The 57,369-nt window shown below is 71.6% G+C and carries 49 protein-coding genes (2 of these 49 cut by a window edge); 29 read left to right on the top strand and 20 right to left on the bottom strand.

The features are described 5' to 3' along the window. Together ABZ862_RS09785 and ABZ862_RS09790 are read left to right on the top strand one after the other, a co-directional pair. Positions 1–835 carry the 3' portion of a helix-turn-helix transcriptional regulator gene (locus ABZ862_RS09785; RefSeq protein ID WP_360955114.1) on the top strand. The gene continues 26 nt to the left of window position 1, outside the view, so 835 of the gene's 861 nt are visible here — the last part of the coding sequence; its start codon lies beyond the left edge, outside the window; it ends in the stop codon at positions 833–835. Then, on the top strand, positions 836–1,090 hold the full coding sequence (locus ABZ862_RS09790; protein ID WP_360955117.1) for a DUF397 domain-containing protein: 255 nt from the start codon (positions 836–838) through the stop codon (positions 1,088–1,090). Between the two features lie 216 nt (positions 1,091–1,306). On the opposite strand, the gene ABZ862_RS09795 is transcribed toward ABZ862_RS09790, so the two are convergent. Together ABZ862_RS09795 and ABZ862_RS09800 are read right to left on the bottom strand one after the other, a co-directional pair. Continuing rightward, positions 1,307–2,794, bottom strand: coding sequence for a glutamate synthase subunit beta (locus tag ABZ862_RS09795; protein WP_360955120.1), 1,488 nt, complete (start codon positions 2,792–2,794; stop codon positions 1,307–1,309). A gap of 271 nt (positions 2,795–3,065) precedes the next feature. Continuing rightward, the gene (locus ABZ862_RS09800) at positions 3,066–3,545 is read right to left on the bottom strand and encodes an anthrone oxygenase family protein (protein ID WP_360955123.1); all 480 of its coding nucleotides are present in this window, start codon (positions 3,543–3,545) and stop codon (positions 3,066–3,068) included. A 131-nt stretch (positions 3,546–3,676) separates the two neighbouring features. Between ABZ862_RS09800 and ABZ862_RS09805 the strand changes: the two genes are divergently transcribed. Then, entirely contained in the window at positions 3,677–4,309 is a 633-nt protein-coding gene (locus ABZ862_RS09805; RefSeq protein ID WP_360955126.1) for a uridine kinase, read from the top strand. Positions 4,310–4,429: 120 nt separating this feature from the next. Further along, positions 4,430–4,855 (top strand): CBS domain-containing protein, encoded by a 426-nt coding sequence (locus ABZ862_RS09810; RefSeq protein WP_360955129.1) that lies wholly within the window; start codon positions 4,430–4,432, stop codon positions 4,853–4,855. Between the two features lie 98 nt (positions 4,856–4,953). On the opposite strand, the gene ABZ862_RS09815 is transcribed toward ABZ862_RS09810, so the two are convergent. From ABZ862_RS09815 to ABZ862_RS09825, 3 genes are all read right to left on the bottom strand, one after another. Beyond that, entirely contained in the window at positions 4,954–6,081 is a 1,128-nt protein-coding gene (locus ABZ862_RS09815) for a magnesium and cobalt transport protein CorA (protein WP_360955132.1), read from the bottom strand. A gap of 209 nt (positions 6,082–6,290) precedes the next feature. Further along, a complete protein-coding gene (locus ABZ862_RS09820) occupies positions 6,291–7,244 on the bottom strand; it encodes a sugar kinase (protein ID WP_360955135.1) in 954 nt (317 codons plus the stop codon). Beyond that, positions 7,229–8,137: a pseudouridine-5'-phosphate glycosidase gene (locus ABZ862_RS09825; protein ID WP_360955138.1), complete on the bottom strand. Its 909-nt coding sequence runs from the start codon at positions 8,135–8,137 to the stop codon at positions 7,229–7,231. The genes ABZ862_RS09820 and ABZ862_RS09825 overlap by 16 nt, the downstream gene beginning before the upstream one ends. Before the next feature lie 99 nt (positions 8,138–8,236). On the opposite strand from ABZ862_RS09825, the gene ABZ862_RS09830 reads away from it, so the two are divergent. After that, the gene (locus tag ABZ862_RS09830; RefSeq protein ID WP_360955141.1) at positions 8,237–8,665 is read left to right on the top strand and encodes a VOC family protein; all 429 of its coding nucleotides are present in this window, start codon (positions 8,237–8,239) and stop codon (positions 8,663–8,665) included. 83 nt (positions 8,666–8,748) lie between these two features. Here ABZ862_RS09830 and fdhA read toward each other — a convergent pair whose 3' ends face one another. The 3 genes from fdhA to ABZ862_RS09845 all read right to left on the bottom strand — a co-directional run bounded on the left by fdhA (position 8,749) and on the right by ABZ862_RS09845 (position 11,650). Further along, positions 8,749–9,975 carry a formaldehyde dehydrogenase, glutathione-independent gene (gene fdhA, locus ABZ862_RS09835; RefSeq protein ID WP_360955144.1) on the bottom strand — a complete coding sequence of 409 codons (1,227 nt, stop codon included), beginning with the start codon at positions 9,973–9,975 and terminating at the stop codon, positions 8,749–8,751. A 157-nt stretch (positions 9,976–10,132) separates the two neighbouring features. Next, positions 10,133–10,711 (bottom strand): methylated-DNA--[protein]-cysteine S-methyltransferase, encoded by a 579-nt coding sequence (locus ABZ862_RS09840; protein WP_360955147.1) that lies wholly within the window; start codon positions 10,709–10,711, stop codon positions 10,133–10,135. Positions 10,712–10,774: 63 nt separating this feature from the next. Continuing rightward, positions 10,775–11,650: a glycerophosphodiester phosphodiesterase family protein gene (locus tag ABZ862_RS09845; protein WP_360955150.1), complete on the bottom strand. Its 876-nt coding sequence runs from the start codon at positions 11,648–11,650 to the stop codon at positions 10,775–10,777. A gap of 308 nt (positions 11,651–11,958) precedes the next feature. Between ABZ862_RS09845 and ABZ862_RS09850 the strand changes: the two genes are divergently transcribed. From ABZ862_RS09850 to aroQ, 6 genes are all read left to right on the top strand, one after another. After that, on the top strand, positions 11,959–12,822 hold the full coding sequence (locus ABZ862_RS09850) for an MHYT domain-containing protein (protein ID WP_360955153.1): 864 nt from the start codon (positions 11,959–11,961) through the stop codon (positions 12,820–12,822). A 40-nt stretch (positions 12,823–12,862) separates the two neighbouring features. Continuing rightward, the gene (gene uvrB, locus ABZ862_RS09855; RefSeq protein WP_360955156.1) at positions 12,863–15,013 is read left to right on the top strand and encodes an excinuclease ABC subunit UvrB; all 2,151 of its coding nucleotides are present in this window, start codon (positions 12,863–12,865) and stop codon (positions 15,011–15,013) included. 160 nt (positions 15,014–15,173) lie between these two features. Beyond that, positions 15,174–15,752 carry a TerD family protein gene (locus tag ABZ862_RS09860; protein WP_360955159.1) on the top strand — a complete coding sequence of 193 codons (579 nt, stop codon included), beginning with the start codon at positions 15,174–15,176 and terminating at the stop codon, positions 15,750–15,752. Positions 15,753–15,810: 58 nt separating this feature from the next. Further along, complete coding sequence (locus tag ABZ862_RS09865) at positions 15,811–17,814, top strand: TerD family protein (RefSeq protein ID WP_360955162.1); 2,004 nt, start codon at positions 15,811–15,813, stop codon at positions 17,812–17,814. Positions 17,815–17,998: 184 nt separating this feature from the next. Next, positions 17,999–19,009, top strand: a complete 1,011-nt coding sequence (locus ABZ862_RS09870) for a TerC family protein (RefSeq protein WP_360955165.1) — start codon at positions 17,999–18,001, stop codon at positions 19,007–19,009. A 115-nt stretch (positions 19,010–19,124) separates the two neighbouring features. Next, the gene (gene aroQ / locus ABZ862_RS09875; RefSeq protein ID WP_360955168.1) at positions 19,125–19,598 is read left to right on the top strand and encodes a type II 3-dehydroquinate dehydratase; all 474 of its coding nucleotides are present in this window, start codon (positions 19,125–19,127) and stop codon (positions 19,596–19,598) included. 289 nt (positions 19,599–19,887) lie between these two features. Here aroQ and ABZ862_RS09880 read toward each other — a convergent pair whose 3' ends face one another. Continuing rightward, the gene (locus ABZ862_RS09880) at positions 19,888–20,544 is read right to left on the bottom strand and encodes an MBL fold metallo-hydrolase (protein WP_360955171.1); all 657 of its coding nucleotides are present in this window, start codon (positions 20,542–20,544) and stop codon (positions 19,888–19,890) included. Positions 20,545–20,554: 10 nt separating this feature from the next. After that, positions 20,555–21,241, bottom strand: coding sequence for a maleylpyruvate isomerase family mycothiol-dependent enzyme (locus tag ABZ862_RS09885; protein ID WP_360955174.1), 687 nt, complete (start codon positions 21,239–21,241; stop codon positions 20,555–20,557). A 236-nt stretch (positions 21,242–21,477) separates the two neighbouring features. On the opposite strand from ABZ862_RS09885, the gene uvrA reads away from it, so the two are divergent. Then, positions 21,478–24,414 (top strand): excinuclease ABC subunit UvrA, encoded by a 2,937-nt coding sequence (gene uvrA / locus ABZ862_RS09890; protein WP_360955177.1) that lies wholly within the window; start codon positions 21,478–21,480, stop codon positions 24,412–24,414. A gap of 115 nt (positions 24,415–24,529) precedes the next feature. Here uvrA and ABZ862_RS09895 read toward each other — a convergent pair whose 3' ends face one another. Continuing rightward, the gene (locus tag ABZ862_RS09895; protein WP_360955180.1) at positions 24,530–25,441 is read right to left on the bottom strand and encodes a carbohydrate kinase; all 912 of its coding nucleotides are present in this window, start codon (positions 25,439–25,441) and stop codon (positions 24,530–24,532) included. A gap of 374 nt (positions 25,442–25,815) precedes the next feature. Here ABZ862_RS09895 and ABZ862_RS09900 point away from each other — a divergent pair, with 374 nt between their 5' ends. Further along, on the top strand, positions 25,816–26,238 hold the full coding sequence (locus tag ABZ862_RS09900) for a Rieske 2Fe-2S domain-containing protein (RefSeq protein WP_360955183.1): 423 nt from the start codon (positions 25,816–25,818) through the stop codon (positions 26,236–26,238). Between the two features lie 92 nt (positions 26,239–26,330). On the opposite strand, the gene ABZ862_RS09905 is transcribed toward ABZ862_RS09900, so the two are convergent. Further along, positions 26,331–27,278 carry a hypothetical protein gene (locus ABZ862_RS09905; RefSeq protein WP_360955186.1) on the bottom strand — a complete coding sequence of 316 codons (948 nt, stop codon included), beginning with the start codon at positions 27,276–27,278 and terminating at the stop codon, positions 26,331–26,333. 282 nt (positions 27,279–27,560) lie between these two features. On the opposite strand from ABZ862_RS09905, the gene uvrC reads away from it, so the two are divergent. The 11 genes from uvrC (at position 27,561) to pgi (ending at position 42,771) form a co-directional block, all read left to right on the top strand. After that, complete coding sequence (gene uvrC / locus ABZ862_RS09910; RefSeq protein WP_360955189.1) at positions 27,561–29,759, top strand: excinuclease ABC subunit UvrC; 2,199 nt, start codon at positions 27,561–27,563, stop codon at positions 29,757–29,759. Next, positions 29,756–30,781 carry an RNase adapter RapZ gene (gene rapZ, locus ABZ862_RS09915; protein ID WP_360955191.1) on the top strand — a complete coding sequence of 342 codons (1,026 nt, stop codon included), beginning with the start codon at positions 29,756–29,758 and terminating at the stop codon, positions 30,779–30,781. The genes uvrC and rapZ overlap by 4 nt, the downstream gene beginning before the upstream one ends. Next, a complete protein-coding gene (gene yvcK / locus ABZ862_RS09920) occupies positions 30,778–31,872 on the top strand; it encodes a uridine diphosphate-N-acetylglucosamine-binding protein YvcK (protein ID WP_360955194.1) in 1,095 nt (364 codons plus the stop codon). The genes rapZ and yvcK overlap by 4 nt, the downstream gene beginning before the upstream one ends. After that, positions 31,863–32,852: a DNA-binding protein WhiA gene (gene whiA / locus ABZ862_RS09925; protein WP_360955197.1), complete on the top strand. Its 990-nt coding sequence runs from the start codon at positions 31,863–31,865 to the stop codon at positions 32,850–32,852. Before yvcK ends, whiA begins: the two co-directional genes overlap by 10 nt. 368 nt (positions 32,853–33,220) lie before the next feature. Continuing rightward, positions 33,221–36,187 carry a M14 family zinc carboxypeptidase gene (locus tag ABZ862_RS09930; protein WP_360955200.1) on the top strand — a complete coding sequence of 989 codons (2,967 nt, stop codon included), beginning with the start codon at positions 33,221–33,223 and terminating at the stop codon, positions 36,185–36,187. 230 nt (positions 36,188–36,417) lie between these two features. Then, complete coding sequence (gene gap, locus ABZ862_RS09935) at positions 36,418–37,425, top strand: type I glyceraldehyde-3-phosphate dehydrogenase (protein ID WP_360955203.1); 1,008 nt, start codon at positions 36,418–36,420, stop codon at positions 37,423–37,425. A 236-nt stretch (positions 37,426–37,661) separates the two neighbouring features. Beyond that, positions 37,662–38,873: a phosphoglycerate kinase gene (locus tag ABZ862_RS09940; RefSeq protein ID WP_360955206.1), complete on the top strand. Its 1,212-nt coding sequence runs from the start codon at positions 37,662–37,664 to the stop codon at positions 38,871–38,873. A 5-nt stretch (positions 38,874–38,878) separates the two neighbouring features. Next, the gene (gene tpiA, locus ABZ862_RS09945; protein ID WP_360955209.1) at positions 38,879–39,655 is read left to right on the top strand and encodes a triose-phosphate isomerase; all 777 of its coding nucleotides are present in this window, start codon (positions 38,879–38,881) and stop codon (positions 39,653–39,655) included. Positions 39,656–39,762: 107 nt separating this feature from the next. Continuing rightward, the gene (gene secG / locus ABZ862_RS09950; RefSeq protein ID WP_360955212.1) at positions 39,763–39,999 is read left to right on the top strand and encodes a preprotein translocase subunit SecG; all 237 of its coding nucleotides are present in this window, start codon (positions 39,763–39,765) and stop codon (positions 39,997–39,999) included. Between the two features lie 209 nt (positions 40,000–40,208). Further along, entirely contained in the window at positions 40,209–40,544 is a 336-nt protein-coding gene (locus ABZ862_RS09955; protein WP_079060169.1) for an RNA polymerase-binding protein RbpA, read from the top strand. 571 nt (positions 40,545–41,115) lie between these two features. Further along, positions 41,116–42,771 (top strand): glucose-6-phosphate isomerase, encoded by a 1,656-nt coding sequence (pgi, locus tag ABZ862_RS09960; protein ID WP_360955215.1) that lies wholly within the window; start codon positions 41,116–41,118, stop codon positions 42,769–42,771. Between the two features lie 134 nt (positions 42,772–42,905). On the opposite strand, the gene pgl is transcribed toward pgi, so the two are convergent. From pgl to tkt, 5 genes are read right to left on the bottom strand one after another with little or no spacing between them, the layout of a single operon-like run. Beyond that, positions 42,906–43,688: a 6-phosphogluconolactonase gene (gene pgl / locus ABZ862_RS09965; RefSeq protein WP_360955218.1), complete on the bottom strand. Its 783-nt coding sequence runs from the start codon at positions 43,686–43,688 to the stop codon at positions 42,906–42,908. Continuing rightward, positions 43,685–44,863 carry a glucose-6-phosphate dehydrogenase assembly protein OpcA gene (opcA, locus tag ABZ862_RS09970; protein ID WP_360955221.1) on the bottom strand — a complete coding sequence of 393 codons (1,179 nt, stop codon included), beginning with the start codon at positions 44,861–44,863 and terminating at the stop codon, positions 43,685–43,687. Before opcA ends, pgl begins: the two co-directional genes overlap by 4 nt. Then, on the bottom strand, positions 44,860–46,398 hold the full coding sequence (gene zwf / locus ABZ862_RS09975; protein WP_360955224.1) for a glucose-6-phosphate dehydrogenase: 1,539 nt from the start codon (positions 46,396–46,398) through the stop codon (positions 44,860–44,862). Before zwf ends, opcA begins: the two co-directional genes overlap by 4 nt. Positions 46,399–46,402: 4 nt before the next feature. Further along, entirely contained in the window at positions 46,403–47,521 is a 1,119-nt protein-coding gene (gene tal / locus ABZ862_RS09980) for a transaldolase (protein ID WP_360955227.1), read from the bottom strand. A gap of 33 nt (positions 47,522–47,554) precedes the next feature. Next, entirely contained in the window at positions 47,555–49,642 is a 2,088-nt protein-coding gene (gene tkt / locus ABZ862_RS09985) for a transketolase (protein ID WP_360955230.1), read from the bottom strand. 497 nt (positions 49,643–50,139) lie between these two features. Between tkt and ABZ862_RS09990 the strand changes: the two genes are divergently transcribed. After that, entirely contained in the window at positions 50,140–51,054 is a 915-nt protein-coding gene (locus tag ABZ862_RS09990) for a heme o synthase (RefSeq protein ID WP_360955511.1), read from the top strand. A gap of 118 nt (positions 51,055–51,172) precedes the next feature. After that, complete coding sequence (locus tag ABZ862_RS09995) at positions 51,173–51,553, top strand: hypothetical protein (protein WP_360955233.1); 381 nt, start codon at positions 51,173–51,175, stop codon at positions 51,551–51,553. Between the two features lie 154 nt (positions 51,554–51,707). On the opposite strand, the gene ABZ862_RS10000 is transcribed toward ABZ862_RS09995, so the two are convergent. From ABZ862_RS10000 to ABZ862_RS10010, 3 genes are read right to left on the bottom strand one after another with little or no spacing between them, the layout of a single operon-like run. After that, positions 51,708–52,721 carry a COX15/CtaA family protein gene (locus tag ABZ862_RS10000; RefSeq protein WP_360955236.1) on the bottom strand — a complete coding sequence of 338 codons (1,014 nt, stop codon included), beginning with the start codon at positions 52,719–52,721 and terminating at the stop codon, positions 51,708–51,710. 57 nt (positions 52,722–52,778) lie between these two features. Continuing rightward, positions 52,779–53,570 carry an ABC transporter permease gene (locus ABZ862_RS10005; RefSeq protein ID WP_360955239.1) on the bottom strand — a complete coding sequence of 264 codons (792 nt, stop codon included), beginning with the start codon at positions 53,568–53,570 and terminating at the stop codon, positions 52,779–52,781. Next, complete coding sequence (locus tag ABZ862_RS10010; RefSeq protein ID WP_360955242.1) at positions 53,567–54,490, bottom strand: ABC transporter ATP-binding protein; 924 nt, start codon at positions 54,488–54,490, stop codon at positions 53,567–53,569. Before ABZ862_RS10010 ends, ABZ862_RS10005 begins: the two co-directional genes overlap by 4 nt. 249 nt (positions 54,491–54,739) lie before the next feature. On the opposite strand from ABZ862_RS10010, the gene ABZ862_RS10015 reads away from it, so the two are divergent. The 3 genes in view from ABZ862_RS10015 to sufD are tightly spaced (at most 54 nt apart) and all read left to right on the top strand, a layout consistent with a single transcriptional unit that may run on beyond the window. Beyond that, positions 54,740–55,534, top strand: a complete 795-nt coding sequence (locus ABZ862_RS10015) for a metalloregulator ArsR/SmtB family transcription factor (protein WP_360955245.1) — start codon at positions 54,740–54,742, stop codon at positions 55,532–55,534. After that, positions 55,531–56,952 (top strand): Fe-S cluster assembly protein SufB, encoded by a 1,422-nt coding sequence (sufB, locus tag ABZ862_RS10020; protein ID WP_360955248.1) that lies wholly within the window; start codon positions 55,531–55,533, stop codon positions 56,950–56,952. The genes ABZ862_RS10015 and sufB overlap by 4 nt, the downstream gene beginning before the upstream one ends. Before the next feature lie 54 nt (positions 56,953–57,006). Continuing rightward, on the top strand, positions 57,007–57,369 hold the 5' portion of the coding sequence (gene sufD / locus ABZ862_RS10025) for a Fe-S cluster assembly protein SufD (RefSeq protein WP_360955251.1). Its footprint extends 825 nt past the window's final position; the window shows 363 of its 1,188 coding nt (coding positions 1–363); it begins with the start codon at positions 57,007–57,009; the stop codon falls past the right edge of the window.

Consider the following 57,369-nt stretch of genomic DNA (forward strand, 5'->3'; position numbering starts at 1 on the left):
GGTGGGACAGGTCGTCCTCGGCCGGCGCCTGCTGGACCTGCGGGAGGGCGCCGGTCTCAAACGTGAGGAGGCCGCGCGCATCCTGCGTGTCGCCCCGGCCACCGTCCGCCGTATGGAGATGGCCGAGGTCGCGCTGAAGATCCCGTACCTCCAGCTGCTGCTGAAGGCCTACGGGGTCCCGGACGACGAGGCCGAGGGCTTCGTCCAGCTGGCCGAGGAGGCCAACCAGCCCGGCTGGTGGCAGCGGTTCCACGACATCCTGCCCGGCTGGTTCTCCATGTACGTCAGCCTGGAGGGCGCGGCCAGCCTCATCCGGTCCTACGAGCCGCACTTCGTCCCCGGCCTCCTGCAGACCGAGGACTACGCCCGCGGGGTGCTGAAGTCCGGTGCCATCGGCCAGACCCGGCCCGAGGACATCGAACGTCACATCGCGCTGCGCACGCAGCGGCAGCAACTGCTCACCCGGCCCGACGCGCCGCGGTTCTGGGCCGTCATGGACGAGACGGCGCTGCGCCGCCCCGTCGGCGGCCCGGAGGTGATGCGCGCACAGGTCGACCGGCTGCTCGAGGCCATGACGCTGCCCCAGGTCACGCTTCAGGTCGCCCCGTTCGCGAGCGGCCCGCACCCGGGCACGTTCGGGCCCTTCGTGCTGTTCCGATTCGCCATGCCCGAACTGCCGGACATGGTCTACAGCGAGTACCTGACCGGCGCCGTCTATCTCGACGCGCGTCCTGAGGTGGCCACCCACCTCGAGGTCATGGACCGCATGGCGGCGCAGGCCGCCACTGCACAACGCACGAAGGAGATCCTCATGGATCTCCGCAAGGAGCTGTGAATGGACCTCACCAAGCCGCGCAAACGCGTCTACAACGGCATGCCGGCACGGGAGCTGGGCAGCGAGGGCTGGCACAAGCCGTGGAGCGGTGGCAACGGCGGCAACTGCCTGGAGGCGATGAAGCTCGCCGACGGCCGTATCGCCGTACGCCAGTCGACCGACCCGGACGGCCCCGCGCTGATCTACACGACCGACGAGATGACCGCCTTCATCGAGGGTGCCAAGGCGGGGGAGGCCGACTTCCTGGTGTCCTGACATCCGGTGACCCGCGCCCGACGCCACGAGGCGGGGCATCATCCACTTGTGTGCTGGCAATTCCCTAATGTTGGTACTGATTCGATCACTGTGAGCGGCAGGCCGCCGGGTACCCCGGGATGTTCCCGGGAGTACCCGGCGGCGGCCCGGAAGCCTTGACCGGGTACCGGGCCCGCCGTCCGGCCCCGCGCGGCCGTGCCGCCGCACGGCCCGCCGTCACACCGTCATCGGCCGGTCGTACGGCGATATCGGCGCCGGTAGCCGTGAACTCCCCGTCAGCCGGCGGTCGACCGCGGCGGCCACCGCCCGCCCCTCCGCGATCGCCCACACGATCAGCGACTGGCCGCGCGCGGCGTCCCCGGCGGCGAACACACCGGCGACGTTCGTCGCGAAACCGCCGTCCCGGCTGATCGTGCCACCGGGCTCCACGGCCAGCCCCAGCTGATCGGCGAGCCCGTCCGACCGGTCGGGTCCGGAGAAACCGAGCGCCAGCAGCACCAGATCGACGGGCAGCGTCCGCCCGGTGCCGGACAGCGGACGGCGCGCCGCGTCCACCCCGGTCAGGCGCAGCGACCGCACATGCCCGGCCGGGTCGCCCGTGAAGCGGAGCGTCGACGCGGCGAACAGCCGCGCGTCCGCGTCCGCGACGGGCGCGGTGCGCAGCTCGCGCGCCTCCTCGTGGGCCACGGACAGCCGGTAGACCTTCGGATACACCGGCCAGGGCTCCCGGTCCTCGTCGCGCTCGGCGCCGGGCAGGGCGTAGATGTCCAGCTGGGTGACGGACGCGGCGCCCTCCCGCACCGCCGTGCCCAGGCAGTCCGCCCCGGTGTCGCCGCCGCCCACGATGACGACGTGCTTGCCCGCGGCCGACAGGGGCGACCGGTCCAGATCGCCCTCACGTACCCGGTTGGCCAGCGGCAGATACTCCATCGCCTGATGAATTCCCGTCAACTCGCGTCCGGGCACCGGAAGTTCCCGCCATGCTCTGGCTCCCGTGGCGATCACCACCGCGTCATGACGCGCCCGCAGCTCCGCCGCGCCCACATCGTGGCCGACCGTCGTCGACGTACGGAACCTGGTCCCCTCGGCCCTCATCTGCTCCAGCCGCCGGTCGAGGTGGCGCTTCTCCATCTTGAACTCCGGTATGCCGTAGCGCATCAGCCCACCGAGCCGGTCGTCCTTCTCGTACACGGTGACCGTGTGCCCGGCGCGCGTCAGCTGCTGGGCCGCCGCGAGCCCGGCGGGCCCCGACCCGATCACCGCGACGCTCCGCCCGGACAGCCGCTCCGGCGGCCGGGGCGGGACCCGGCCGTCCCGCCAGGCACGGTCGGCGACGGCGCACTCGACGTTCCTGATGGTGACGGCCGGCTGGTTGATCGCCAGCACACAGCCCGCCTCGCACGGAGCCGGGCACAACCGGCCCGTGACCTCGGGGAAGTTGTCGGTCGCGTGCAGCCGCTCGCCCGCCGCCCGCCAGTCCTCGCGCGAGACCAGGTCGTTCCACTCCGGAATCAGGTTTCCCAGCGGGCACGCCTCGTGGCAGAACGGGATGCCGCAGTCCATGCACCGGCCGGCCTGGCCGCTGACGATCGGCAGCAGGCCGCCCCGGACATACACCTCGGCCCAGTCCCGGACGCGTTCCTCGACGGGCCTGCGCGGCCACTCCTGGCGGGATGTCGTCATGAAGCCCTGGGGATCGGCCATGACCGTGTTCCTTGCGGTGTCGCTGCCTGCGGGGGTGAACGGCCGCGCCGCGGTGGGCCGCGTCCGTGCCGGGCCGTGCGGGACGCGGCGGGACGACGGGGCGTGGCGGGCGTGCGGGGGCGCGCATGGGTCGCCGAGGGGCTCTCTTCCGGCCACCATACGTCCGGGGGACCGGCCGCGCAGAGAGGCCGCCGACGTCTCTCGCAGGCCGGGGCGGGTCCGTCCTCCGCTACCGGTCCTGCCGGTCCTGCCGGTGTGCCGGTCTCCGTCCTCAGACCAGGGCCGCCAGGTAGCAGGCCGTGGCGCCGCCCGAGGCGATCACCCGGGCGTGGTTCCACACCGTCCACTCACGGACGTACGACGGCCAGTACGCCACCGCCTCCGGGCTCCCCGGCTCCAGCCCCGCCAGCGCCTCGTTGCGCGGCACGTTCGCCACCACCGTCACCCCGAACGCCCCCGCCAGATACAGGACGCTGCCCAGCAGCAGCTCCGGTGCCGTGCCCCCCGGCCACAGCACGAACGTCACCACCGCGATCACCGCGGACAGGACCGCCGTCCCGAGGAACAGGGCCATGAACGCCACCGTCGTGGCGGACGAGTTGATCGCCTGCATCGCGGCCACCCCCTGTGCCGGGGGCAGCGCGGCCAGTCCCCGCATCACGAACGACGAGAAGGCGACGAACACCCCGGCCGTCAGCCCCGTCCCCAGCACACCCAGCACCACGAGCACCATGTACGGCCCACTGCTCATGTCCCCATCAACTCCCGTCCCTCGAACCGGGTTCCCGTCCTGCCCCGTTGCACCCCGCTGCATGCCCGCCGGCGAACGACCGGTCCCGGACGCGTCGCAGGGACGCCGCCGCCCTGACGCATCATGGAGCTGTGCGACTCGAAGCGATCACCTGGGACCGGATCGGTGACCTCCTGGCCGAGCGCGTGCTCGACCTGACGCCGGCCGACGGCGGTTCCTGGCCGCGCGTCGCCCTCGACGGCGCGCCCGCCGCCCGCCCGGGCGACCTCGCCGAGCGGGTCTCCGAGGCGCTGCGGGTGAGAGGCCGTCCCTCGCTGACCGTCGCCGCGGAGGGATTCCTGCGCCCCGCGTCGCTGCGGCTGGAGCACGGTCACCGCGACCCGGAGTCGTACTACGACGGCTGGCTCGACACCGGCGCCCTGTGGCGCGAGGTCTTCGGGCCGCTCGAGCCCGGTGGCGACGGCCGTGTCCTGCCCGACCTGCGGGATCCCGCCACCGACCGGGCCACCCGAAGCCCCTACAGCCGGCTCTCCCCCGGCGGGGTGCTGCTGCTGCACGGTCCGCTCCTCCTCAGACACTGGTTCCCGTTCGACCTGACCGTCCATCTCCTCCTCTCCCCGGGTGCCCTGCGCCGCCGGACCCCCGAGTCCGACCACTGGACGCTGCCCGCCTTCGAGCGCTACACGGACGAGACCGACCCCGCCGCCGCGGCCGATGTCCTGATACGTACCGACGACCCGCGCCACCCGGCCTGGAACGGCTGAACACCTCCGGCGGGCGGCGGGTGGACATGCGGCTCTCCGGCGGCACGGCGAGAATGAAGGGCGCCGGTACCAGTGGCGTGTCCGGCGCCGCGCCGGCCGCCCGGCACCGGGAGGTACACCATGACCACCGCCGGAGACATCATGCACCGGGGAGCCCAGTGGATCCCCGTCCACGAGACCCTGGACCGCGCCGCCCAGCTCATGCGCGATCTGAACGTCGGTGCCCTGCCCATCAGCGACGACGACGAACGGCTCTGCGGCATCCTGACCGACCGCGACATCGTCGTGGGCTGCGTCGCCATGGGACACGACCCGTCCAGGGTGACCGCGGGAGAGATGGCCCAGGGCACCCCACGCTGGATCGACGCGAGCGCCGACGTCAGCGAGGTGCTCCAGGAGATGCAGGGCCACCAGATCCGCCGGCTGCCGGTGATCGAGAACAAGCGTCTGGTCGGCATGATCAGCGAGGCCGACCTCGCCCAGCACCTCACCGAGGACCAGATCGCCTCCTGGGCCGAGAGCGTCTACGCCCGGTCCCACCGCTGACCTGGCGGCCCGTCACCGCGTCCCGTTCCGGCCCGTCCTCCCGCGCGGACGGGCGGGCCGGAGTCTTCGGATCCCGCGCGGACGGGCGGCCGGAGCCGTCAGAGCCAGCCGTTGCGCCGGAAGCCGCGGTACAGGGCCAGACAGGCGACGGATATCACCGCGAGGACCAGGGGATAGCCGAACGTCCAGTGCAGTTCCGGCATGTGGTCGAAGTTCATGCCGTACATCCCGCACACCATGGTCGGCACCGCGATCACCGCGGCCCATGAGGTGATCTTCCGCATGTCCTCGTTCTGGGCCACGGTGACCTGCGCGAGGTGGGCCTGGAGGATCGAGTTGAGCAGCTCGTCGAAGGAGGCGATCTGCTCCGTGGCCCGCAGCAGATGGTCCGAGACGTCCCGGAAGTAGGCCTGTATCTCCGGCGCGATCACCCGTATCGGCCGGGTGGCGAGCTCCTCGAGCGGGCGGCTCAGCGGCACGGCGGCCCGCTTCAGTTCCAGCAGTTCGCGTTTCAGCTGGTAGATGCGCCCCGGGTCCACGCGTGCGCCGTCCGTCGCGAACACGGCCGTCTCCACCTGGTCGATGTCGCCCTGCACCGACTCGGTGACGCTCAGGTAATCGTCGACCACATGGTCCGCGACCGCGTGCAGCACCGCGGCAGGGCCCTTGGCGAGCTGCGCCGGGTCCGCCTCCAGCTCCTCGCGCAGCGGGCCCAGCGAGCCGTGCCGGCCGTGCCGCACCGTGACCACGAAGTCCCGGCCGACGAAGGCCATGATCTCGCCGGTGTCCACCACCTCGCTCGTCGCGGTCAGCTCCTCGTGCTCGACGTAGCAGACCGTCTTGAACACCGCGAAGAGCGTGTCGCCGTACCGCTCCAGTTTCGGGCGCTGATGCGCCTCCACCGCGTCCTCCACGGCGAGCGGATGCAGATCGAAGAGCTCTGCCACGTCCGCGAACTCCGCGTCCGTGGGCTCGTGCAGCCCGAGCCAGACGAATCCGCCCCGGTTCCTGCGCACATGGTTCACGGCGTCGACGAGACCCCCGCCGACCGGCACGCGGACCCCGTCCTGGTACATCACGCAGTTCACGACGGAGGAGCCCAGCGGCGACCGGGCGGGATGGCTCAGGTCGACCCGGGGGCGCCGCCGCGTCAGCCGCGCCACTCTGCGCAGGCCACCGACCCTGCCGAGCCCTGTGACCTTCCGCAGGTTCCCTGCCATGGACATCTGCCAACCCCCGCCGGTCCTGGATCTCCGGGCCTGTCCCGGAGCTCCGCGCCTCGCACCGCGTCGTGCCTCGGCCGATCAGTCTGCCAGTTGCACACGGCAGACGGGAAAGCCTGTGGGAACAGCAGGTTCCGCTTGGTTCCCGCCTGTGGACGACCGGTCGAGGGACGAGTGGCGGAACGACCGCCCGGGGCCGCGACGAGCAGCGGTCACGCGCCGGGCGGAGGGCCCGTCCGGCCCCGCACCGGCGGCCTGCCTCCCACCAGTTCCACCGCCCGGGCCCCCGATCGGCAGCCCTGCTCCGCCGCCGTGCCGGGTTCCGCACCCGCGAGCAGCGCCGCCAGGAACCCCCCGGTGAAGGCGTCCCCGGCGCCCGTCGTGTCCCGGGGCACCACGGATGGCGCGGGGACCCGGGCGCGTACCTCACCGGACCGGGCCACCAGCGCCCCGTCGGCGCCCAGCTTGGTGACCACCAGCGGGACATGCCGGCTCAGCTCGGCCGCCGCGGCCGCCCCGTCAGGCAGCCCGGTGAGCAGACACGCCTCGTCCCGGCTCGGCAGCAGGACGTCGAGACCGGCCGCGAAGGCCAGGAAGCGGTCCGCTCCCAGCACGGCAAGGAAGCCCGTCGATGCCGGGTCCAGGCTGACCGGGACGCCCCGCGCGCGTGCCCCCGCGAGCGCCGTCTCCGCCAGGGCGCGGCTCGAGTCGGCGAACAGCAGATAACCCGACAGGTGCAGCCGTGCCACGCCGTCCAGCAGGCTGTCCGACCAGTCGGCCGGTCCGAGCCGCAGCGACGCCCCGCTGTCCGTGAGGAACGTCCGCTCGGCGTCCGCACCCGAGTCGACCAGGCAGATCACCGTCCCGGTCGCCGCGGACGGGTCGACGACCAGGTGGGGAAGCACTCCCGCGGCGGCCAGTTCATGTTCGTGCCACCCGGCCGCCTCCGCGCCGACCCGCCCCAGCAGCCGTACGTCGGGGCACCCGGCGTGCGCCGCCCAGCAGGCCACGTTGGCGCCCGCGCCGCCCGGCAGCGTCCGGATCACGGCGGCCGTGTCGGTGCCGCGGGCCAGCGGCCCCCGGTGCCGGGCGACGACGTCCGTGACGACATCCCCCACGACCAGCAGAGCCCCGGGCCGCCGCCCGGTGGTCACTCCCGGGTCCACGCCGCCGCGATCCGCCCCGCCAGCCGTACGTTGCCGCGCACCGCCGCCAGATTGGCGCTCAGGGAGGCGCCGTCCGTACGGCGCACGAGATGGTCCAGCAGGAACGGCGTGACCGCCTGGCCGGTGATCCCCTCCGTCGCGCACGCCTCCAGCGCGTCGGCCAGCACGCGCGCGTGCAGCGCGGGATCGAGCTGCTCGGCCTCCGGCACCGGACGGGCGACGATCAGCGCCGACTCCGGCCCGCCCAGCGCATCCTGCGCCCGCATGACCCGCGCGACCTGCTCGGGGCTCTCCAGCCGCCAGTCCACCGGATGTCCGGAGTCGGACAGGTAGAAGCCGGGGAAACGGTCCGTCCCGTACCCGGCCACCGCGACTCCCAGGGTCTCGAGACGCTGCAGTGTCGCCGGCACGTCCAGGATCGACTTCACCCCGGCGCACACCACCGTGATCCGGGTGCGTGCCAGCAGGCCCAGATCGGCCGACTCGTCCTGGGTCACCGTCCACTCCCGGTGCACACCGCCGAGGCCGCCCGTCGCGAACACCCGCACGCCCGCCAGGGCCGCCAGCATCGCGGTCGCCGACACCGTGGTCGCCCCGCTCGCCCCGCAGGCCGCGGCGAGCGGCAGGTCCCGGTGGCCCAGCTTGCGGATCCCGTCGTCGTTCGCGACCCGCTCCAGCTGCTTCTCGTCCAGGCCGATGTGCGGTCGCCCGTCGAGCACGGCGATCGTGGCCGGTACGGCGCCCTCCCGCCGTACGAGATCCTCGAGCTCCAGGGCCACCCGCAGGTTGCGCGGACGGGGCAGTCCGTGCGCGATGATCGTCGACTCCAGCGCCACCACGGGCCGGCGCGCCTGAAGCGCCCCCCGCACCTCTTCGGACACCACCAGGGTCACGAGTCCGCCTCCTGTCTTCCGGTCCACCCTCATCCCTGGCGGCCGACGCGCCCGGTCAAACCCTTGCGGTGTGTGGGGGAGGCCACCAGCCTGGAACGCATGACCGACAACACGATGCGTCTCGACCACGTCGTCCTCTGGGTGAGCGATCCGGTGTCCGCGGCCGGCTTCTACGAGAAGGCCGTGGGACTGGAACCGCTGCGGCTCGCCGAGTTCGCCGCGGGGCAGACGTCCTTCCCTTCGGTACGGGTCAGCGAGGAGACCATCCTCGACCTCATGCCGCGCTCCGGCGCGCCGGGCATGACCATGGTCCCCGGGGCGGCGGACAGCGCCGGCCATCCGGTCAACCACGTGTGCCTGGCCTTACCGCGGGACACGTTCGACGAGCTCCGGGCCCGCCTGGAGGAACAGGACGTCCCCGTGTCCGCCCTCTCCCACGACTCCTACGGTGCCCGCGGCGCCGCCCGGCGCAGTTTCTACTTCCGTGACCCGGACGGGAACGTCTTCGAGGCACGGCACTACGACTGACCGGCTGCTCCGCTCCGGCGCACCGGGGGTGCGCACGTACGAGGGGGTGCCCGCGCGTGCGGGCACCCCCTCGGCCGGGTCTCTCAGACCGGCTGCACGGTGTCCAGCGCGCCGTGCGGATTGAGGACGTACTTGCGGCTGGCGCCCCGGTCGAACTCGGTGTAACCGCGGGGCGCGTCGTCCAGGCCGATGACGGTCGCACCGACCGCCTTGGCGATGTGCACACGTCCGTGCAGGATCGCCTTCATCAGACCGCGGTGATATTTCATCACCGGGCACTGGCCCGTGGTGAAGCGGTGGCTCTTGGCCCAGCCGAGGCCGAGCCGCACCTTGAGGGTGCCGGTGCGCGCGTCCTCGTCGACACCGCCGGGGTCGTCGGTGACGTAGAGGCCGGGAATACCGAGGGCACCGCCCGCGTGCGTGATGCTCATCAGCGAGTTGAGGACCGTCGCGGGCGCCTCCCCGGCGTCCGGGCCGTGCGCCCGGGCCTCGAAGCCGACCGCGTCGACCGCGGCGTCCACCTCGGGCTCGCCGAGGATCTGCGCGATCTGCTCCTCGATGCTGCCCTGTGAGACGTCGACGGTCTCGCAGCCGAAGCTGCGCGCCTGGGCCAGCCGCTCGGTGTTGAGGTCGCCCACGATGACGACGGCGGCGCCCAGCAGCTGTGCCGCCGCGGCTGCCGCCAGTCCGACCGGGCCGGCTCCGGCGACATACACCGTCGAACCGACGGTCGTTCCCGCGGTGACCGCACCGTGGAAGCCCGTCGGGAAGATGTCGGACAGCATGGTCAGGTCGAGCAGCTTCTCGCGCGCCTCGTCCGGGTCCGGGAACTTCAGGAGGTTGAAGTCCGCGTACGGGACCATGACGTACTCGGCCTGGCCGCCGACCCAGCCGCCCATGTCGACGTAGCCGTACGCGGCACCCGGCCGGGCCGGATTGACGTTGAGACAGATGCCGGTCTTGCGTTCCTTGCAGTTGCGGCACCGCCCGCAGGCGATGTTGAACGGTACGGAGACGACGTCGCCGATGTCGATGAACTCGACGTCCGGTCCCCGTTCGACGACCTCTCCGGTGATCTCGTGGCCGAGGACGAGACCCGCGGGGGCGGTCGTCCGTCCGCGCACCATGTGCTGGTCGCTTCCGCAGATGTTGGTGGCGAGCACCTTGAGGATCACACCGTGCCGGCACCGGCGGCCGATGTTCTCCGATGCGACCCCCGGCCCGTCCTTGATCTCGAACGTCGGGTAGTCGGTGGTCCTGACCTCCACCGTCCCCGGCTCGAGGTACGCCACTCCCTTGTTTCCGCTCATGCCTTGATCGCCGTCCCTTCGGCTCCTCGCCCTCGGATGCCGGCAGCCGTGCGCACGGCGGAGTCTGCTACCGCCCACGCGGTCCGGCCAGCTCCTGTGCGGAAAAGGTAGGAATCATACGAAACGGTAATTCAGTTCGGCGAGGGAGGCCCATCGATCAGAACAGCGGCTCGGGCAGTACGCCCTCGAGCGCCAGCAGCTTGCGCTTGGTCTCCAGACCGCCGCCGAAGCCCCCGATGCCCCCGTCGCTCCCGACGACCCGGTGGCAGGGGACGACGACCGGCAGCGGATTGGCGCCCATCGCCACGCCGACCGCCTGCGCCGCCTTCGGCATGCCGACCCGCCGCGCCAGATCGCCGTAGCCGACGACCGCGCCGTACGGCACACCGGAGGCGAGCTCGCGCAGCACCTGCCGGTTGAAGCCGGAGACCAGCGACCAGTCCAGAGGCAGCTCGAAGGAGTGCCGCTGCCCCGCGAAGTACGCCCGGACCTGGCGTATCGCCTCGGCCAGCGGTGGCGAGCCGGCCGCTTCCACGGGCTCGGCGCCCAACCGGGACGCAATCCGCTCCAGCGCCTTGTCCCGCACCGTGTCCGTGGCGTGGAAGACCACGCTGACCAGGCCCTCGCGGGTCGCGGCCAGCAGCAGCGGCCCGATGTCCGTTCCGACGACGGCCCACAGCACCTGCCGGTCCTGCCGTCCCTCATGCCGTGCTGCGGTCTGTGCGGCGCTGTCCATACGCCCCACGGTACGGCCGGCCACCGACAACGCCGTGCGGGCCGGTGCCGCGGCACCGGGTGCTCAGTCCGCGCGGAGCGCCGTCCGCACCACGTCCGGCCGGTTGGAGATGACGCCGTCCACCCCGTCCCGGGCCGCCTTCCGGGCGGTCACCGCGTCGTCGACGGTCCAGGAGCACAGCGCGAGCCGCCTGCCGTGCGGCCCGGTGAGGGCATGCACCGCGGAGACGTAGGCGGGCGACACGGAAGCCTGGGAGGGATTGACCAGATCGGCGAAGGCCGCGTACCGGGCCAGCTCCGGAACGGGCGGACTGCCGAGCAGGCCGGTCGTCACGGCCGGCTTCAGGGCGTGCACGGTCCGCAGGCTTTCCGCGCTGAAGCTCTGCACGATCAGCCGGCCGTGGAGGTGCGGCCGGTCCAGCCAGCCCTCGTTGGAGAGGAGCTTCAGCGTCTGCTGCTCGATGCCCGGGTACAGCTCCGGATTCTTGATCTCCAGGAGCAGCTTCTGGTGGTTGCGGCCGACCCTGCGCATGTACTGCTCGAGCGTCGGCACGCGCGCGCCCGCGTAGGCGGGGGAGAACCAGCTTCCCGCGTCCAGTCGTGCGATCTCGGCCGCGGTGAAGTCCTTCACCTTCCACGGCGCGCGGCCGGGAAACACCTCCTCCACGTTCGTGGTGCGCGCCAGGCTGTCGTCGTGGATGACGACCAGACGGCCGTCCCGGGTGCGCTGGACGTCGTTCTCGACCCAGGCGAACCCGAGGCGGGCCGCCGTGTCGACCGACGCCAGGGTGTTCTCCGGCGCGTAGGCGGACGCGCCCCGATGGGCGATGATCCACGGCCCTCCGGTCATGCCCCCGGCCCGCGCGTGGGGCGCCGGCAGGAGGGCGGCGACGGAGCCCAGGAGCGCGGTGGCCATGGTGGCGAATGCGCGCGCGAACATACGTGGCGTACTCCTCGCGTCGGCTGTCACACAGCGGTCGGTCGATGACACACAGGTAGAGAGTGACAGCGGAGCGTCGCCACCGCGCGCGGGAAACGTACAGACGGGGCGGAGTCCCCCGAGCAGACGCACCGGTGGCGCACACCTGCGGCGAGACCGTGTTTGTTTACCGGAAAATCGTTCGATCACTCCGCCGAGGGTCATACTCTCTGCGTCAGCCTCGACCGCACGCGGTCCTGGGAACGGGGAGCACTTTCAGGTAAGCCGGGGCGTCACCGGGGCGTCAGAGGGCGGAAGGGCAACCGCGCATGCAGGGCACGGTCGACGGATTCAGCTACGGCCTCGTCACACCGCTGGTGGCTTACGCCATGGCCTGCCTCGGCGGCGCTCTCGGTCTGCGCTGCACCACCAGATCGATGCTCGTCCCGCGCTCCTGGCGGGCGGGCTGGCTCGCCCTCGGTTCGGCGGCGATCGGCTCCGGCATATGGACCATGCACTTCATCGCGATGATGGGATTCACGGTCGGCCGGACACCGGTCCGCTACGACACGCCCACCATGCTGGCCGGGCTGGGCGTGGCGGTCGTCATGGTCGGCGTCGGCATCTTCATCGTCGGCTACCGCGGCGCCCGGGGGGCCGCCCTCTTCACCGGCGGTGCCGTCACCGGTCTCGGCATCGCCTCGATGCACTATCTGGGCATGGCCGGCCTGCGCCTCGACGGGAAGCTGGAGTACAACACGCTCACCGTCGCCGCCTCGGTCGTCGTCGCCATGATCGCCGCCACCGCCGCCCTGTGGGCCGCCGGACAGGTGCGGGGGTTCCTGTGGAGCGTGGGAGCGAGCCTCGTCATGGGCGTCGCGGTCAGCGGCATGCACTACACCGGCATGGCCGCCGTCAGCGTCCACCTCCACCCCGCGGCCCCCGTCGCCCCGGCCGCCCCGCCCGTCGCCCTGCTCGCCCCGCTGCTGCTCGGCCCGCTCGTCTTCCTCTGCCTGGCCGGTGCGGTCGTGCTGTTCGACCCGATGACGGTCATGGGCGGACCCCGCCGGGACCCCGCCGCGCAACGGCCCGGGATCCTCTCCCGCGCCGTCCCGCACCCCGGGGCACGCCCCGCGCCCCGCGCCGACCGGACCGCGGGACACCGCCGGGCCCGTACGCCCCAGAACCGCTGATCCGGCCGCGTTGTCAGTGGCGGGTCGTACGGTGGAGTCCATGCGGCCCGTTTCCCACATCGAACGCACGGTGGCGCCTTTCGAGGTCGTCAGCCCCTACCAGCCCAGCGGTGACCAGCCGGCGGCCATCGCCGAGCTGGCCAAGCACATCGAAGCGGGCGAGAAGGACATCGTCCTGCTCGGCGCGACCGGCACCGGCAAGTCCGCCACCACCGCGTGGATGATCGAGAAGCTCCAGCGCCCCACGCTGGTGATGGCGCCGAACAAGACCCTGGCCGCCCAGCTGGCGAACGAGTTCCGCGAACTCCTGCCGAACAACGCCGTCGAGTACTTCGTCTCGTACTACGACTACTACCAGCCAGAGGCGTACGTTCCCCAGTCGGACACCTACATCGAGAAGGACTCCTCGATCAACGAGGAGGTCGAACGGCTGCGCCATTCCGCCACCAACTCGCTGCTGACCCGCCGCGACGTCATCGTGGTCGCCTCGGTCTCCTGCATCTACGGCCTCGGCACCCCGCAGGAGTACGTGGACCGCATGGTCCCCCTCCGCGTCGGCGACGAGATCGACCGCGACGAAATGCTGCGCCGCTTCGTGGACATCCAGTACACGCGCAACGACCTGGCCTTCACCCGCGGCACCTTCCGGGTGCGGGGCGACACGATCGAGATCTTCCCGGTCTACGAGGAGCTGGCCGTCCGCATCGAGATGTTCGGTGACGAGATCGAGGCGCTCTCCACGCTCCACCCGGTCACCGGCGAGATCATCAGCGACGACCAGCACCTCTACGTCTTCCCCGCCTCCCACTACGTCGCCGGCCCCGAACGCATGGAGCGGGCCGTCAACGACATCGAGAAGGAACTGGGCGAGCGGCTGGCCGAACTGGAGAAACAGGGCAGACTCCTGGAGGCCCAGCGCCTTCGCATGCGCACCACCTACGACATCGAGATGCTCCGCCAGATCGGCTCCTGCTCCGGTGTCGAGAACTACTCGATGCACTTCGACGGCCGCCTGCCCGGCTCCCCGCCGAACACCCTGCTCGACTACTTCCCCGACGACTTCCTGCTCGTCATCGACGAGTCGCACAACACGGTCCCGCAGATCGGTGCCATGTACGAGGGCGACGCCTCCCGTAAGCGCACCCTTGTCGAACACGGCTTCCGGCTGCCGTCCGCCCTGGACAACCGCCCGCTGAAATGGGAGGAGTTCCAGGAGCGCATCGGCCAGACGGTGTACCTCTCGGCGACCCCCGGCAAGTACGAGCTCTCCCGCGCGAACGCCGTCGTCGAGCAGATCATCCGACCGACCGGCCTGATCGACCCGGAGGTCGTGGTCAAGCCCACCGAGGGCCAGATCGACGACCTGGTGCACGAGATCCGCACCCGTACCGAGAAGGACGAGCGGGTCCTGGTCACCACCCTCACCAAGAAGATGGCCGAGGACCTCACCGACTACTTCCTCGAACTCGGCATCCAGGTCCGCTACCTGCACAGCGACGTGGACACCCTGCGCCGCATCGAGCTGCTGCGCGAACTGCGCAGCGGCGAGTTCGACGTCCTGGTCGGCATCAACCTGCTGCGTGAGGGACTCGACCTGCCCGAGGTGTCCCTGGTGGCCATCCTCGACGCCGACAAGGAGGGTTTCCTCCGCTCCGGCACCTCGCTCATCCAGACCATCGGCCGCGCCGCGCGCAACGTCTCCGGTCAGGTCCATATGTACGCCGACAGGATCACCCCGGCGATGGAGAAGGCCATCGAGGAGACCAACCGCCGCCGGGAGAAGCAGATCGCGTACAACAAGGCCAACGGCATCGACCCCCAGCCACTGCGCAAGAAGATCAACGACATCGTGGCGCAGATCGCCCGCGAGGAGATCGACACCGAGCAGCTGCTCGGCTCCGGTTACCGCAAGTCCAAGGACGGCAAGGGCGCCAGGTCCCCGGTCCCGGCGCTCGCCGAGCACGGACCCGGCGGCAGGACCGCCGGATCCGCCAGAGGCAGGGCGAAGGCCGGGGAGACCGTGCCCACCGACCGGCCCGCGGCCGAACTCGCCGGACAGATCGAGGAGATGACGCAACGGATGCGCGCCGCCGCCGCGGACCTCCAGTTCGAGGTCGCGGCCCGGCTGCGCGACGAGGTCTCCGAGATGAAGAAGGAACTGCGGCAGATGAAGGAGGCGGGCCTCGCCTGAGACACGCCCGTCCGTACCGGCGTCCGCGGGAAACGCCGGAGTGTCTCAACACCGACACAAACGCCGGACGGAGTTCGGCACGGTCCGTGCCGCTGCGTAAAGTGCTGGTCAACCGCAGACTTTCGCGGCAACAGGGGACAGTTCGAGAGGGGAAGCAGTCGTGACCGTCAACATGACCAAGGGTCAGGCCATCAGTCTGGAGAAGCAGGGCGGAGGGAGCCTGAGCGCGGTCCGTATGGGTCTCGGCTGGAAGGCGGCCCCCCGCCGCGGCCTGTTCGGTTCGCGCACGCGGGAGATCGACCTCGACGCGTCCGCCGTGCTGTTCGCGGACAAGCAGCCGGTCGACGTGGTGTTCTTCCGCCACCTGGTGAGCGACGACGGCTCGGTGCGCCACACCGGCGACAACCTGGTCGGCGGCGCGGGCCAGGGCGGCGACGACGAGGCCATCCTCGTCGACCTCGCCCGTGTGCCGGTCCACATCGACCAGATCGTCTTCACCGTCAACTCCTTCACCGGCCAGACCTTCCAGGAGGTGCAGAACGCGTTCTGCCGCCTGGTGGACGAGTCCAACGGCCAGGAACTCGCCCGTTACACCCTGGACGGCGGCGGCGCCTACACGGCGCAGATCATGGCCAAGGTGCACCGGTCCGGCAGCGGCTGGACGATGACCGCCCTCGGGGCCCCGGCCAACGGCCGCACCTTCCAGGACCTGATGCCGACGGTCCTGCCGCTTCTGTAGGGCCCGTCCGGCAGGGCGGCTCCAGCGGGACGACAACGACAGAGGGGGACGAGAGGCGATGACGGCCGAGCTGGTGCGGGGACAGAACCACCCGCTCTCCCAGGCGCATCTGGAGATCCGGATCTCGGCCGGTGATCCCGTGGTGGCCGCGGCCACACTCGGCGACGAGGACGGCAGGGTGCGCGGCGCCGAGTGGGTGGCCCACCCCGGCGCCCCGGTCCTGCCCGGACTCGAGGTCTCCCGGCAGGCGGCCGCCGAGCACCGGCTCGCGATCGATCTCGCCGCCGTGCCCGAGGCCGTCCACCGCGTCAACGTGCTGCTCGCCCTGCCCTCCGGGGCGGGCGGCCCGGACCGGTTCGGTTCCGCGGCCGCCCCCTTCGTCGCCGTCACCGGCCTCGACGGCACCGGCATCGCCGGTTACACGATCACCGGCCTGGACAGCGAGTCCGCCGTCGTCGCCGTCGAGCTGTACCGCAGACAGGACGCCTGGAAGGTGCGCGCCGTAGGGCAGGGCTACGCGGGCGGACTGCCCGCACTCCTGACCGACCAGGGGCTGCCCGAGGCCCGGCAGCTCGCCGGGGCCATCGAGGAGGCCGTGGCCCGGGGACTGGCCCGCTCGGTCGCGGCGCCTCCACCGCGCACCCCGGACACCGGACGCGCCCGGCAGACCGCCGCGCCGGTCACCGGTCAGGACCAGGGCCCCACGACGGCCCAGGGCACCCCCGGGGCGGTGCCGCCGCAGCCGGGACCGCCGCACCAGTCGGACGAGCCGGGGCGAACCGCCGGCACCGCGCAGGACGGGCCGCGCACGGCCCCGCCCGCCGGGCGGCCCACGCCCCCGGACGCCCGGATCGACTACACCCACCCCGGCCGCCGCGCCGCGGTGACGCCGCCCGCCCCGCCCGCGCCCCCGGCCGAACCCGGCCGCCCCGGGCAGCCGGTCGCCGGGGACGCCACCGGCTGGTCCATGGACGAACGCCTCTACAACCAGGTGTGGGGGATGTTCGAGGACCTCGCCCGCACCACGGCGGCGTACCGCAGCGCGGTCGACTTCGCCGACTCCCGGATGGAGAAGGAACTCGACCAGCTGCTGTCCGACCCGCGCAACCGGCTCGACGGCTCGGGGGCCGCACGCGAGGCCGTCCGCGGCAAGCACGCCCGGCTGGTCGAGCAGGCCAGGGAGGCCCTCGACCGCGATCTCGCCCAGCTGACCGCGGAGTGCGAGGTCGTCGAGCCCGCGCTGCCGCCCCCCTACGCGGGCTGGGACAACCCCGTCTGGCACGGCTACCGGGTGCCCATGGAGATCCCGATGGCGCTGCGCCTCGGCGACCTGCGGCTGCCCGAGAGCGCGGGGCTGCGCATCCCGATGCTGGTGAGACTGCCGCTGGAGCGGGGGCTGTGGATCGACAGCGGGCCCGTACCGTCGGCCGACGGCGCCCTCGCGGACCAGGCGGCCGTCCGGCACCTGGCGATGGAGACCGCGGTCGCGACAGCCGCCCGGCTGCTCGCCGTCCACCCGCCCGGCGAGTTCGGGGTGCATGTCGTCGACCCCGCCGGGACGGGAGCACGGGCGCTCGCGCCGCTGGTGCGGACCGGGGTGCTCGCCGGACCGCCCGCCGCCGGTGCCGCGGGGGTGACGGACGTCCTCACCCGGCTCACCGAACAGGTGGACCTGGTACAGATGGCGGTGCGCGGCGGCGCCGCCGACGCCCTGCCGCCCGGCCTCGACACGGCCGGGCGACTGCTGCTGGTCAACGACTTCCCGCACGGTTTCGACGACCGGTCGGTGACGCGGCTGCGTTATCTCGCGGACGAGGGCCCGGCCGTGGGCGTCCATCTGCTGATGGTGGCGGACCGCGAGGACGCCGCCGGGTACGGGCCGCTGCTCGACCCGCTGTGGCGTTCACTGCTGCGGCTGACCCCCGTGGCCGACGATCATCTCGCCGACCCCTGGGTGGGGCACGCCTGGACGTACGAGCCCGCGCTCGTCCCGCCCGGCAGCGGGGTGCTGGAGCAGGTGCTCACCCAGGTGGCGACGGCCCGCCGGGAATGGGACCGGTGACGGCCGACCTGCCTTGACCAAGTACAGGTAAAGGACCCGTGAGCTGCGCATTTTGATTTTCCTTTACCGATCTCTTTACCTTTCCTTGGTGATTGGGTACTGTCTTCCGTACGGAGGGAAGTGCGCGAACGCCACCTCCGGCAGCGACACGCTGTACTGACTGCCGCTATGTGCCGGAGGCGCAATGGATGTATCCGTGACCCTGTGGGTGCTGACCGTCGGGGGCCTCGCCGTCCTCATCGCGGTCGACTTCCTGATCGGACGCACACCGCACGACGTGTCCATCAAGGAGGCCGGTGTCTGGACGGTCGTCTGGGTCGCCCTCGCCGCGCTCTTCGGGCTGGGGCTGCTCGTCTTCGGGGGAGGACAGCCGGCCGGCGAGTTCTTCGCGGGCTTCATCACCGAGAAGTCGCTGAGCGTCGACAACCTCTTCGTCTTCGTACTGATCATGGCGAAGTTCGCGGTGCCCTCGCAGTACCAGCAGCGCGTCCTGCTCGTCGGCGTCCTGATAGCGCTGGTGCTGCGGGCCGCGTTCATCGCCGCGGGCGCCGCGATCCTGGCGAGCTTCTCGTGGGTCTTCTTCCTCTTCGGCGCGTTCCTCATCTGGACCGCCTGGAAGCTGATCCAGGAGGCCCGGGCCGACGAGGAGGACACGGAGTTCGAGGAGAACAAGCTGCTCAAGGCCGTCGAGCACCGCTTCGGCGTCGCCGACCGCTACCACGGCACCAAGCTGTGGATACGCCAGAACGGCAAGCGCGTGATGACGCCGATGCTGGTCGTGATGCTCGCGATCGGCACGACGGACGTCCTGTTCGCCCTCGACTCGATCCCCGCGATCTTCGGTCTCACCCAGGACCCGTACATCGTCTTCACCGCCAATGCCTTCGCCCTCATGGGACTGCGGCAGCTGTACTTCCTCATAGGCGGCCTGCTGAGGAAGCTGGTCCACCTCTCCTACGGCCTGTCGATCATCCTCGGCTTCATCGGGGTCAAGCTCCTGCTGCACGCGCTGCACGAGTCCGGGGTGCCCGTCCCGGAGATCGGCATCCCGGTGTCGCTCGGTGTGATCTGCGCGGTCCTGGCCGTCACCACGGTCACCAGCCTCCGGGCGTCCCGGAAACAGGCGCAGACCGTGCGGGACGAGCCGGACCGGGTGGCCGGTGAGGACGCTCCGAAGGACAGCGTCCGGTCCTGACCCCGGTACCGGCCGACGTGACGGCGCCATGGCGGAGGGCCACCGTGATAGACCGGGGACCGAGCGGCGGTCGCCGAGGACCGTCCCTGACCGTCCGAACCGGACCGGAGGAACCGTGCCCCGCACCCTGGCCGACGCCCCGATCATGATCCTCAACGGGCCCAACCTGAATCTGCTGGGCCGGCGCCAGCCGGAGATCTACGGCTCCGACACGCTCGCCGACGTCGAGGCGCTGTGTGCCGGGACGGCGGCCGCGCACGGCGGGACGGTGGACTGCCGGCAGTCCAATCACGAGGGCGAACTGGTCGACTGGATCCACGAGGCCCGGCTGCGGCACTGCGGGATCGTCATCAATCCCGGTGCCTACTCGCACACCTCCGTCGCGATCCTCGACGCCCTGAACGCCTGCGACGGGATGCCGGTGATCGAGGTCCACATCTCCAACATCCACCGGCGCGAGTCGTTCCGGCACCACTCGTACGTCTCCCTGCGCGCCGACGGCGTCATCGCGGGGTGCGGAGTGCAGGGCTACGCGTTCGGGGTGGAACGGGTGGCGGCACTGGCCGGTACGGGACGGACGGAGGCCTAGGGCCGCGGCGGTCGGCGTCCGCCGGTGCAGGAGCGCCGACCGGACGCCCCCGTACCGAAGGTGACCGGGCCGGCCGTGTGCTCCCGGAGCCCCGCCCGGGCCGCCGGTCGAGGGCGGGGATCAGGAGAGTGACCGGCGGCCCCTGCCGTACGGGAGCCGTCATCCCGTGCGGGGCGGGGCCGACTCCAGTGGACCGCGCGCCCACGGGTGCCGGGAGCGCGCGCGGGGCGCCGGAAGGGGCGAACCGTTCACACGGGGTGCGTGGAAGCACGGTGAGCGCCCCCGGTGGTCACCATCCGCGGGCGTGCCACTCCGGCAGACGGGGCCGTTCCGCACCGAGCGTGGTGTCGTTGCCGTGTCCCGGATAGACCCAGGTCTCGTCCGGCAGCACGGCGAAGATCTTCGTCTCGACGTCGTGGATCAGGCTGGCGAACGCCTCCGGGTCCTTGCGCGTGTTGCCCACCCCGCCCGGGAAAAGGCAGTCGCCGGTGAAGACGTGCGGGTGCCCGTGCGGATCGTCGTAGACCAGCGCGATGGAGCCCGGGGTGTGCCCCACCAGATGGCGCGCCGTGAGTGTCACATGTCCCACCCGTACGGTGTCGCCGTCGTCGACGAGGACGTCGGTCGGCACGGGGATGCCCTCGGCGTCGTCCCGGCCCGCGTACGTGCGCACGCCGGTGGCCGCCACGATCTCGGCGAGCGCCTGCCAGTGGTCGCCGTGCCGGTGCGTCGTGACGACGGACGCGACGCCGTCGGCACCGATACTGCCGAGCAGGGTCTCCGCGTCGTTCGCGGCGTCGATCAGCAACTGCTCGTCGGTGTCCCGGCAGCGCAGCAGATACGCGTTGTTGTTCATCGGGCCGACCGCGATCTTCGTGATGATCAGGTCCTTCAGCTCGTGCACGTCGGCCGGGCCGCCGACCCGCACCTCTCCGCGGTACGTCATGGCCGTCAGCCTATAGCGGCGGGAGGGCCGGGAGCGGGCCTCCGGAGACGGACAGCGCCGATCCGTCGCGACGGCCCGCGAGCCAGCCCAGCAGATCCGCCGGGGCGCCCGTGACGGTCACCTCCGGCGTGTCCGCCTCCCGTCCGGTGCGCCACTCGCGGCTGCCGTCCGTGAGCCGGGTCGGCGGGACGGCGGGGTGGCCCAGGAAGCGCTCGGCCAGGAAGCCGGTCTCGCGCTCCGTGAACTCCGCGGGCACCTCCTCGAGCTCGTAGCCGATGCCCAGGTCGACATGGTGCAGCTCCACCTCCGCCCAGCGTCGGAAGGGCACCCGGGACGCGGTGTCGGTGACGCCGTTGCGCAGTTCCACGGTGCGCGACCAGTCGGTGGTCGCGGCCCACGCCGCCCGGAGGCGGTCCGCGCTGTCGCGCAGGTCGGTGAGCTGGACGTCGAGGGGGCGGGGGGCGTCACGCTCGATGTCGGCGTCCCGCGCCTCGGCCGAGTCGTACATGGGGAGGCCCCGGACGACGTTCACGAGGGCGTCGGCGTTGCGGGCGAGGTGGGCGAGCACATGGCCCCGGCTCCAGCCGGGCAGCCGTGACGGCCGGGCTGCGGAAGCGTTGTCCAGTACGGCGGCGCCGGTGCGGAGCCGTTCGGTCGCGTCGTGCACGGACACCAGGTCGCGTTCGTGATCCATCATGCCGTCGACCCTAGGCCCTGTCGGCCCGGCCCCCCACTCCTTCGGGTGAAGGTGGCGGACCCGGCCCCTAAATCGAATGTGCGTGCTATATCGTCGTGAGTGGCGTCGGGCATGCTGGAGAGCCGGGAGTTGTTGAGCAACCTGGAATCCGACCGGCGTTGTCAGTGGCTCCCCCTAGTCTGAGGAAGGCGGGGGCTTTGCCCCTGTCACTTCTCCCAAGAAAGGTGCGGACCGGCGTGGCCGACCGTCTCATCGTCCGTGGCGCGCGCGAGCACAACCTGAGGAATGTCTCGCTCGACCTGCCGCGCGACTCGCTCATCGTCTTCACGGGCCTGTCAGGGTCGGGCAAGTCCTCGCTGGCCTTCGACACCATCTTCGCCGAGGGGCAGCGGAGGTACGTGGAGTCGCTCTCCTCGTACGCCCGCCAGTTCCTCGGCCAGATGGACAAGCCGGACGTCGACTTCATCGAAGGTCTCTCGCCGGCGGTCTCCATCGACCAGAAGTCGACCTCGCGCAACCCGCGCTCCACGGTCGGCACCATCACCGAGGTCTACGACTATCTGCGCCTGCTGTTCGCGCGCATCGGCAAGCCGCACTGCCCCCGGTGCGGCCGTCCGATCTCGCGCCAGTCGCCGCAGGCCATCGTCGACAGGGTGCTCGAGCTGCCGGAGGGCAGCCGCTTCCAGGTGCTGTCCCCGCTGGTGCGCGAGCGCAAGGGGGAGTTCGTCGACCTCTTCGCCGACCTCCAGACCAAGGGCTACAGCCGCGCCCGGGTGGACGGCGCGACCGTCCAGCTCTCCAGCCCGCCCACGCTGAAGAAGCAGGAGAAGCACACCATCGAGGTGGTCGTCGACCGCCTGACGGTCAAGGACGGCGCCAAGCGCCGCCTCACCGACTCCGTCGAGACCGCCCTCGGCCTGTCCGGCGGCATGGTCGTGCTCGACTTCGTCGACCTCCCCGAGGACGACCCCGAGCGCGAGCGCATGTACTCCGAGCACCTGTACTGCCCGTACGACGATCTGTCCTTCGAGGAGCTCGAGCCCCGCTCGTTCTCCTTCAACTCGCCCTTCGGCGCCTGCCCCGAGTGCACCGGTATCGGCACCCGTATGGAGGTCGACCCCGAGCTGATCGTCCCGGACGAGGACAAGAGCCTCGACGAGGGCGCCATCCACCCGTGGTCGCACGGCCACACCAAGGACTACTTCGACCGGCTGGTCGGCGCCCTCGCGGAGGCACTGGGCTTCCGCACCGACATTCCCTTCGCCGGTCTCCCGCAGCGGGCGAGGAAGGCCCTGCTGCACGGCCACAAGACCCAGATCGAGGTCCGCTACCGCAACCGCTACGGCCGCGAACGCGTCTACACGACGCCTTTCGAGGGCGCCGTCCCCTTCGTCAAGCGGCGGCACGGCGAGGCCGAGAGCGACGCCAGCCGTGAGCGCTTCGAGGGCTATATGCGGGAGGTGCCCTGCCCCACCTGTGAGGGCACGCGTCTGAAGCCGGTCGTCCTCGCCGTCACGATCATGGGGAGGTCCATCGCCGAGATCTCCGCGATGTCGATCAGCGACTGCGCGGAATTCCTGGGCGGGATGAAGCTCAGCGCCCGGGACAAGAAGATCGCGGAGCGGGTCCTCAAGGAGGTCAACGAGCGGCTACGTTTCCTGGTCGACGTCGGTCTCGACTACCTCTCGCTCAACCGCGCCGCCGGCACGCTCTCCGGCGGCGAGGCACAGCGCATCCGTCTGGCCACCCAGATCGGCTCGGGCCTCGTCGGCGTCCTCTACGTCCTCGACGAGCCGTCCATCGGTCTGCACCAGCGTGACAACCACCGGCTGATCGAGACCCTGGTCCGGCTGCGCGACATGGGCAACACGCTCATCGTCGTGGAGCACGACGAGGACACCATCAAGGTCGCCGACTGGATCGTCGACATCGGCCCCGGCGCGGGCGAGCACGGCGGCAATGTCGTGCACAGCGGTTCGCTCGGGGAACTGCTCGCCAACACCGAGTCGCAGACCGGTCAGTACCTCTCGGGCCGGAAGTCGATCCCCCTGCCGGACGTGCGGCGTCCGCAGGACCCGTCCCGGCGGCTCACGGTGCACGGGGCCCGCGAGAACAACCTCCAGGACATCGACGTGTCCTTCCCGCTGGGCCTGTTCACGGCCGTCACGGGTGTGTCCGGATCCGGCAAGTCGACCCTGGTCAACGACATCCTCTACACCCACCTGGCCCGCGAGCTGAACGGGGCGAGGAACGTCCCGGGCCGCCACACCCGCGTGGCGGGCGACGATCTCGTCGACAAGGTCGTGCATGTGGACCAGTCGCCCATCGGCCGTACCCCGCGCTCCAACCCGGCGACGTACACGGGCGTCTTCGACCACGTCCGCAAGCTGTTCGCGGAGACCACCGAGGCGAAGGTCCGCGGCTATCTGCCCGGCCGCTTCTCCTTCAACGTCAAGGGCGGCCGCTGCGAGAACTGCGCCGGCGACGGCACAATCAAGATCGAGATGAACTTCCTCCCGGACGTCTACGTCCCGTGCGAGGTCTGCCACGGCGCCCGCTACAACCGGGAGACCCTGGAGGTCCACTACAAGGGCAAGTCCATCGCCGAGGTGCTGAACATGCCGATCGAGGAGGCGCTCGAGTTCTTCGAGGCCGTCCCCGCGATCGCCCGCCACCTCAGGACCCTGCACGACGTCGGCCTCGGGTACGTCCGGCTCGGCCAGTCCGCGACGACCCTCTCCGGCGGCGAGGCGCAGCGCGTCAAGCTCGCCAGCGAACTCCAGCGCCGCTCCACGGGACGCACGGTCTATGTGCTGGACGAGCCGACGACCGGTCTGCACTTCGAGGACATCAGCAAGCTGCTGAAGGTGCTGTCCGGGCTGGTCGAGAAGGGCAACACGGTCATCGTCATCGAGCACAACCTCGATGTGATCAAGACGGCCGACTGGGTCGTCGACATGGGGCCGGAGGGCGGCGCGGGCGGCGGTCTCGTCGTCGCCGAGGGCACCCCGGAGGAGGTCGCCGGAGTGCCCGCCAGCCACACCGGCAAGTTCCTCCGGGAGATCCTGGCCCCCGAGAGGATCAGCGACGCCGTTCCGGCGGCACGGACGGGCGGCACGGTCAGGAAGCGGGCCGTGCCCGCGAAGAAGACGGTACGGGCGCGCAGGGCCTGAGCCCGGCCCCCGTACGTGTGTGCGGTGCCTCGCGGGAACTCCCGGGGGCACCGCACGTCGCACCACCGGGCGCCCCGCCCCGGTTCGGGCGACCCCGCTCCGGCCCGCCCCGTTCCTACGCCTCGCCGAGTTCGGACGCGTACGGCGGTTCCGCCCCGGCCCGCGAGCAGGTGACCGCCGCCGCCCGGGCCGCGAACCGCAGCAGCCGGGTCCATCCGTCGGGCCCCAGCCCGGCGAGCGCCGCCGGGGAGAGCGCGTCCTGTGCGGCCAGCCCGTGCAGCAGCGCCGCGTTCACCGTGTCACCGGCCCCGATGGTGTCCACGACCTCGGTCTTCTCACCCGGTACGGAATGCTCCGCGCCGTCCCGGGTGAACACGGTCAGCCCGTCGCCGCCCCGGGTCATCACCACGGCCGACGGACCGGCCGCGAGCCACTGGCGCGGCGAGCCGCCCAGCCACCCGGCGTCCTCCTCGGAGAGCTTCAGCAGGGTCACCGACGGCAGCCAGCCGAGGAAACGCGCCCGGTAGGCGTCCGCGTCCGGGATCAGTCCGGTGCGGATGTTCGGGTCGAGCGCCGTGAAGACGCCCTGGGCCGCGGTGGTCCCCAGCAGTTCCCCGTAGGCGCTCGCACCCGGCTCCAGGACCAGCGAGCAGGTGCCGAAGGACACCGCGCGGACCCCCTCCGGCAGGGCGGCGGGTGCCGTGAACAGCCGGTCGGCGGTGCCCTCCACATAGAAGGAGTACGCGGCGGACCCGTGGCCGTCGATCGTGGCGACCGCGAGCGTGGTCGGCTCCGCCCCGCGCTGCACCCCCGACACGTCCACGCCCGCCCGCCGGAGCCCGTCGAGCAGGGCCTCGCCGAAGGCGTCGCAGGACACGCGGGAACAGAACGCCGTGGGGGAGCCGAGCCGGCCGAGGGCGACGGCCGTGTTGTACGGGCCGCCCCCGGGGACGGGGGAGAGTCCCGCGAGGGCACCGGAGCCCTGCGGTACGAGGTCGATCAGGGCCTCACCGGCGACGACGATCACGAGCGGTTCCTTTGCGGTGCCGGCCCCTGCCCTGCTGGGCACTGCGCTGTCCCGCCCCGGGCCGCGCGGGCCTTCCGGCGGCCAAGGTATCCCATCGCCGGCTGCGCACGAGTGCCCGCGTCATCGACGGGCCGTCCCCGCGCGCCCGCTCCGGTTGTCCCTGCGCGCCCCGCTTCACGGCCCGCGCCTGAGCGCCCGCGCCGGTGAGCGCCCGCGCCGCTGTCCGGTCGCCGTGCCCCCTGCGCCGCCGCGCATCCCCGGCCGCTAAGGTCGGGAGCGGCCCCCACCGTGCGGGCCCGACCGGCGACCGATGACCGGCGACCGGCGATCGACCGCCGGACGGTGCGCCCCGCCCCGACCGAGGGAGGACCCTCATGCCCGGCCGACCCTCCGCGACCCGCCGTACCGTCCTGCGTGCCGCGGCCGTCACCCCCGTGGCGGGTCTCGCCGCCACCGCCTGTTCCTCCCCGGGAGGCACCTCGGCGGCCGGACCGACCGCGCCCGTGGAACTCGGTGCGGCGAACGAGGTCGGCAAGGGCGGCGCCCGGCTCTACCAGGACCAGAACGTCGTGGTCAGCCGGGCCGCCGACGGGACCCTCAAGGCGTACAGCTCGATCTGTACGCACGCGGGCTGCGCCATCGACAAGCTGGCGGGGACGACCCTGGTCTGCCCCTGCCACGGCAGCGAGTTCGACGCCCGCACCGGCAAGGTCCTGCGCGCACCGGCCACCGCGCCGCTGGCCGCGCTGCCGGTCGTGACGAAGAACGGCAGGATCGTCGCGGGGCCCGCCGCCTGAGCCGTCCGGCCGGACCCCGCCGGGCCCGGTCCGGCGCCGTTCCCGGCGGCGCGCGCCCGGGATCCTCGGTCCCGTCCCGCCTCCCGCCCCCGTCAGCTCCAGTCCCAGCCCATCCCCACGATCCCCGCCCTGACCCGGGGCTCCACGAGGTGTGCCGTGTGGTGGCGGGCGGCCAGGGGCAGGTCCAGCAGGCCGGTGCGCGGGGCCGCGGGAGAGTGCTGGGCGAAACGGTGGCACCGCGCGGGGAGGACCGCCGCGTCGAAGCGGACCTGGAGGGTGTACTGGCCTCCGGAGGAGCCGAAGCCCCGGGCGTACTCGTGCGACACCCCGGCGGTGCCGTCCTCGACGCCGTAGCGGAAGAGGAACGTATCTCCGGACCGCAGTCGCGTGTCGAAGAGCAGTTCGGCGACCAGCACCCCGGTGCCGTCGTGACGGCGGATACGTCCCGCGCGGCAGTTCTCCAGGGCGTGGACGGACATCCCGCCGGGCGAGCAGCCCGGGTCGCCGTGGTGGACGGCCACGAAACGGTCCACCCCGTCCCGCCGTGCGCACACGATGTGGTGCGACTCGCGTGCGGCCAGCTCGCGGTGCGCCCCGATCCGTACCCGTTCGTGGAGGCCGAGCATGTGCAGACCTCCGTCGGACGGCGCGTCCAGCTCGGCCAGCAGCCGCTCCAGCACGTCCGACGCCTCCACCAGGGCCCGGTACGAGCGGGCCGCGGGACGCCGGGCGGCGGTGCGCTCGTCGGCCTCGGCGAGCAGCCGGATCAGCGACTCCTCCGGCAGCCGGAGGATCTCCTCCAGCGCGCGCACCGCCCGCAGCGACTCGGGGCGCTGCGGGCGCCGCGCGCCCTGCTGCCAGTAGCTCAGACTCGTGACGCCGACCTTGACGCCGTGGCGCGACAGATGGTGCTGCACGCGCTGGAGCGGCAGCCCGCGCGCGGCGATCGCGGCGCGGAGCGCGACATGGAAGGGGCCGCCCTGCAGGGCCGAGTGCAGGTCGGTGGAGACGTCGTCCGTGCGCTCCGTGGCGTGCCGCATGGCAGGGGCCTTTCTGTGAAGGACGCGGCGGCTGGTCGGACCGCCCGCGCGGGGCCGGGCCCGCCGCGTCGGCGCCGGGAATTCACCGGCAGGTCCGTACGCCGTCGTCCACGGCCCCGAGTTCCCCCGCATTGAAGCGTGTTGACCAAGCCCCGACAACACCTGGGAACCGGCCGGGACACGCTTCCGGCCGCCCTCACCCGGTGGGACCCCCGCGACGCTCCCGAGACCGTTGTCCACAGCCCCACCGGAGTGTCACCCTGCGCCAGTAGGGTGTGAGACATGGCCGACCCCTCCAGCTACCGCCCCAGGCCGGGCGAGATCCCGGACTCCCCCGGGGTGTACCGGTTCCGCGACGAGCACCGCCGGGTGATCTACGTCGGAAAGGCGAAGAGCCTGCGCCAGCGCCTGGCGAACTACTTCCAGGACCTGGCGAACCTCCACCCGCGCACCCGGTCGATGGTGACCACCGCCGCGTCCGTGGAGTGGACCGTGGTGTCCACGGAGGTCGAGGCGCTCCAGCTGGAGTACACCTGGATCAAGGAGTTCGACCCCAGGTTCAACGTCAAGTACCGCGACGACAAGAGCTACCCCTATCTCGCGGTGACGCTGAACGAGGAGTTCCCGCGGGTACAGGTGATGCGCGGTCACAAGCGCAAGGGCGTCCGCTACTTCGGGCCCTACGGGCACGCGTGGGCGATCCGTGACACCGTCGACCTGCTGCTGCGCGTCTTCCCCGTGCGCACCTGCTCGGCCGGTGTGTTCAAGAACGCCGCCCGCACCGGCCGCCCCTGTCTGCTCGGCTACATCGGCAAGTGCTCCGCGCCCTGCGTCGGCCGCGTCGACCCCGACGGGCACCGGCAGCTCGCCGAGGACTTCTGCGACTTCATGGCCGGGCGCACCGGCACGTATCTGCGCCGCCTGGAGCGGCTGATGACCCGTGCGGCGGACGTGATGGAGTACGAGCGGGCGGCCCGGCTGCGCGACGACATCGAGGCCCTGAAGAAGGCCATGGAGAAGAGCGCGGTCGTGCTCGCCGACGCGACCGACGCCGACCTGATGGCGGTCGCCGAGGACGAGCTGGAGGCGGCCGTCCAGATCTTCCATGTGCGCGGCGGGCGGGTCCGCGGCCAGCGCGGCTGGGTGACGGACAAGGTGGAGGCCGTCACCACGGGTGACCTGGTCGAGCACGCCCTTCAGCAGCTCTACGGCGAGGAGACCGGGGACGCCGTGCCCAAGGAGGTGCTCGTCCCTGCGCTGCCGGAGCCCCTGGAGCCCGTCCAGGAGTGGCTGACCGGCCGCCGCGGGTCGAACGTCTCGCTGCGCGTCCCGCAGCGCGGCGACAAGAGGGCCCTGATGGAGACCGTCGAGCGCAACGCCCAGCAGGCGCTCGTCCTGCACAGGACCAAGCGCGCCTCCGACCTCACCACCCGCTCGCGCGCGCTGGAGGAGATCGCCGACGGTCTCGGTCTGGACAGCGCCCCGCTGCGTATCGAGTGCTACGACATCTCGCACCTCCAGGGGGACGACGTCGTGGCGTCCATGGTCGTCTTCGAGGACGGGCTCCAGCGCAAGAGCGAGTACCGCCGTTTCCAGATCAAGGGCTTCGCGGGGCAGGACGACGTCCGCTCGATGCACGAGGTCATCACCCGCCGCTTCCGCCGTTATCTCGCGGAGAAGGAGAAGACCGGCGAGTGGACGGCCGACGGCCCCGACGACACGCCCGGGCGCCCCGACGGCGCCGAGGCGTCCGGCACCGGCCTGCCGGCCGGTGTCCGCCCGGCCGACGGCAGCGCGCCTGACGGCAGCACGCCGGACGACGGGCCGAAAGACCTGGAAGACCTCAAGGGCCTGGAAGACCTCAGTGGCCCGAAGGACCTGAAGGACGACGACGGCCGGCCCCGGAAGTTCGCCTACCCGCCCCAGCTCGTCGTCGTCGACGGCGGCAAGCCGCAGGTCGCGGCGGCGCAGCGCGCGCTGGACGAGCTGGGCATCGACGACATCGCCGTCTGCGGCCTCGCCAAGCGCCTGGAGGAGGTCTGGCTGCCCGGCGAGGACGACCCGGTCGTCCTGCCCCGCACCAGTGAGGGCCTCTACCTCCTCCAGCGCGTCCGCGACGAGGCCCACCGCTTCGCGATCACCTACCAGCGCGCCAAACGCGCCCAGCGGTTCCGCGCGGGCCCCCTGGACGAGGTGCCGGGCCTGGGCGAGACCCGCAAGCAGGCGCTGCTCAAGCACTTCGGTTCGGTGAAGAAGCTGCGGGCCGCCACGATCGACCAGATCTGCGAGGTACCCGGCATAGGCCGTAAGACGGCCGAGACCGTGGCCGTGGCACTGGCCCAGGCCGCACCGGCCGCCCCGGCGGTGAACACGGCCACCGGAGAGATCATTGAGGAGGAGGCACCCGTGACGACGGCGGGTCCTCCTGGGGAGCCCGTGCCCGCGGGCACCCCGGACGGACGACGGGGGCAGGAGAGATGAACGAGCACGAGAAGCAGCCCACGCCGGAGCGAGACCGGGCCCACACGGACCCGGGCCCGGACCAGCCGCAGCCGGCGGTCCGGGAACCGGTCCAGGCGCCGGTCCAGGAAAACGGAGCACAGGTGAGTACGGACGTCACGGCAGCCGGGACCGCGGACACGGCCATCCCCGAGCTGGTGATCATCTCCGGCATGTCCGGGGCGGGCCGCTCGACGGCCGCCAAGTGTCTGGAGGACCTCGGCTGGTTCGTGGTCGACAACCTCCCGCCCGCACTCATCCCCACCATGGTGGAGCTCGGCGCCCGCTCCCAGGGCAACGTCGCGCGGATCGCGGTCGTCGTCGACGTGCGCGGCCGCCGCTTCTTCGACAATCTGCGCGAGTCCCTCGCCGACCTGGAACACCGCCAGGTCACCCGGCGCATCGTCTTCCTGGAGTCCTCCGACGACGCCCTGGTGCGCCGCTTCGAGTCGGTGCGCCGCCCGCACCCCCTCCAGGGCGACGGCCGGATCGTCGACGGCATCGCCGCCGAGCGCGAGCTGCTGCGCGAGCTGCGCGGCGACGCCGACCTGGTGATCGACACCTCCAGCCTCAACGTGCACGAGCTGCGCGCCAAGATGGACGCCCAGTTCGCCGGTGAGGAGGAGCCCGAGCTGCGGGCCACCGTGATGTCCTTCGGCTTCAAGTACGGCCTCCCCGTCGACGCCGACCTCGTCGCCGACATGCGCTTCCTGCCCAACCCGCACTGGGTCCCCGAGCTGCGCCCCTACACCGGTCTGAACGACGAGGTCGCCTCCTACGTCTTCAACCAGCCCGGTGCCAAGGAGTTCCTCGACCGCTACGCCGAACTGCTCAGACTGGTCGCGGCCGGATACCGGCGGGAGGGCAAGCGGTACGTGACGATCGCCATCGGCTGCACCGGTGGCAAGCACCGCTCCGTCGCCATGTCGGAGAAGCTCGCGGCGCGCCTGGCCGCCGAGGGTGTGGAGACGGTGGTCGTCCACCGGGACATGGGACGGGAATGACGGAACGCACTTCGCGGTTCGGCAGGCTGCGCCGTGTCGTGCCGCAGGCGCGCCCGGAGGGGACGTCCGTTGAACCGCGGACGGCCCGTCCCGCCGAGGCGCGCGGCGCACGACCGCGCCGGCGCGGCGCCCAGCCCAAGGTGGTCGCGCTCGGCGGCGGGATGGGCCTGTCCGCCTCGCTCGCCGCGCTGCGCCGTATCACCGGTGACCTCACCGCCGTGGTCACCGTCGCCGACGACGGCGGCTCCAGCGGGCGGCTGCGCGACGAGCTGGGCGTGCTGCCGCCCGGCGATCTGCGCAAGGCGCTCGCCGCGCTGTGCGGTGACGACGAATGGGGCCAGACCTGGGCCAGGGTCGTCCAGCACCGCTTCCAGTCGCAGGGCGAGATCAACGGGCACGCCGTCGGCAATCTGCTGATCGTCGCCCTGTGGGAGCAGCTCGGTGACCATGTGCAGGCCCTCGACCTGGTCGGCAAGCTGCTCGGCGCGCACGGGCGCGTACTGCCCATGTCCGCGCTCCCACTGGAGTTGCAGGCCCTGGTCAGGGGGCACGACCCGGAGCGGCCGGACGACGTCGACACCGTGCGCGGCCAGGCGACCGTGGCGCTGACCCCGGGCGAGGTGCAGTCCGTGCACCTGGTGCCCGCGGACCCGCCCGCCGTCCCGGAGGCCGTGGCCGCCGTGCTGGACGCGGACTGGGTGGTCCTCGGCCCCGGCTCCTGGTTCTCCTCGGTCATTCCGCACCTGCTCGTGCCCGAGCTGCTCGACGCACTCACCCGGACCAAGGCGCGCAGGGTGCTCTCGCTGAACCTCGTGCCGCAGCCCGGGGAAACCGCGGGCTTCTCCCCGCAGCGTCATGTGGAGGTTTTGGGGCGACACGCCCCTAAACTCGCCCTGGACGTGGTGCTGGCCGACGAAGCGGCCGTGCCCGACCGCGACTCGCTCATCGAGGCCGCCGAGCGGCTCGGAGCCGCGGTCGAGCTGGCTCCGGTGGCCCGGCCCGACGGAACCCCGAGGCACGACCCGGAGCTGTTGGCTGCCGCGTACGACCGTATTTTTCGGATGCATGGAAGGATCGGCCCATGGCGATGACGGCAGCGGTGAAGGATGAGATCTCCCGGCTCCCCGTCACCCGGACCTGCTGCAGGAAGGCGGAGGTCTCCGCCGTCCTGCGGTTCGCCGGCGGCCTCCATCTGGTCAGCGGGCGCATCGTGATCGAGGCGGAGCTGGACACGGCGATGGCGGCCCGGCGGCTCAAGCGGGACGTCCTGGAGATCTTCGGCCACACCTCCGAACTGATCGTGATGGCGCCCGGCGGACTGCGCCGCGGCTCGCGCTACGTCGTACGGGTGGTCGCGGGCGGCGATCAGCTGGCCCGCCAGACCGGCCTGGTGGACGGCCGGGGCCGCCCGATCCGCGGTCTGCCCCCGCAGGTGGTCTCCGGGGCCACCTGTGACGCCGAGGCCGCCTGGCGCGGGGCCTTCCTGGCGCACGGCTCGCTGACCGAGCCGGGCCGCTCCTCGTCGCTGGAGGTGACCTGCCCGGGTCCCGAGGCCGCGCTCGCCCTGGTCGGCGCCGCCCGGCGGCTGTCCATCGCCGCCAAGGCCCGCGAGGTCCGCGGGGTGGACCGGGTCGTCGTCCGCGACGGGGACGCGATCGGCGCCCTGCTCACCCGGCTCGGCGCGCACGAGTCCGTGCTCGCCTGGGAGGAACGCCGGATGCGCCGCGAGGTACGGGCCACGGCGAACCGGCTCGCCAACTTCGACGACGCCAACCTGCGCCGGTCCGCGCGGGCCGCGGTGGCCGCGGGGGCGCGGGTGCAGCGGGCGCTGGAGATCCTCGGCGACGAGGTCCCCGAGCACCTCGCCGCGGCGGGGCGGCTGCGTATGGAGCACAAGCAGGCCTCGCTGGAGGAACTGGGGGCGCTCGCCGATCCGCCGCTCACCAAGGACGCCGTGGCCGGCCGTATCCGCCGTCTGCTGGCGATGGCCGACAAGCGGGCCACCGACCTCGGGATCCCCGGCACCGAGTCCCTCCTGACGGAGGAGATGGCGGACAACCTGGTGGGCTGACACCTGCCCGGCCCGCACGGCGGACGGTTTCGACGAGGCGGATGCCACGGGGCGGGTGCCACGGGCGGCTGTACGGGACGGGTGGGACGGTCCGGCCCATCGGGCGGCCGCACAGGCGGGAGTTCCGCCCCCGCCGCCCCTTCCCGTCTCGTCCCGTCCCGGGGGCTCCGCCCCCGTGCCCCCGCACACCTCATATCCCTGCACACCCCGCACCCCCGCACCCCCTCTCCCCGGCGGGCCGTCGTGCGGCCGAACGGGCGACACCCCCGGCGTTTTCGGCGTTCTTGAGGCACCCTTGACTCGATCATGGAGTGACATGAGCCTGGCAACCTGTTCGCCGCCGGGGCGAACCGTACCCAGGGGGGTCCATGAGACTCAGAGCGAGATCTGTCCTCGCCGTCGGCGCGCTTCTCGCCGGTGCGGCGGGCCTCGCGCCCGTCGCCCACGCGCAAAGCGGGAGTCCGGCCGCCGCCGGTCAGGACGAGGTCAGGGTGTACCGCGCCGATGTGACCCCGCAGCAGTTACCGCTGCTGCTGAAGGCCGGGCAGGACGGGCACGAGCTGGGTGACCGGGCGGCCGGCGCCCGGAGCGGCGGCGGCAGGACGGGCGTCGAGCTCTATCTCACCGGCGCGCAGGCGGAGAAACTGGAGGAACAGGGCGTCGGCCTCACCGAGCACACCCTCTCCGGCCGGGCCGCGACACGTGTCGCGCAGGCGTCCCAGGGAGTGTTCCGCCCCTACAGCGGCGCGGGCGGCCTGGCGGAGGAGATCCTCAGGACCGGGCAGCAGCACCCGGACCTCACCAAGGTCGAGTCCATCGGCAGGACGGTCCAGGGCCAGGACATCCTCGCGCTCAAGCTCACCGGCGGCGCGAAGCGGTCCCCGGACGGGTCCAAGCCCTCCGTGCTGTACATGTCCAACCAGCACGCACGTGAGTGGATCACCCCGGAGATGACCCGCCGGCTGATGCACTACTACCTGGACCACTACCGGACCGACGCCAAGGTCAGGAAGATCGTCGACAGCACCGAACTCTGGTTCGTGCTCTCCGCCAACCCCGACGGCTACGACTACACCTTCCAGGACCCCGGCACCCGGCTGTGGCGCAAGAACCTGCGGGACGTCAACGGCGACGGTGTCGTCACCAGTGCCGACGGCGTCGACCTCAACCGCAACTTCGCCTACAAGTGGGGCTACGACGACGAGGGTTCGTCCCCGAACCCCACCAGCGAGACCTACCGCGGCGCCGCCCCGGACTCCGAGCCGGAGACCCGGGCACTCGACACCTTCGAGAAGCGCGTCGGCTTCACCTACGGCATCAACTACCACTCCGCCGCCGAACTCCTCCTCTACGGCGTCGGCTGGCAGGTCGCCACCCCGACCCCCGACGACGTCCTCTACAAGGCGCTCGCCGGCACTCCGGACAACCCGGCGGTCCCCGGCTACCGCTCCCAGGTCTCCTCGGAGCTCTACACCACCAACGGCGAGGCGGACGGGCATGCCGCCAACGTCAACGGCATGGCGATGTTCACCCCCGAGATGTCGACCTGTCAGACCGCCTCGGACCTCGACCCCGACGACGCCTGGAACGCCGCCGACTGCCGGTCGGTCTTCAACTTCCCGGACGACGAGAAGCTGATCCAGCAGGAGTTCGCGAAGAACGTCCCCTTCGCCCTGTCCGTCGCCGAGACCGCCGCGCACCCCGACCGGCCGGTCTCCACGGTCGGCCTGAGCGCCCCCGACTTCACCCCGGCCGCGTTCCCGGTGTCGTACGCGCGCGGCGCGGACCAGGAGGTCTCCGCAGTCGTCCGCAGGTCGGTGCGCGACAAACAGCTCAGGTACCGCGTCAACGGCGGCCGTGTCCAGGGCCGGGCGCTGCGTGCCTGGAAGGGCGGTGAGACGTACGGCGGCGCCGACAACCTCTACTTCGACGAGTACCGGGCGGCGGTCCGCGGCGGTGCGCCGGGTGACACGGTCGAGGTGTGGTTCACCGGTGAGACGAAGGGCGGCAGGAAGGTCTCCGGCGAACACTTCACCTACACCGTGGCCCGCCGGCCGGAGGCGGACGTCCTCGTCGTCGCCGAGGAGGGCGCGGCCGCCACGCAGACCCGGGCGTACACGGACGCGCTGAAGGCGGACGGGCACCGGGCGGTCGTCTGGGACGTCGCCACCCAGGGCGCCCCCGACGCGCTCGGAGTCCTCGCCCACTTCGCCACCGTCGTCCACTACTCCGGCACCGGCGGCCCGGCGAACGCCACCCAGCTCCAGCTGCGCGCCTACCTCAACGAGGGCGGCAGGCTGGTCGAGGCGGGGGAGCGGGCCGGCGGCCCGGTCGACCTCGGCGGCGGCAACCCGTCCGACGACTTCAGCCAGTACTGGCTGGGCGCCTACTCCCGTACGTCGACCCCCGGCGCCACCGGGTTCACCGGCAGCGGCAGGCTCGACGGGGTCACCGGGACGCTCGGCGACGCGCCGGGCAACCCGCTCGACCGGGCGGGCACGTACGCGGTGACCTCCGACCAGTTGCCGGCCGCCGCGTACCCGCAGTTCGCGAGCGCGGGCGCCGGCCGGTTCCCCGGGACCGTCAACCCGTACGGCCCCTACGCGGGTTCCTCCATGGCCGCCGCGGTCCACACCGACGACGCCTACAAGCGCCTCACCCGCACCGTCGACCTGACCGGGGTGAGCGCCGCCGACGAGCCCGCCCTCACCGCCCGGCTGCTGTGGGACACCGAGCCGGGCTACGACCACGCCGTCGTCGAGGTCCACACCGCCGGCGCCGACGACTGGACCACACTGCCCGAGGCGGGCGGGAGGACCAGCGACGCGGTGCCCGCCGAGTGCGAGGCCGGGTTCCTGGTCGCCGAACACCCCTGGCTGAAGCACTATCTGACGGTCGCCGCGAGCGGCTGCACCGCGACCGGCAGCAGCGGCGGCTGGCACAGCCTCACCGGCTCGTCGAACGGCTGGGAACCCGTCCGGTACGATCTGAGCGCCTACGCCGGCAAGCGGATCGAGGTGTCGATCGCCTACATCACCGACCCCGGCAGCGGCGGCCACGGCGTGCTCGTCGACGACGCGTCCCTGACCGTCGGCGGCACGGCCGTCCAGACGGAGGGCTTCGAGACCTCGCTCGGCGCCTGGAGCGTCACCGGACCGCCCCCGGGCAGCCCGGCGGTCCTGAAGGACTGGACGCGCACCGGGACCCTGTTCGCCACGTACGCGGCGGTCACCACCGGCCGGACCGTGCTGCTGGGCTTCGGCCTGGAGCAGGTCACCTCGGCGGCCGACCGGGCCGCCCTGCTCGGCAAGGCACTGACCGCCCTGCACGGATGACCCGGTCGGCTCAGCCGATCGGGCCATGGGTCACCACGGGAAGGACCGATGGGGCCGAACGGCCCGGGCGGTCCGTACCCTACCGGCGGGTACGGGCCGCCGTGCAGCCCACGGGGGCTTCTGAATGTCACCTCCGGGGCTGCATGGAGGTAGGGTCGGGGTTGGTCGGGGACATCCCAAATACAGCTCGTCGGCACCGCATAGCCGACGCACCAACGAGGAGTCGGTTCGTGACGATCCGCGTAGGCATCAACGGCTTCGGCCGCATCGGTCGTAACTACTTCCGCGCGCTGCTGGAGCAGGGTGCAGACATCGAGATCGTGGCTGTCAACGACCTGGGTGACACCGCGACCACCGCTCACCTGCTGAAGTACGACACCATCCTGGGCCGCCTCAAGCACGAGGTCACCCACACCGAGGACACCATCACCGTCGGTGGCCACACCATCAAGGTGCTGTCCGAGCGCAACCCCGCCGACATCCCGTGGGGCGAGCTCGGCGTCGACATCGTCGTCGAGTCGACCGGCATCTTCACCAGCAAGGCCGACGCCGAGAAGCACATCGCCGGTGGCGCGAAGAAGGTCCTCATCTCGGCTCCGGCCAAGAACGAGGACATCACCATCGTGATGGGCGTCAACCAGGACAAGTACGACGCGGCCAACCATCACGTCATCTCCAACGCGTCCTGCACCACCAACTGTGTGGCGCCGATGGCGAAGGTCCTCGACGAGAACTTCGGCATCGTCCGCGGCCTGATGACCACGGTCCACGCGTACACGAACGACCAGCGCATCCTGGACTTCCCGCACAAGGACCTGCGCCGCGCCCGCGCCGCCGCCGAGAACATCATCCCGACCACCACCGGTGCCGCCAAGGCCACCGCGCTGGTCCTCCCGCAGCTCAAGGGCAAGCTGGACGGCATGGCCATGCGCGTCCCGGTCCCGACCGGCTCGGCCACCGACCTGGTCCTGGAGCTCGGCCGCGAGGTCACCAAGGAAGAGATCAACGCCGCCTTCCAGAAGGCCGCCGAGGGCGAGCTGAAGGGCATCCTCGACTACACCGAGGACCCGATCGTCTCCTCCGACATCGTCAGCGCCCCGGCCTCCTGCACCTTCGACGCCTCCCTGACCATGGTCCAGGACGGCAAGAACGTGAAGATCCTCGGCTGGTACGACAACGAGTGGGGCTACTCCAACCGCCTCGTCGACCTGACGGTCTTCGTCGGCAACCAGCTCTGATCACCAGAGCGGACACCTCGATGTGAGGACAGGGCTCGGGCAGCCAAGCGGCTGCCCGGGCCCTGTGTCACGTGGCTCGCGCACCCGCGCTTCCGGGGGCGGGGCGGACAGCCCCGAAAGCCGTACGGAAGGGTCCGATCGGCCCTCGCGCGGGCCGTACGCCAGGTACGAGCCTCACACCACAGGCAGCCCTCTCGGCCACCAGAGCCTTCCCAGCCTTCTCTAGGAGTCCTCCCATGAAGACGATCGACGAACTTCTCGCCGAAGGCGTCGACGGCAAGCGGGTCTTCGTCCGCGCCGACCTCAACGTGCCGCTGGACGGCACCACCATCACCGACGACGGCCGCATCCGCGCCGTGCTGCCCACTGTGAAGGCCCTCGCCGAGGCGGGCGCCCGGGTCGTCGTCGCCTCGCACCTCGGCCGCCCCAAGGGCGCGCCGGACCCGGCCTACTCGCTCGCCCCCGCCGCCACGCGGCTCGGCGAACTCCTCGGCGCCGAGGTCGCGTTCGCCACCGACACGGTCGGCGAGTCCGCCCAGGCCGTGGTCGCGGGCCTGGCGAACGGCTCCGTGGCCGTCGTCGAGAACCTGCGCTTCAACGCCGGTGAGACCGCCAAGGACGAGGCCGAGCGCGGCGCCTTCGCCGACCAGCTCGCCACCCTCGCCGACGTCTACGTCGGCGACGGCTTCGGCGCGGTGCACCGCAAGCACGCCTCGGTGTTCGACCTCCCGGCCCGGCTGCCGCACTACGCCGGCTACCTGATCGCCAACGAGGTCGGCGTCCTGAAGCAGCTCACCGAGGACGTCAAGCGCCCCTACGTGGTCGCCCTCGGCGGCGCCAAGGTCTCCGACAAGCTCGCCGTCATCGACCAGCTCCTCGGCAAGGCCGACCGCCTCCTCATCGGCGGCGGCATGGCCTACACCTTCCTCAAGGCCAAGGGCTACGAGGTCGGCCGTTCCCTCCTCCAGGAGGACCAGGTCCCGGCCGTCACCGAGTACATCGAGCGCGCCGAGAAGACCGGCGTCGAGCTGGTCCTGCCGGTCGACGTCCTGGTCGGGGACGGGTTCCCGGACCTGAAGGCCAAGGCCCCGACCCACCCCGAGGCCGTCGCCGCGGACGCGATCCCGGCCGACAAGGAGGGCCTGGACAGCGGCCCCCGGACCCGTGAGCTGTACGCCTCGAAGCTCGCCGACGCGGCCACCGTCTTCTGGAACGGCCCGATGGGCGTCTTCGAGCACCCCGACTACGCCGAGGGCACCAAGGCCATCGCCCAGGCCCTCCTCGACTCCCCGGCCTTCACGGTCGTCGGCGGTGGCGACTCCGCCGCGGCCGTCCGCCTGCTGGGCTTCGACGAGACCGCATTCGGCCACATCTCGACCGGCGGCGGCGCCTCCCTCGAGTACCTCGAGGGCAAGACGCTCCCCGGCCTCGCCGCACTGGAGGACTGACCCCGATGAGCACCCGCACGCCGATCATGGCGGGCAACTGGAAGATGAACCTCAACCACCTCGAGGCCATCGCGCACGTCCAGAAGCTCGCCTTCGCCCTCACCGACAAGGACCACGAGGCCGTAGAGGTCGCCGTCCTTCCGCCCTTCACCGACCTGCGCTCCGTGCAGACCCTGGTCGAGGGCGACAAGCTGAGCATCAAGTACGGCGCCCAGGACATCTCGCAGTACGACTCCGGTGCCTACACCGGCGAGATCTCCGGCCCGCTGCTGGCCAAGCTCAAGTGCACCTTCGTGGTGATCGGTCACTCCGAGCGGCGCCAGTACCACAACGAGACCGACGAGCTGGTGAACGCCAAGGTCAAGGCCGCCTACAAGCACGGTCTGACCCCGATCCTGTGCGTCGGTGAGGAGCTGGAGGTCCGCGAGGCGGGCAACCACGTCGCCCACACCCTCGCGCAGGTCGAAGGCGGTCTGAAGGACCTCCCGGCCGAGCAGGCCGAGACCGTCGTGATCGCCTACGAGCCCGTCTGGGCCATCGGCACCGGCAAGGTCTGCGGCGCCGACGACGCGCAGGAGGTCTGCGCCGCGATCCGCGCCAAGGTCGCCGAGCTCTACAGCCAGGAGCTGGCCGACAAGGTCCGCATCCAGTACGGCGGCTCGGTGAAGTCCGGGAACGTCGCCGAGATCATGTCCAAGGCCGACATCGACGGCGCCCTGGTCGGCGGCGCGTCGCTGGACGCGGACGAGTTCGTCAAGATCGTGCGCTTCCGCGACCAGTAGTCCTGGCGTGAGTAGGCGGTAGCGGCGATCCGTCGTACCCTTGCGGGGGCATGGCCTGAGGGCCGTGCCCCCGTCGTCCATCCGAGTCCGAGGAAGTTGGTCCAGCCGTGGTTCTGGGGTTCTCGATCGCCCTGATCGTCTTCAGCCTGTTGCTGATGCTGCTGGTGCTGATGCACAAGGGAAAGGGCGGCGGCCTCTCCGACATGTTCGGCGGCGGCATGCAGTCCTCAGTCGGCGGCTCCTCGGTCGCCGAGCGCAACCTCGACCGCATCACCCTGGTGATCGGCCTGCTCTGGTTCGCCTCCATCATCGTCCTCGGCATCCTGATGAAGACGAACAACTGATCAGCTTCTCACAGCTGAGCCTGTTCCCCACGTAAGGCCCCATGTTCGGTACGTGCTCCTGAGCGCGGCCTATCATGGGGCTTGCGTCTTGGTGTGGGGGCTGTAACTCCGGACACTGGACGCGCGTTGGGCCTTACGTAGACTGAGGCGCTCGCAACGAGGCGACCGCCGGCTCGCTTCGCGGCACCATCACGCAGGGAGTTACGACCGTGGCAAGTGGCAACGCGATCCGAGGTAGCCGGGTCGGGGCGGGGCCGATGGGCGAGGCCGAGCGCGGTGAGTCCGCGCCCCGTCTGCGCATCTCCTTCTGGTGCTCCAACGGGCATGAGACGCAGCCGAGCTTCGCCAGCGACGCGCAGGTACCCGAGACCTGGGACTGCCCCCGCTGCGGCTTCCCGGCGGGTCAGGACCAGGACAACCCGCCGGACCCGCCGCGCACGGAGCCGTACAAGACGCACCTGGCGTACGTACGGGAGCGGCGCAGTGACGCGGACGGCGAGGCGATCCTCGCCGAGGCGCTCGCCAAGCTGCGCGGCGAGATCTGAGGAACACGGCAGGCCGGGCGCCCACGGGTGGCCGGTCTCCGCGGTCCGTACGGCCGCCGGAGGCATGACGAGGGCACCGCCGCGCTCTGCCGGTGAGCCCTTTCCGGCCCCGCGGCGGGCCGTGCGTCGCCATGTGCCGTTGACGGGGCCGGTGCGTACCGGCGGGGCGAGCGGGCCCGGGCCGTACGGGCCGGGGCCGGTGGGCCGTGCGGCCGGCGCCGTACGGACCTCCGCCTGCCCGGCAGGCGGATCCGGGCCGTCCGGTGAGGGCCGTTGGGCCCTGATCGGTACGCCGCTCAGCGCCGCTGTGACCGCTCGGCCCCCCGCCCGCGGCCTCCCGGTCCGGCCCCTCCGCGTCCGGGGGTCCACGGCCCCCACGGCCCTGCCGACAGGCGGGTTCCCGCGCGGCCCGTCACCCTGTTGATACCGGCGCGCCCCCGGGACGTACCTGTTGTCGCCCCCGGGGACGCCGTGACGTGGACGCGTGTCCCGTGCAGATCAATTAGGTTGGTACGAGTGGCGGGGCACGGCACACAGCAGGGACAAGCAGGAAAGAAGGCTGAAGTCCGAAATGAACGCAGACGGCCGCACCAGGCTCAATCAGACGCCCGAGTGGACCGCGCTCGCCAAGCACCGTGAGGAGCTCGGCGAGGTGCAGCTGCGCGAGCTGTTCGCCGCCGACCCCGGCCGCGGCGCGGGATACACCCTCCAGGTGGGTGACCTGCACATCGACTACTCCAAGCAGCTCGTCACCGACGAGACGCTGCGGCTGCTGCGCGAGCTGGCCGCCGCCACCGGTGTGTTCGAGCTGCGCGACGCGATGTTCCGCGGCGAGAAGATCAACACGACCGAGGGCCGCGCCGTCCTGCACACCGCGCTGCGCGCGTCGCGGGACGCGGTCGTCGAGGTGGACGGGGAGAACGTCGTCCCCGCGGTGCACGCCGTCCTCGACCGCATGGCCGACTTCGCCGAGCGGATCCGCTCCGGCGCCTGGAGGGGCCACACCGGAAAGCGCATCAGGAACATCGTCAACGTCGGCATCGGCGGCTCCGACCTCGGCCCCGCGATGGCCTACGAGGTGCTGCGCCGCTTCACCGACCGCGACCTCACGGTCCGGTTCGTGTCCAACGTGGACGGCGCCGACCTGCACGAGGCGACCCGCGACCTGGACGCGGCCGAGACGCTGTTCGTCATCGCCTCCAAGACCTTCACCACCATCGAGACCATCACCAACGCCACCTCGGCGCGCACCTGGCTGCTGGGCGAGCTGAACGCCGGTCAGGAGGCCGTCGCCAAGCACTTCGTGGCGCTGTCGACGAACGCGGGCAAGGTCGCGGACTTCGGTATCGACACGGCCAACATGTTCGAGTTCTGGGACTGGGTCGGCGGCCGTTACTCCTACGACTCCGCGATCGGCCTCGCCCTGATGATCGCGATCGGCCCGGACCGGTTCCGGGAGATGCTCGACGGCTTCCGGATCGTCGACGAGCACTTCCGCACCGCGCCCGCCGAGACCAACGTGCCGCTCCTGCTGGGCCTGCTGGGCATCTGGTACAACAACTTCCACGGCGCCCAGTCGCACGCGGTGCTGCCGTACTCGCACTACCTGTCCAAGTTCACGGCCTATCTCCAGCAGCTGGACATGGAGTCCAACGGCAAGTACGTCGGCCGGGACGGGCGTGCGGTCGACTGGCAGACCGGCCCGGTCGTGTGGGGCACCCCCGGCACCAACGGTCAGCACGCGTACTACCAGTTGATCCACCAGGGCACCAAGCTGATCCCGGCGGACTTCATCGGCTTCGCCAACCCGGTCGACGAGCTGAGCGAGCAGTTCGCCGCCCAGCACGACCTGCTGATGGCGAACTTCTTCGCCCAGACCCAGGCGCTCGCCTTCGGCAAGACGCCGGACGAGGTGCGTGCCGAGGGCGTGGCCGAGGAACTGGTGCCGCACAAGACGTTCCTCGGCAACCACCCGACGACCACGGTCCTGGCCGCCGAGCTGACCCCGTCGGTGCTCGGCCAGCTCGTCGCGCTCTACGAGCACAAGGTGTTCGTCCAGGGCGCCGTGTGGAACATCGACTCCTTCGACCAGTGGGGCGTGGAGCTCGGCAAGGTCCTCGCCAAGCGCGTCGAACCGGCTCTCACGGAGGGCGCGGAGGTCCCCGGCCTCGACGGGTCCACCAAGGCCCTGGTCGCCAAGTACCGGGAGCTGCGCGGCCGTAAGTGACCGCAGTGCCCAAGTGACCGCAGTGCAGTGAACGGCACGGACGAACGCGGGGCCCCACCGCACCGGTGGGGCCCCGCGTTTCTGGTTCTCGGCCCGGCCGGCCGGAGCCGGGGCGGACCGGGGGGCGGACCCGGCTAGGCGGATGCCGCCGGGTACAGGGCCCTGGGCAGTTGTGAGGCCGCCGCCGCGTCCAGGAGCCAGAGGGTTCTGGCGCGGCCGCGGGCGCCCGCCGCCGGGGCCTGGATCTCGCCCGCGCCGGACAGGGCGATCGCCACCGCCTCCGCCTTGTCCCCGCCCGCCGCGAGCAGCCACACCTCGCGTGCCGACCGGATCGCCGGGAGGGTGAGAGTGACCCGGGTCGGCGGGGGCTTCGGCGCGCCGTGCACCCCGACCACCGTGCGCTCGGTCTCGCGGACCGCGGGCAGCTCCGGGAACAGCGACGCGACATGCGTGTCCGGACCGACGCCCAGCATCAGGACGTCGAAGACCGGCACCGCGCCGTGGCCCTCCGGACCGGCCGCGCGGGCCAGTTCCTCCGCGTAGCCCTCGGCCGCCGCCTCCGGGTCGCCGCCGTACGGGCCGTCGGACGCGGGCATGGCGTGCACGCGCTCCGGGTCCAGCGGTACGGCGTCCAGCAGCGCCTCGCGGGCCTGGGTGACGTTGCGGTCCGGGTGCCCCTCGGGCAGGAACCGCTCGTCGCCCCACCACAGGTCCAGGCGCCCCCAGTCGACGGCGTCCCGGGCCGGCGCGGCGGCCAGCGCGGCCAGCAGGCCGTTGCCGTTGCGGCCGCCGGTGAGGACGACCGACGCATGGCCCTGGGAGGTCTGCGCGTCGACGATCCGGGTGATGAGGCGCGCCGCGGCGGCCTGCGCCATCAGCTCCTTGTCGCGGTGCACGACGAGCTGCGGGGTGCTCACCGTCCCGCCTCCGTCCCGTTCACCGGCGCCTCGGCCGCCGTCCGCGGCGCGGCAGCAGCTTCCGCAGCGGCCTCGGGACCGCTGGGGAGGGCGGCATAGCCGCCTGCTCCTTTGGCGTCGACGGAGTCCGCCGGGTCCGCGGTCTCCGTCCCGCCCGGGCCGTCCGCCCAGGCCGCGGCCCACGCCTCCGTGTCCGGTGCGGACCCGGAGGCGTCGGTTGCCGTCTCCTGCGCCGGGATGCGCCCGCCCGCCGGGTGGAGCCGGTCCACCCCGAACCGCAGCGCCGAGGCGTAGGTGTCGTCCGGGTCGAGGCGCCGCAGTTCCTCCGCGATCAGCTCGGCCGTGTCGCGGCGCTTGAGCGCCACCGCGCGGTCGGGCTGGCCCTGGATGGACAGCGTCGCCAGGGCGCCGTCGGGCCGGTCGAGGACGATGGCGCCGCAGGTGGTGTCCAGCCGCACCGCCGTCAGGCCGGGACCGGCCGACAGGGAGCGCCGTACCGGCACCTCCAGCCGGTCGCCGAGCCACATCGCCAGCAGCTCGCAGCTCGGGTTGAACTCCTCGCCCTCCACCTCGACGCCCTCGACCTCGCAGACCACCTGGTCCAGGGCGGCCGCCAGCATCGAGCGCCAGGGCGTGATCCGGGTCCACGACAGGTCGGTGTCGCCGGGCGTGTAGGTGTCGGCGCGGGCGCCCAGCTCCCGCACCGGCTGCTCGGCGGCGTAGGTGTCGGTGACCCGGCGCTGGGCGAGCGCGCCCAGCGGGTCCTTGGCCGGGTCGAGCGGGGCGTTCACCGGCCACCACACGACGACCGGGGCGTCCGGCAGCAGCAGCGGCAGCACCACGGAGTCGGCGTGGTCGGCGACCTCGCCGTGCAGCCGCAGCACCACCGTCTCGCCGGTGCCCGCGTCCGCGCCCACCCGTACCTCGGCGTCGATACGGGACTGGGTGCGGTCGCGGGGCGAGCGGGAGACGCGCTTGATGACGACGAGGGTGCGCGAGGGGTGCTCGCGCGAGGCGTCGCTCGCCGCCTTCAGGGCGTCGTAGGCGTTCTCCTCGTCCGTGACGATGACCAGCGTGAGCACCATGCCGACGGCCGGCGTGCCGATGGCGCGGCGGCCCTGCACCAGGGCCTTGTTGATCTTGCTGGCCGTGGTGTCCGTGAGGTCGATCTTCATGGCCGCCGCCAGCTCCGTCCGTCTCGTTCGAGCATCTCGTCCGCCTCGACGGGGCCCCAGGTACCGGACCGGTACTGCGCGGGCGAGCCGTTCGTGTCCCAGTAGCGCTCGATCGGGTCGAGGATCTTCCAGGACAGCTCCACCTCCTCCGTGCGCGGGAAGAGGTTGGAGTCACCGAGCAGCACGTCCAGGATGAGCCGCTCGTACGCCTCCGGGCTGGACTCCGTGAAGGACTCGCCGTAGGCGAAGTCCATGGACACGTCCCGGATCTCCATCGAGGTGCCCGGCACCTTCGAGCCGAAGCGGACGGTCACGCCCTCGTCGGGCTGGACGCGGATGACGACCGCGTTCGACCCGAGTTCCTCGGTGGCCGTCGTGTCGAAGGGGGAGTGCGGCGCCCGCTGGAAGACCACCGCGATCTCGGTGACCCGCCGGCCGAGCCGCTTGCCGGTGCGCAGATAGAAGGGGACGCCCGCCCAGCGGCGGTTGTCGATGCCGACCTTGATGGCCGCGTAGGTGTCGGTCTTCGACTTGGGGTCGATGCCCTCTTCCTCGAGGTAGCCGACCGCCTTCGCGCCGCCCTGCCAGCCGGCCGCGTACTGCCCGCGCACGGTGTCCCGGCCCAGGTCCCTGGGCAGCCGTACGGCACCCAGTACCTTGGTCTTCTCCGCGGCCAGGGCGTCCGCGTCGAAGGAGGCGGGCTCCTCCATCGCGGTCAGGGCCAGCAGTTGCAGCAGATGGTTCTGGATGACGTCACGGGCCGAGCCGATGCCGTCGTAGTAGCCGGCCCGGCCGCCGATGCCGATGTCCTCGGCCATGGTGATCTGCACATGGTCCACGAAGGACCGGTTCCAGATCGGCTCGAACATCTGGTTGGCGAAGCGCAGCGCCAGGATGTTCTGGACGGTCTCCTTGCCCAGGTAGTGGTCGATGCGGAACACCTGGTCGGGCGAGAAGACGTCGTGCACGACCGCGTTCAGCTCCTCGGCCGACTCCAGGTCGTGGCCGAACGGCTTCTCGATGACGGCACGCCGCCAGGAGCCGTTCGCCTGGTCGGCCAGCCCGTGCTTCTTCAGCTGCTGGATGACCACCGGGAAGGACCGCGGCGGCACGGACAGGTAGAAGGCGAAGTTGCCGCTGGTGCCCTGCGCCTTGTCCAGCTCGTCGATGGTGGAGCGCAGCCGCTCGAACGCGTCGTCGTCGTCGAAGGTGCCCTGGACGAAGCGCATGCCCTGGTTGAGCTGCTGCCAGACCTCCTCGCGGAACGGTGTGCGGGCGTGCTCCTTGACGGCGTCGTGGACCTCCTGGGCGAAGTCCTCGTGCGCCCATTCGCGGCGCGCGAAGCCCACCAGGGAGAAGCCCGGTGGCAGGAGACCCCGGTTGGCGAGGTCGTACACGGCGGGCATCAGCTTCTTGCGGGACAGATCGCCGGTGACGCCGAAGATGACCAGGCCCGACGGCCCCGCGATGCGCGGGAGCCGTCGGTCCGCGGGATCACGGAGCGGATTCGCCCCGTTACCGGACGTGGAGGTCAAGGCCTCAGACCTCCGAGGGGGCGAGGCGCTCCAGCTCCGCCTCCGTCGACTTGAGCAGGTCGTTCCAGGACGCCTCGAACTTCTCGACGCCCTCGTCCTCGAGCACCTGCACGACGTCGTCGTACGAGATCCCGAGCGCGGCCAGCGCGTCGAGGTCGGCGCGGGCCTGCTCGTAGGTCCCGGTGACGGCGTCGCCGGTGATCTGCCCGTGGTCCTCGGTGGCCTGCAGGGTGGCCTCCGGCATGGTGTTGACGGTGTTCGGCGCGACGAGGTCGTCGACGTACAGGGTGTCCTTGTACGCCGGGTCCTTGACACCGGTCGAGGCCCACAGCGGGCGCTGCTTGACGGCGCCGGCCTTCTCCAGGGCCAGCCAGCGCCCGGAGGCGAAGACCTCCTCGTACGCCTGGTAGGCGAGACGGGCGTTGGCGACGGCGGCCCTGCCGCGCAGCGCCTGTGCCTGAGGGGTGCCCAGCGCCTCGAGGCGCTTGTCGATCTCGGTGTCCACGCGGGACACGAAGAAGGACGCCACGGAGTGGATCTTCGACAGGTCCAGACCGCGTGCCTGGGCCTTCTCCAGACCGGCCAGGTAGGCGTCCATGACCTTGCGGTAGCGCTCCAGCGAGAAGATCAGCGTGACGTTGACGCTGATGCCGAGGCCGATGACCTCGGTGATCGCCGGGAGGCCGGCCTCGGTGGCCGGGATCTTGATGAGCGTGTTGGGGCGGTCCACCAGCCAGGCCAGCTGCTTGGCCTCGGCGACCGTCGCGCGCGTGTTGTGCGCCAGACGCGGGTCGACCTCGATGGAGACCCGGCCGTCCTGGCCGCCGGTCGCGTCGAAGACCGGGCGCAGGATGTCGGCGGCGTCGCGGACGTCCGCCGTGGTGATCATGCGTACGGCCTCTTCGACGGTGACCTTGCGGGCGGCGAGGTCGGCGAGCTGCGGCTCGTAGCCCTCGCCGGACGAGATCGCCTTCTGGAAGATCGTCGGGTTGGTGGTGACGCCCACGACGTGCTGCTGGTCGATCAGTTCGGCGAGGTTGCCGGACGTGATCCGCTGGCGCGACAGGTCGTCCAGCCAGATCGCGACGCCTTCCTCGGAGAGGCGCTTGAGTGCGTCCGTCATGGAATTACATCTCCTACGTGTCGTGTGTGAGCGTCAGCGCTGGACTGCGGCGATCGATTCCCGTGCCGCGGCGGCCACGTTCTCGGCGGTGAAGCCGAACTCGCGGAAGAGGACGTTGCCGTCGGCGGACGCACCGAAGTGCTCCAGGGAGACGACGCGGCCGGCGTCGCCGGTGTACTTGTGCCAGGTGAGTCCGATGCCGGCCTCCACCGCCACCCGCGCCTTGACGGACGGCGGCAGGACGCTGTCCCGGTACCCCTGGTCCTGCTCCTCGAACCACTCCACGGACGGCATCGACACCACCCGGGTGGGGATGCCGTCGGCCTGCAGCAGCTCGCGTGCCGCGACGGCGACGTGCACCTCGGAACCGGTCGCGATCAGCACGGCCTCGGGGGTGCCGCCGTCGGCCTCGAACAGCACGTAACCGCCGCGCGCCGTGTCGTCGTTCGGCTCGTACGTCGGCACGCCCTGGCGGGTCAGCGCGAGACCGTGCGGGGCGCCCTTGCCGAACTCCTTGGTGTACCGGCGCAGGATCTCGCGCCAGGCGATCGCCGTCTCGTTGGCGTCCGCCGGGCGCACCACGTTCAGGCCGGGGATCGCGCGCAGCGAGGCGATGTGCTCGACGGGCTGGTGGGTGGGGCCGTCCTCGCCCAGGCCGATGGAGTCGTGCGTCCACACGTACGTCACCGGCAGGTGCATCAGCGCGGACAGCCGGACCGCGTTGCGCATGTAGTCGGAGAAGACGAGGAACGTACCGCCGTAGACGCGGGTGTTGCCGTGCAGCGCGATGCCGTTCATCTCCGCGGCCATGGCGTGCTCACGGATGCCGAAGTGGATCGTGCGGCCGTAGGGACTGGCCTCCGGCAGCGGGTTGCCGACGGGCAGGAACGACGACGTCTTGTCGATCGTGGTGTTGTTCGAGCCGGCCAGGTCCGCGGAGCCGCCCCACAGCTCGGGGATCACCGCGCCGAGCGCCTGGAGCACCTTGCCGGACGCGGCACGGGTGGCGACGGCCTTGCCGGTCTCGAAGACCGGGACCTTCTCCTCCCAGCCGGCCGGCAGCTCGCCCGCGGCGTAGCGGTCGAACCCGGCGGCCCGCTCGGGGTTGCCCTCGCGCCACAGCTGGAACGACTTCTCCCACGCGGCCTTGGCCTCACGGCCGCGCTCCAGGGCCTGGCGGGTGTGCTTGACGACCTCGTCGGAGACCTCGAAGGTCCGCTCCGGGTCGAAGCCCAGTACCCGCTTGGTGGCCGCGACCTCGTCGTCGCCCAGCGCCGAGCCGTGTGCGGCCTCGGTGTTCTGCGCGTTCGGGGCGGGCCAGGCGATGATGGAGCGCATCGCGATGAACGACGGCCGGTCGGTGACCTGCTTGGCCGCCTGGATCGCGTCGTAGAGGGCGTGCGGGTCGAGGTCGCCGTCCGGCTTCGGGGCGACGCGCTGCACGTGCCAGCCGTACGCCTCGTACCGCTTGACGGTGTCCTCGGAGACGGCGGTCTCGGTGTCGCCCTCGATCGAGATGTGGTTGTCGTCCCACAGCAGGATCAGGTTGCCCAGCTTCTGGTGACCGGCCAGCGAGGACGCCTCGGCGGAGATGCCCTCCTGGAGGCAGCCGTCACCCGCGACGGCGAAGATGTGGTGGTCGAACGGGGACTCGCCCTGCGGCGCGTCCGGGTCGAACAGGCCGCGCTCGTAGCGGGCGGCCATGGCCATGCCGACCGCGTTGGCGACACCCTGGCCGAGCGGGCCGGTGGTCGTCTCCACGCCCGCCGTGTGGCCGTACTCCGGGTGACCCGGGGTCTTCGAGCCCCAGGTGCGGAACGCCTTGAGGTCGTCCAGCTCCAGACCGAACCCGGCCAGGTACAGCTGGGTGTAGAGGGTCAGGGACGAGTGACCGGCGGACAGGACGAAGCGGTCGCGGGCGACCCACTCCGGGTCCGCGGGGTCGTGCCGCATCACCTTCTGGAAGAGGGTGTAGGCGGCGGGCGCCAGACTCATCGCCGTACCCGGATGGCCGTTGCCGACCTTCTGTACGGCGTCGGCGGCGAGGACGCGGGCGGTGTCGACGGCCCGCTGGTCCAGATCGGTCCACTCGAGGTCTGTGGTGGTCGGCTTGGTGCTCACCCTGGGTCAGGGCTCCTCTCCACATGTTTCGTCGCCGGTGCTGCGGGCGGGCGCCCCCGGCAGCCGGAGCGCTGGGCGCACGCCGGCCGTGTCGAGCCTACCCCCGTACGACATGCGTTTTCTCCGGGCGAGTCCAGACTGCCGGGACTGCCGGACATCCCTCTCATCGGCCCGGTTGGGTGTGTTCGGAAGGCCGAACGACGTGTCCGGAAAATGAATACGGAGCCCGTGATCGAAGTGCTCAACGGTCCCGGGATCGTGTCGCGGACGTCCCTGGATCACCCCGCCGAACGTCCCGCGAAACGTCCCGGGACCTCTGTCCGCGGTCCCGGGCCAACACGACCCGACCCCCGCGAAGGCCGGGGTATGGGCAACGTCTACAGTGGCGTGGTACGCGCGGGCCTCTTCACCGGTTGACCGGGACTTCACAGCGAGAGGCTCGCTGGGAGTCTCTGTCAGGGGTGTGCGTGACGGCCGTCGAATCCCGTCCAGCGGGGATGCTCGCGAGCGAGATCCCGACCCATCGGCCGTTGGGGGCCCGTGTCAAGGCGTTCGTGGCGCTGACCAAGCCGCGGATCATCGAGCTGCTGCTGATCACCACCGTGCCGGTGATGTTCCTCGCGCAGCGCGGGGTGCCGGATCTGAGGCTGGTCCTGGTGACCTGCCTCGGCGGCTATCTCTCCGCGGGCGGCGCGAACGCGCTCAACATGTACATCGACCGCGACATCGACGCCCTGATGGACCGAACCTCACAGCGTCCGCTGGTCACCGGGATGGTCAGCCCGCGCGAGTGTCTCGCCTTCGGCCTCGGCCTCGGCGTCGTCTCGACGCTGCTGTTCGGCCTGACGGTCAACTGGCTGTCCGCCTGGCTGGCGCTCGGGGCGCTCCTCTTCTATGTCGTCGTCTACACGATGATCCTCAAACGCCGCACCTCGCAGAACATCGTGTGGGGCGGTATCGCCGGCTGCATGCCCGTGCTGATCGGCTGGTCGTCCGTCACGGACTCCCTGTCGTGGGCGCCGGTCGTCCTCTTCCTCGTCATGTTCTTCTGGACGCCGCCGCACTACTGGCCGCTGTCCATGAAGGTCAAGGACGACTACGCGCGCGTGGGTGTGCCGATGCTGCCCGTCGTCGCCTCCAACAAGGTGGTCGCCCGGCAGATCGTGATCTACAGCTGGGTGATGGTGGCGGTCTCGCTGCTGCTGACGCCCCTCGGCTACACCGGCTGGTTCTACAGCGCGGTCGCCGTGACGGCGGGCGGCTGGTGGCTGTGGGAGGCGCACGCGTTGCAGAACCGGGCCAGGTCCGAGGTGACGGGCGGCCGGCTGAAGGAGATGCGGCTGTTCCACTGGTCGATCACCTATGTGTCGCTGCTGTTCGTGGCGGTGGCGGTGGATCCGTTCCTGCGGTGACGCCCGGTCGGCGGGCCGTTGACGTGCGGTGACGTGGGGACGCGGCGGGCCCGCTGCTGACGCACGTCACATGAGTCCGGCCTCGCGTGCTCGACTACCCGTGAGTAGCATCCTGCCCATGGCAGACACGGCGAATGACAGGGCCGACGACTCGGCACAGGACGTGGCGGACAGCGCCTCCGCGCGCAGGGCGGTCGCCTGGACGGACCGCAGGGTCGCCCGGCTCACCAAGTGGATCGGCACCTTCTCCGCGGCGCACGGCGGGGCCGAGGGCCAGGTCGCGTACGTGGGGCGGCGCGGCGCCCGGATCGTCCTCGTCGGCGCGGACGGCGCCTGGGGAGACCTGGTGGCGCCCAGCCGGGAGATCGCCCTCACGGCGGTCGGGAAGGCGGGGATCACCCTGCACGACAGCTTCGACGGGGAGCTCGCCGCGAAGGTGCGGACGGGGCCGTACGAGTGGAAGCGGATGGCGGGGATCCAGCTCGGGGGCTCGGCCTGAGCCTGCCGGCGCGGGGCGGGGCGGAAGTGGTGGGGCGGTCGGGGCGGATCGGGTTTCGCCCCCGCCGCCCCTTCCCGTTCCCGTCCCCGGGGGCTGCCGCCCCCGGACCCCTGCCGGACCCGGACGGGCCCCGTCCTCGCCCTCGTCCTCGTTCTCAGACGCCGGACAGGCTGGAGGGGCTGGAGGCGGTGGGGTCCGGGAGGTCCTGGACGGCCTCCGGGCGTTCGCGCAGGGACAGGAGGACGCGCAGGACCCCGATCCACATCACGCAGGAGCCGAACATGTGCAGGGCGACCAGGGCCTCGGGGAGCTTGGTGAAGTACTGGACGTAGCCGATGACACCCTGGGCCAGCAGGATCACGAAGAGTTCGCGGGTGCGGTCCATGGGGGGTTTCGGCGCGTCGACCGCCTTGAGGACGAACCACAGGGCGAAGGTCAGGGTCACCACGATCCAGGCCAGTACCGCGTGCAGCTTGGACACCGTCTCCCAGTCGACCGGGATGCGTTCCACCTCGCTGGAGTCACCCGCGTGCGGGCCCGCGCCGGTCACCACCGTGCCGACCACGATCAGCAGCGACGCCGCGGTCACCAGGAACCACACCAGTTGCCGTACCGCCGGGCCCACCAGCGTGCGCGGTGCCGCGTCGCTCTCCCGGGTGCGCTGCCACGTCACCGTGGCGACCGTGATCAGCGCCGTGGAGAGCAGGAAGTGCGCCGCCACCGTGTACGGGTTCAGGCCGACCAGCACCACGACGCCGCCGAGCACCGCGTTGCCCATCACCACCCAGAACTGCGCCCACCCCAGCCGGGTCAGGCTGCGCCGCCACGGCTTCTGCGACCGGGCGGCGACGATCGCCCAGCCGACCGCCGCGCACAGCACGTACGTCAGCATGCGGTTGCCGAACTCGATGGCGCCGTGATAGCCCCGCGCGCCGGTGGTGGTCAGCGAGTCGTCCGTGCACTTGGGCCAGGTCGTGCAGCCCAGGCCGGACCCCGTCAGCCGGACCGCCCCGCCGGTGACCACGATGATCACCGCCATGGCGAGCGCGGCGAACGCCGCCCGCCGCACGGTACGGGGGTCCGGCGTCCAGCGCGCGGCGATGAACGAGAGCGGGTTGCGCACGGCGGCGTCGGCGTCGGGGCGGGTCAGCTTGGGCACGCGCACCATCGTAGGACCCCGCTTGTGCACGCTTTCACGAGGGGTCCGCGCCCTGGTGGTCCCGCGTCACTCCCAGCGGAAGAAGCGGCCCGCCGCGGCCAGGCCGAGCACGGCCCACACCGCCAGGACGCCCAGATCGGCCCACGGCGTGCCCGCGCCGTGTTGCAGCACGGCGCGCAGGCCGTCCGACAGGGCCGTCACCGGGAGCAGGCCGAGGACGTCCTGGGCGCCCTGCGGGAACTTGTCCAGCGGGACGATCACGCCGCCGCCCACGAGCAGCAGCAGGAAGACCAGGTTGGCCGCGGCGAGGGTCGCCTCCGCCTTGAGGGTGCCCGCCATCAGCAGGCCCAGGCCCGAGAACGCCGCCGTGCCCAGGACCATCAGCAGGACGGCCGCCACCGGGCCGCCGTGCGGGGACCAGCCCAGGGCCAGGGCGATCGCCGTCAGCAGGATCACCTGGAGCAGCTCGGTGACCAGCACCGACGCCGACTTCGCCGTCATCAGGCCCCAGCGCGGCAGCGGGGAGGCCGCCAGGCGCTTCAGGACGCCGTAGCGGCGCTCGAAGCCCGTCGCGATGGCCTGACCGGTGAACGCCGTCGACAGCACCGCCAGCGCGAGGACGCCCGGCGCGAGGAAGTCGACCGGCCTGCCCGCGCCGGTGTCGACGATGTCCACGGAGCTGAACAGGACCAGGAGCAGCGTCGGGATCACGACCGTCAGCAGCAGCTGCTCGCCGTTGCGCAGCAGCATTTTCGTCTCGAGCACCGTCTGTGCCGCGATCATGCGGGGCAACGGGGCCGCACCGGGTTCGGGCCGGTAGGTACCCGGGCCGCCCGGGGTGCCCGCAGTGGTCGTCATGAGCGCAGCTCCTTGCCGGTGAGCTCAAGGAAGACGTCTTCCAGGGTGTGGCGTTCGACCGAGATCCGCTCCGGCATCACCCCGTGCTGCGCGCACCAGGAGGTGACCGTCGCGAGCAGCTGCGGATCGACCTTGCCGACGATCCGGTAGGCGCCCGGGGTCAGCTCGTCCGCCGTGCAGTCGGCGGGCAGGGCCTTGAGCAGGGAGCCCACGTCGAGGCCGGGGCGGCCGGTGAAGCGCAGGGTGTTCTCGGCGCCGCCGCGGCACAGCTCCTCGGGCGAGCCGTGGGCGATGACCCGGCCGGCGTCGATGATCGCGACATCGTCGGCGAGTTGTTCGGCCTCGTCCATGTAGTGCGTGGTGAGGATCACCGACACGCCGTCGGCGCGCAGATCGCGCACCAGGTCCCAGGTGGCGCGGCGGGCCTGCGGGTCGAGGCCGGCGGTCGGCTCGTCGAGGAACACCAGTTCGGGGCGGCCCACCACGGCCATCGCCAGCGCGAGCCGCTGCTGCTGGCCGCCGGACAGCCGCCGGTAGGGGGTGCGGCCGCAGCCGCCGAGCCCGAGCCGTTCGGTCAGCGCGTCCACGTCCAGCGGATGCGCGTGCAGCTTCGCCGTGTGGCGGAGCATCTCCTCGGCGCGGGAGGACGGGTACACACCACCCGACTGGAGCATCACCCCGATCCTGGGCCGCAGCCCGCGGGCGTCGCGCACCGGGTCGAGGCCCAGGACGCGCACCGTGCCGGAGTCCGGTCTCCGGTAGCCCTCGCAGGTCTCGACCGTCGTGGTCTTGCCCGCGCCGTTGGGACCGAGGACGGCGGTCACACCCGCCCGGGCCACCAGGTCGAGGCCGTCCACCGCGGTCTTCGTGCCGTACCGCTTCACCAGGGCCTGGACCTGGAGCACCGGCTCACTTCGCATGGCCCAGAGTCTAGGGACGCGCCGGGCACGGAGGTCCGCCGGGTGGGTGAACTCCATGAGGAAGGGCCGGTACGCGGGCCGTGAGCACGTCGCGCGCACGGCGCGACGGCCGCGTACCGGTGATCGATCAAAGATCGTCGGCGCAGGTCAGCGCACGGTTTACTTAGGCATACCTAAGTGACGCAGGGCACGATTCAGGCTTCAGGGGGCGGCTTGCCCGCTTCTCGGGAATTACGCAACAATGGCGTTGTGAAAAACGTCGGTGAGGCTCCGGAGACCCCCGTGGGGATCCCGCAGGAGGAACTCGCGACCGGTGAGCGCTCCACGCGCAACCGGGTCGCGCGGTCCATCCTGGACCACGGCCCCTCGACCGTCGCCGAGCTCGCCGGGCGCCTCGGCCTGACCCAGGCCGCCGTCCGCCGGCATCTCGACGCACTGGTCGCCGACGATGTGGTGGAAGCCCGTGAGCAGCGGGTCTACGGGGCGCGCGCCCGCGGCCGCCCCGCGAAGGTGTTCGCCCTGACCGACGGCGGCCGGGACGCCTTCGACCAGTCGTACGACGTGCTCGCCGCGGACGCCCTGCGCTTCATCGCCGAGCGGTTCGGCGGGGACGAGGCCGTGGTGGCCTTCGCCCGGGCGAGGATCGCCGAGCAGGCCGCCGTCTACCGCCGCGCGCTGGACGGGGTCGGCCCCGAACGGCGCGCCGAGGCCCTCGCCAGGGTCCTGAGCGCGGACGGCTACGCGGCCACGGCACGCAGCGCCCCGCTCCCGCAGCAGGGCGAACAGCTCTGCCAGCACCACTGCCCGGTGGCCCACGTCGCGGAGAAGTTCCCGCAGCTGTGCGATGCCGAGACGGAGTTCTTCTCCCAGTTGCTCGGCACCCACGTCCAGCGGCTGGCCACCATCGCGCACGGCGACGGCGTCTGCACGACGTTCATCCCGGACGTCGCGAAGATCGCGCAGGCCCATCAGCCGGTGCAGACCCGTCCCACCACCCAGACCACCCACGCATCTGCCAGCACGGCCGGGAGGAACCCCGCATGACTCTCCCCACGGAGACTGCCCACCCCGAACTCGAGGGCCTGGGCACGTACGAATACGGCTGGGCCGACTCCGACGAGGCCGGTGCCGCGGCGAAGCGCGGCCTGAGCGAGGACGTCGTCCGCGACATCTCGGGGAAGAAGTCCGAGCCCGAGTGGATGACCAGGCTGCGCCTCAAGGGTCTGAAGCTCTTCGAGAAGAAGCCCCTGCCGAACTGGGGCTCGGACCTGTCGGGCATCGACTTCGACAACATCAAGTACTTCGTGCGCTCCACGGAGAAGCAGGCCGAGTCCTGGGAGGAACTGCCCGAGGACATCAAGAACACCTACGACCGGCTCGGCATCCCGGAGGCGGAGAAGCAGCGCCTGGTCGCCGGTGTCGCCGCGCAGTACGAGTCGGAGGTCGTCTACCACCAGATCCGCGAGGACCTGGAGCAGCAGGGCGTCATCTTCCTCGACACCGACACGGCGCTGAAGGAGCACCCGGAGCTCTTCAAGGAGTACTTCGGCACCGTCATCCCCGCCGGTGACAACAAGTTCGCGTCGCTGAACACCGCCGTGTGGTCGGGCGGCTCGTTCGTGTACGTCCCGCCGGGCGTCCACGTGGAGATCCCGCTCCAGGCGTACTTCCGTATCAACACGGAGAACATGGGCCAGTTCGAGCGGACCCTGATCATCGTCGACGAGGGCGCCTACGTGCACTACGTCGAGGGTTGTACGGCACCGATCTACAAGTCGGACTCGCTGCACTCCGCGGTGGTCGAGATCATCGTCAAGAAGAACGCCCGCTGCCGCTACACGACCATCCAGAACTGGTCGAACAACGTCTACAACCTGGTCACCAAGCGCGCCGTCGCCTACGAGGGCGCCACCATGGAGTGGGTCGACGGCAACATCGGCTCCAAGGTCACGATGAAGTATCCCGCCGTCTATCTGATGGGCGAGCACGCCAAGGGCGAGACCCTCTCCATCGCCTTCGCGGGGGAGGGGCAGCACCAGGACGCCGGCTCCAAGATGGTCCACATGGCGCCGAACACCTCGTCCAACATCGTCTCCAAGTCGGTGGCCCGGGGCGGTGGCCGCACCTCCTACCGCGGCCTGGTCGAGATCGGCGAGGGCGCCCACGGCTCCAAGTCGAACGTGCTGTGCGACGCGCTGCTGGTCGACACCATCTCCCGCTCCGACACCTACCCCTACGTCGACGTCCGCGAGGACGACGTGTCCATGGGCCACGAGGCGACCGTCTCCAAGGTCTCCGAGGACCAGCTCTTCTACCTGATGAGCCGCGGTCTGTCCGAGTTCGAGGCGATGGCGATGATCGTGCGCGGCTTCGTCGAGCCCATCGCCAAGGAACTGCCCATGGAGTACGCGCTGGAACTCAACCGGCTGATCGAGCTCCAGATGGAAGGCGCGGTCGGCTGACGCCCCGCAGCCCCCATCGAGCCACCTACGCAGAAAGCGAGCATGACGACAGCCATGGCTGAGGCCCCCAACACACCGGTTCCGGTCGGGTCCACCACCGCCGGTTCCCTCGCGGTCGCCGCGGAGTCGACCGTCGCCACCCGGATGAGCGCGCCGCCCTCCTTCGACGTGGCGGACTTCCCGGTCCCCACCGGCCGCGAGGAGGAATGGCGGTTCACCCCGCTGGAGCGCCTGCGCGGGCTGCACGACGGCACCGCCGTCGCCGGCGGCTCGATCAAGGCCGACTTCTCGGCGCCCGACGGCGTCACCGTGGAGACGGTCGGCCGGGACGACGCCCGGCTCGGCAGGGCGGGCGCACCGGTGGACCGGGTCGCGGCCCAGGCCTACTCGTCCTTCGAGGAGGCGACCGTCGTCACC

The sequence above is a fragment of the Streptomyces sp. NPDC047000 genome, assembly GCF_040644295.1.
GTDB lineage: Bacteria > Actinomycetota > Actinomycetes > Streptomycetales > Streptomycetaceae > Streptomyces.

What these genes read in the sequence shown, in the direction of transcription:
- ABZ862_RS09790 (WP_360955117.1), top strand. Translation starts at nt 836, where the DNA reads ATGGACCTCACCAAGCCGCGCAAACGCGTCTACAACGGCATGCCGGCA.
- ABZ862_RS09795 (WP_360955120.1), bottom strand. Translation starts at nt 2,794, where the DNA reads ATGGCCGATCCCCAGGGCTTCATGACGACATCCCGCCAGGAGTGGCCG.
- ABZ862_RS09800 (WP_360955123.1), bottom strand. Translation starts at nt 3,545, where the DNA reads ATGAGCAGTGGGCCGTACATGGTGCTCGTGGTGCTGGGTGTGCTGGGG.
- ABZ862_RS09810 (WP_360955129.1), top strand. Translation starts at nt 4,430, where the DNA reads ATGACCACCGCCGGAGACATCATGCACCGGGGAGCCCAGTGGATCCCC.
- ABZ862_RS09815 (WP_360955132.1), bottom strand. Translation starts at nt 6,081, where the DNA reads ATGTCCATGGCAGGGAACCTGCGGAAGGTCACAGGGCTCGGCAGGGTC.
- ABZ862_RS09830 (WP_360955141.1), top strand. Translation starts at nt 8,237, where the DNA reads ATGACCGACAACACGATGCGTCTCGACCACGTCGTCCTCTGGGTGAGC.
- fdhA (WP_360955144.1), bottom strand. Translation starts at nt 9,975, where the DNA reads ATGAGCGGAAACAAGGGAGTGGCGTACCTCGAGCCGGGGACGGTGGAG.
- ABZ862_RS09840 (WP_360955147.1), bottom strand. Translation starts at nt 10,711, where the DNA reads ATGGACAGCGCCGCACAGACCGCAGCACGGCATGAGGGACGGCAGGAC.
- ABZ862_RS09845 (WP_360955150.1), bottom strand. Translation starts at nt 11,650, where the DNA reads ATGTTCGCGCGCGCATTCGCCACCATGGCCACCGCGCTCCTGGGCTCC.
- ABZ862_RS09850 (WP_360955153.1), top strand. Translation starts at nt 11,959, where the DNA reads ATGCAGGGCACGGTCGACGGATTCAGCTACGGCCTCGTCACACCGCTG.
- uvrB (WP_360955156.1), top strand. Translation starts at nt 12,863, where the DNA reads ATGCGGCCCGTTTCCCACATCGAACGCACGGTGGCGCCTTTCGAGGTC.
- ABZ862_RS09865 (WP_360955162.1), top strand. Translation starts at nt 15,811, where the DNA reads ATGACGGCCGAGCTGGTGCGGGGACAGAACCACCCGCTCTCCCAGGCG.
- ABZ862_RS09870 (WP_360955165.1), top strand. Translation starts at nt 17,999, where the DNA reads ATGGATGTATCCGTGACCCTGTGGGTGCTGACCGTCGGGGGCCTCGCC.
- ABZ862_RS09880 (WP_360955171.1), bottom strand. Translation starts at nt 20,544, where the DNA reads ATGACGTACCGCGGAGAGGTGCGGGTCGGCGGCCCGGCCGACGTGCAC.
- ABZ862_RS09885 (WP_360955174.1), bottom strand. Translation starts at nt 21,241, where the DNA reads ATGATGGATCACGAACGCGACCTGGTGTCCGTGCACGACGCGACCGAA.
- ABZ862_RS09900 (WP_360955183.1), top strand. Translation starts at nt 25,816, where the DNA reads ATGCCCGGCCGACCCTCCGCGACCCGCCGTACCGTCCTGCGTGCCGCG.
- ABZ862_RS09905 (WP_360955186.1), bottom strand. Translation starts at nt 27,278, where the DNA reads ATGCGGCACGCCACGGAGCGCACGGACGACGTCTCCACCGACCTGCAC.
- uvrC (WP_360955189.1), top strand. Translation starts at nt 27,561, where the DNA reads ATGGCCGACCCCTCCAGCTACCGCCCCAGGCCGGGCGAGATCCCGGAC.
- rapZ (WP_360955191.1), top strand. Translation starts at nt 29,756, where the DNA reads ATGAACGAGCACGAGAAGCAGCCCACGCCGGAGCGAGACCGGGCCCAC.
- yvcK (WP_360955194.1), top strand. Translation starts at nt 30,778, where the DNA reads ATGACGGAACGCACTTCGCGGTTCGGCAGGCTGCGCCGTGTCGTGCCG.
- whiA (WP_360955197.1), top strand. Translation starts at nt 31,863, where the DNA reads ATGGCGATGACGGCAGCGGTGAAGGATGAGATCTCCCGGCTCCCCGTC.
- ABZ862_RS09930 (WP_360955200.1), top strand. Translation starts at nt 33,221, where the DNA reads ATGAGACTCAGAGCGAGATCTGTCCTCGCCGTCGGCGCGCTTCTCGCC.
- ABZ862_RS09940 (WP_360955206.1), top strand. Translation starts at nt 37,662, where the DNA reads ATGAAGACGATCGACGAACTTCTCGCCGAAGGCGTCGACGGCAAGCGG.
- tpiA (WP_360955209.1), top strand. Translation starts at nt 38,879, where the DNA reads ATGAGCACCCGCACGCCGATCATGGCGGGCAACTGGAAGATGAACCTC.
- pgi (WP_360955215.1), top strand. Translation starts at nt 41,116, where the DNA reads ATGAACGCAGACGGCCGCACCAGGCTCAATCAGACGCCCGAGTGGACC.
- opcA (WP_360955221.1), bottom strand. Translation starts at nt 44,863, where the DNA reads ATGAAGATCGACCTCACGGACACCACGGCCAGCAAGATCAACAAGGCC.
- tal (WP_360955227.1), bottom strand. Translation starts at nt 47,521, where the DNA reads ATGACGGACGCACTCAAGCGCCTCTCCGAGGAAGGCGTCGCGATCTGG.
- ABZ862_RS09990 (WP_360955511.1), top strand. Translation starts at nt 50,140, where the DNA reads ATGCTCGCGAGCGAGATCCCGACCCATCGGCCGTTGGGGGCCCGTGTC.
- ABZ862_RS09995 (WP_360955233.1), top strand. Translation starts at nt 51,173, where the DNA reads ATGGCAGACACGGCGAATGACAGGGCCGACGACTCGGCACAGGACGTG.
- ABZ862_RS10000 (WP_360955236.1), bottom strand. Translation starts at nt 52,721, where the DNA reads ATGGTGCGCGTGCCCAAGCTGACCCGCCCCGACGCCGACGCCGCCGTG.
- ABZ862_RS10005 (WP_360955239.1), bottom strand. Translation starts at nt 53,570, where the DNA reads ATGACGACCACTGCGGGCACCCCGGGCGGCCCGGGTACCTACCGGCCC.
- ABZ862_RS10010 (WP_360955242.1), bottom strand. Translation starts at nt 54,490, where the DNA reads ATGCGAAGTGAGCCGGTGCTCCAGGTCCAGGCCCTGGTGAAGCGGTAC.
- sufB (WP_360955248.1), top strand. Translation starts at nt 55,531, where the DNA reads ATGACTCTCCCCACGGAGACTGCCCACCCCGAACTCGAGGGCCTGGGC.